The organism is Enterococcus sp. GPZ-007 (assembly GCF_059374735.1).
Map to the genome: position 1 here is coordinate 115,343 of NZ_JCAFYN010000003.1, position 57,671 is coordinate 173,013.

Annotated in this window: 59 protein-coding genes, 2 tRNA genes and 1 other annotated feature (2 of these 62 running past the window's edge); of the genes, 8 read left to right on the top strand and 53 right to left on the bottom strand. The window is 40.6% G+C overall.

Features of this window, described 5'->3' with window-relative positions:
* From AC4J95_RS03325 to AC4J95_RS03440, 24 genes are all read right to left on the bottom strand, one after another.
* Nucleotides 1–116, bottom strand: the start of a protein-coding gene (locus tag AC4J95_RS03325; protein ID WP_316404605.1) for a branched-chain amino acid ABC transporter permease. Its footprint begins 763 nt before the window's first position; only the first 116 of its 879 coding nucleotides appear in the window; its start codon is at nucleotides 114–116; the stop codon falls past the left edge of the window.
* Between the two features lie 111 nt (nucleotides 117–227).
* Entirely contained in the window at nucleotides 228–1,391 is a 1,164-nt protein-coding gene (locus AC4J95_RS03330) for an ABC transporter substrate-binding protein (protein WP_494548596.1), read from the bottom strand.
* Between the two features lie 464 nt (nucleotides 1,392–1,855).
* Nucleotides 1,856–2,146: a membrane protein insertion efficiency factor YidD gene (yidD, locus tag AC4J95_RS03335; RefSeq protein ID WP_494548639.1), complete on the bottom strand. Its 291-nt coding sequence runs from the start codon at nucleotides 2,144–2,146 to the stop codon at nucleotides 1,856–1,858.
* A 163-nt stretch (nucleotides 2,147–2,309) separates the two neighbouring features.
* Nucleotides 2,310–2,486, bottom strand: a complete 177-nt coding sequence (locus tag AC4J95_RS03340) for a DNA-directed RNA polymerase subunit beta (RefSeq protein WP_316404607.1) — start codon at nucleotides 2,484–2,486, stop codon at nucleotides 2,310–2,312.
* Between the two features lie 150 nt (nucleotides 2,487–2,636).
* Nucleotides 2,637–3,938 (bottom strand): UDP-N-acetylglucosamine 1-carboxyvinyltransferase, encoded by a 1,302-nt coding sequence (gene murA / locus AC4J95_RS03345; protein WP_316404609.1) that lies wholly within the window; start codon nucleotides 3,936–3,938, stop codon nucleotides 2,637–2,639.
* Between the two features lie 47 nt (nucleotides 3,939–3,985).
* Nucleotides 3,986–4,219, bottom strand: a complete 234-nt coding sequence (locus tag AC4J95_RS03350; protein ID WP_316404610.1) for a DUF1146 family protein — start codon at nucleotides 4,217–4,219, stop codon at nucleotides 3,986–3,988.
* 358 nt (nucleotides 4,220–4,577) lie between these two features.
* The gene (locus AC4J95_RS03355) at nucleotides 4,578–5,012 is read right to left on the bottom strand and encodes a F0F1 ATP synthase subunit epsilon (RefSeq protein ID WP_010746747.1); all 435 of its coding nucleotides are present in this window, start codon (nucleotides 5,010–5,012) and stop codon (nucleotides 4,578–4,580) included.
* A 13-nt stretch (nucleotides 5,013–5,025) separates the two neighbouring features.
* A complete protein-coding gene (gene atpD, locus AC4J95_RS03360; protein WP_316404612.1) occupies nucleotides 5,026–6,426 on the bottom strand; it encodes a F0F1 ATP synthase subunit beta in 1,401 nt (466 codons plus the stop codon).
* Nucleotides 6,427–6,448: 22 nt separating this feature from the next.
* On the bottom strand, nucleotides 6,449–7,354 hold the full coding sequence (locus AC4J95_RS03365) for a F0F1 ATP synthase subunit gamma (protein WP_494548640.1): 906 nt from the start codon (nucleotides 7,352–7,354) through the stop codon (nucleotides 6,449–6,451).
* A gap of 15 nt (nucleotides 7,355–7,369) precedes the next feature.
* Complete coding sequence (gene atpA, locus AC4J95_RS03370) at nucleotides 7,370–8,896, bottom strand: F0F1 ATP synthase subunit alpha (RefSeq protein ID WP_494548597.1); 1,527 nt, start codon at nucleotides 8,894–8,896, stop codon at nucleotides 7,370–7,372.
* A gap of 19 nt (nucleotides 8,897–8,915) precedes the next feature.
* Nucleotides 8,916–9,461 (bottom strand): ATP synthase F1 subunit delta, encoded by a 546-nt coding sequence (gene atpH / locus AC4J95_RS03375; protein WP_494548598.1) that lies wholly within the window; start codon nucleotides 9,459–9,461, stop codon nucleotides 8,916–8,918.
* Nucleotides 9,451–9,972 (bottom strand): F0F1 ATP synthase subunit B, encoded by a 522-nt coding sequence (atpF, locus tag AC4J95_RS03380; protein WP_494548599.1) that lies wholly within the window; start codon nucleotides 9,970–9,972, stop codon nucleotides 9,451–9,453. The genes atpH and atpF overlap by 11 nt, the downstream gene beginning before the upstream one ends.
* A 96-nt stretch (nucleotides 9,973–10,068) precedes the next feature.
* Nucleotides 10,069–10,281 (bottom strand): ATP synthase F0 subunit C, encoded by a 213-nt coding sequence (gene atpE / locus AC4J95_RS03385; protein ID WP_010743272.1) that lies wholly within the window; start codon nucleotides 10,279–10,281, stop codon nucleotides 10,069–10,071.
* Between the two features lie 38 nt (nucleotides 10,282–10,319).
* On the bottom strand, nucleotides 10,320–11,033 hold the full coding sequence (gene atpB, locus AC4J95_RS03390; protein ID WP_494548600.1) for a F0F1 ATP synthase subunit A: 714 nt from the start codon (nucleotides 11,031–11,033) through the stop codon (nucleotides 10,320–10,322).
* 288 nt (nucleotides 11,034–11,321) lie between these two features.
* Nucleotides 11,322–11,786 carry an SsrA-binding protein SmpB gene (gene smpB, locus AC4J95_RS03395; protein WP_494548601.1) on the bottom strand — a complete coding sequence of 155 codons (465 nt, stop codon included), beginning with the start codon at nucleotides 11,784–11,786 and terminating at the stop codon, nucleotides 11,322–11,324.
* Nucleotide 11,787: 1 nt separating this feature from the next.
* Nucleotides 11,788–14,163 (bottom strand): ribonuclease R, encoded by a 2,376-nt coding sequence (gene rnr / locus AC4J95_RS03400; RefSeq protein WP_494548602.1) that lies wholly within the window; start codon nucleotides 14,161–14,163, stop codon nucleotides 11,788–11,790.
* Nucleotides 14,144–14,908, bottom strand: coding sequence for an alpha/beta hydrolase (locus AC4J95_RS03405; protein ID WP_494548603.1), 765 nt, complete (start codon nucleotides 14,906–14,908; stop codon nucleotides 14,144–14,146). Before AC4J95_RS03405 ends, rnr begins: the two co-directional genes overlap by 20 nt.
* Nucleotides 14,909–15,044: 136 nt before the next feature.
* Complete coding sequence (secG, locus tag AC4J95_RS03410; protein ID WP_010746758.1) at nucleotides 15,045–15,281, bottom strand: preprotein translocase subunit SecG; 237 nt, start codon at nucleotides 15,279–15,281, stop codon at nucleotides 15,045–15,047.
* A gap of 81 nt (nucleotides 15,282–15,362) precedes the next feature.
* Nucleotides 15,363–15,638: a GNAT family N-acetyltransferase gene (locus AC4J95_RS03415; RefSeq protein ID WP_410470549.1), complete on the bottom strand. Its 276-nt coding sequence runs from the start codon at nucleotides 15,636–15,638 to the stop codon at nucleotides 15,363–15,365.
* Nucleotides 15,639–15,666: 28 nt separating this feature from the next.
* Nucleotides 15,667–15,933, bottom strand: a complete 267-nt coding sequence (locus tag AC4J95_RS03420) for a (4Fe-4S)-binding protein (RefSeq protein WP_316404628.1) — start codon at nucleotides 15,931–15,933, stop codon at nucleotides 15,667–15,669.
* A gap of 66 nt (nucleotides 15,934–15,999) precedes the next feature.
* Nucleotides 16,000–16,335: a hypothetical protein gene (locus tag AC4J95_RS03425; RefSeq protein WP_316404630.1), complete on the bottom strand. Its 336-nt coding sequence runs from the start codon at nucleotides 16,333–16,335 to the stop codon at nucleotides 16,000–16,002.
* Nucleotides 16,322–16,834 (bottom strand): gamma carbonic anhydrase family protein, encoded by a 513-nt coding sequence (locus tag AC4J95_RS03430; protein WP_494548604.1) that lies wholly within the window; start codon nucleotides 16,832–16,834, stop codon nucleotides 16,322–16,324. The genes AC4J95_RS03425 and AC4J95_RS03430 overlap by 14 nt, the downstream gene beginning before the upstream one ends.
* A gap of 246 nt (nucleotides 16,835–17,080) precedes the next feature.
* On the bottom strand, nucleotides 17,081–18,841 hold the full coding sequence (locus tag AC4J95_RS03435) for an ABC transporter ATP-binding protein (RefSeq protein WP_494548605.1): 1,761 nt from the start codon (nucleotides 18,839–18,841) through the stop codon (nucleotides 17,081–17,083).
* Complete coding sequence (locus tag AC4J95_RS03440) at nucleotides 18,838–20,568, bottom strand: ABC transporter ATP-binding protein (protein ID WP_494548606.1); 1,731 nt, start codon at nucleotides 20,566–20,568, stop codon at nucleotides 18,838–18,840. Before AC4J95_RS03440 ends, AC4J95_RS03435 begins: the two co-directional genes overlap by 4 nt.
* 357 nt (nucleotides 20,569–20,925) lie before the next feature.
* Here AC4J95_RS03440 and AC4J95_RS03445 point away from each other — a divergent pair, with 357 nt between their 5' ends.
* The 3 genes from AC4J95_RS03445 (at nucleotide 20,926) to AC4J95_RS03455 (ending at nucleotide 23,560) form a co-directional block, all read left to right on the top strand.
* Nucleotides 20,926–21,138 (top strand): DNA-directed RNA polymerase subunit epsilon, encoded by a 213-nt coding sequence (locus tag AC4J95_RS03445; protein WP_010746765.1) that lies wholly within the window; start codon nucleotides 20,926–20,928, stop codon nucleotides 21,136–21,138.
* Nucleotide 21,139: 1 nt separating this feature from the next.
* Nucleotides 21,140–22,816 (top strand): ribonuclease J1, encoded by a 1,677-nt coding sequence (gene rnjA, locus AC4J95_RS03450; RefSeq protein WP_494548607.1) that lies wholly within the window; start codon nucleotides 21,140–21,142, stop codon nucleotides 22,814–22,816.
* Nucleotides 22,817–23,056: 240 nt separating this feature from the next.
* A complete protein-coding gene (locus tag AC4J95_RS03455) occupies nucleotides 23,057–23,560 on the top strand; it encodes a TetR/AcrR family transcriptional regulator (protein ID WP_316404639.1) in 504 nt (167 codons plus the stop codon).
* A 77-nt stretch (nucleotides 23,561–23,637) separates the two neighbouring features.
* Here AC4J95_RS03455 and AC4J95_RS03460 read toward each other — a convergent pair whose 3' ends face one another.
* From AC4J95_RS03460 to AC4J95_RS03500, 9 genes are all read right to left on the bottom strand, one after another.
* The gene (locus AC4J95_RS03460) at nucleotides 23,638–23,838 is read right to left on the bottom strand and encodes a cold-shock protein (protein ID WP_010781607.1); all 201 of its coding nucleotides are present in this window, start codon (nucleotides 23,836–23,838) and stop codon (nucleotides 23,638–23,640) included.
* A gap of 155 nt (nucleotides 23,839–23,993) precedes the next feature.
* Entirely contained in the window at nucleotides 23,994–24,683 is a 690-nt protein-coding gene (gene radC / locus AC4J95_RS03465; protein ID WP_494548608.1) for a RadC family protein, read from the bottom strand.
* A gap of 51 nt (nucleotides 24,684–24,734) precedes the next feature.
* Nucleotides 24,735–25,394: an HAD family hydrolase gene (locus tag AC4J95_RS03470; RefSeq protein WP_494548609.1), complete on the bottom strand. Its 660-nt coding sequence runs from the start codon at nucleotides 25,392–25,394 to the stop codon at nucleotides 24,735–24,737.
* Nucleotides 25,381–26,709, bottom strand: coding sequence for a bifunctional folylpolyglutamate synthase/dihydrofolate synthase (locus AC4J95_RS03475; protein ID WP_494548610.1), 1,329 nt, complete (start codon nucleotides 26,707–26,709; stop codon nucleotides 25,381–25,383). Before AC4J95_RS03475 ends, AC4J95_RS03470 begins: the two co-directional genes overlap by 14 nt.
* Nucleotides 26,710–26,889: 180 nt before the next feature.
* On the bottom strand, nucleotides 26,890–29,529 hold the full coding sequence (locus AC4J95_RS03480) for a valine--tRNA ligase (RefSeq protein WP_494548611.1): 2,640 nt from the start codon (nucleotides 29,527–29,529) through the stop codon (nucleotides 26,890–26,892).
* Between the two features lie 244 nt (nucleotides 29,530–29,773).
* Nucleotides 29,774–29,984 (bottom strand) — a binding site (T-box leader).
* A 33-nt stretch (nucleotides 29,985–30,017) separates the two neighbouring features.
* On the bottom strand, nucleotides 30,018–30,653 hold the full coding sequence (locus AC4J95_RS03485) for a redox-sensing transcriptional repressor Rex (RefSeq protein WP_494548612.1): 636 nt from the start codon (nucleotides 30,651–30,653) through the stop codon (nucleotides 30,018–30,020).
* A 361-nt stretch (nucleotides 30,654–31,014) separates the two neighbouring features.
* Nucleotides 31,015–32,223: a tRNA uracil 4-sulfurtransferase ThiI gene (thiI, locus tag AC4J95_RS03490; RefSeq protein WP_494548613.1), complete on the bottom strand. Its 1,209-nt coding sequence runs from the start codon at nucleotides 32,221–32,223 to the stop codon at nucleotides 31,015–31,017.
* A gap of 12 nt (nucleotides 32,224–32,235) precedes the next feature.
* Nucleotides 32,236–33,378, bottom strand: coding sequence for a cysteine desulfurase family protein (locus AC4J95_RS03495; RefSeq protein WP_316404649.1), 1,143 nt, complete (start codon nucleotides 33,376–33,378; stop codon nucleotides 32,236–32,238).
* A gap of 271 nt (nucleotides 33,379–33,649) precedes the next feature.
* Entirely contained in the window at nucleotides 33,650–35,371 is a 1,722-nt protein-coding gene (locus tag AC4J95_RS03500; protein ID WP_494548614.1) for a septation ring formation regulator EzrA, read from the bottom strand.
* A gap of 316 nt (nucleotides 35,372–35,687) precedes the next feature.
* Here AC4J95_RS03500 and AC4J95_RS03505 point away from each other — a divergent pair, with 316 nt between their 5' ends.
* Nucleotides 35,688–37,040 carry an aspartate kinase gene (locus AC4J95_RS03505; RefSeq protein ID WP_316404651.1) on the top strand — a complete coding sequence of 451 codons (1,353 nt, stop codon included), beginning with the start codon at nucleotides 35,688–35,690 and terminating at the stop codon, nucleotides 37,038–37,040.
* A 26-nt stretch (nucleotides 37,041–37,066) separates the two neighbouring features.
* Here AC4J95_RS03505 and AC4J95_RS03510 read toward each other — a convergent pair whose 3' ends face one another.
* From AC4J95_RS03510 to AC4J95_RS03520, 3 genes are read right to left on the bottom strand one after another with little or no spacing between them, the layout of a single operon-like run.
* Nucleotides 37,067–37,579 carry a pyrophosphohydrolase domain-containing protein gene (locus AC4J95_RS03510; RefSeq protein ID WP_494548615.1) on the bottom strand — a complete coding sequence of 171 codons (513 nt, stop codon included), beginning with the start codon at nucleotides 37,577–37,579 and terminating at the stop codon, nucleotides 37,067–37,069.
* 14 nt (nucleotides 37,580–37,593) lie between these two features.
* Nucleotides 37,594–38,430: a Cof-type HAD-IIB family hydrolase gene (locus AC4J95_RS03515; protein ID WP_494548616.1), complete on the bottom strand. Its 837-nt coding sequence runs from the start codon at nucleotides 38,428–38,430 to the stop codon at nucleotides 37,594–37,596.
* A gap of 13 nt (nucleotides 38,431–38,443) precedes the next feature.
* Entirely contained in the window at nucleotides 38,444–39,274 is an 831-nt protein-coding gene (locus tag AC4J95_RS03520; RefSeq protein ID WP_494548617.1) for a DUF72 domain-containing protein, read from the bottom strand.
* 89 nt (nucleotides 39,275–39,363) lie between these two features.
* On the opposite strand from AC4J95_RS03520, the gene AC4J95_RS03525 reads away from it, so the two are divergent.
* Nucleotides 39,364–40,338, top strand: a complete 975-nt coding sequence (locus tag AC4J95_RS03525) for an asparaginase (protein ID WP_494548618.1) — start codon at nucleotides 39,364–39,366, stop codon at nucleotides 40,336–40,338.
* 63 nt (nucleotides 40,339–40,401) lie between these two features.
* On the opposite strand, the gene AC4J95_RS03530 is transcribed toward AC4J95_RS03525, so the two are convergent.
* The 6 genes from AC4J95_RS03530 to AC4J95_RS03555 form a co-directional block, all read right to left on the bottom strand.
* Nucleotides 40,402–41,139 carry an acyl-[acyl-carrier-protein] thioesterase gene (locus AC4J95_RS03530; protein ID WP_494548619.1) on the bottom strand — a complete coding sequence of 246 codons (738 nt, stop codon included), beginning with the start codon at nucleotides 41,137–41,139 and terminating at the stop codon, nucleotides 40,402–40,404.
* Nucleotides 41,140–41,973, bottom strand: coding sequence for a fructosamine kinase family protein (locus AC4J95_RS03535; protein WP_494548620.1), 834 nt, complete (start codon nucleotides 41,971–41,973; stop codon nucleotides 41,140–41,142).
* 12 nt (nucleotides 41,974–41,985) lie between these two features.
* Nucleotides 41,986–42,771 carry a tyrosine-protein phosphatase gene (locus AC4J95_RS03540; protein WP_494548621.1) on the bottom strand — a complete coding sequence of 262 codons (786 nt, stop codon included), beginning with the start codon at nucleotides 42,769–42,771 and terminating at the stop codon, nucleotides 41,986–41,988.
* 242 nt (nucleotides 42,772–43,013) lie between these two features.
* Complete coding sequence (locus AC4J95_RS03545) at nucleotides 43,014–44,342, bottom strand: C1 family peptidase (protein WP_494548622.1); 1,329 nt, start codon at nucleotides 44,340–44,342, stop codon at nucleotides 43,014–43,016.
* Nucleotides 44,343–44,398: 56 nt separating this feature from the next.
* Entirely contained in the window at nucleotides 44,399–45,370 is a 972-nt protein-coding gene (locus tag AC4J95_RS03550) for an acyltransferase family protein (RefSeq protein ID WP_494548623.1), read from the bottom strand.
* A gap of 483 nt (nucleotides 45,371–45,853) precedes the next feature.
* Nucleotides 45,854–45,927: transfer RNA gene (locus AC4J95_RS03555), tRNA-Asn, on the bottom strand.
* Between the two features lie 120 nt (nucleotides 45,928–46,047).
* On the opposite strand from AC4J95_RS03555, the gene AC4J95_RS03560 reads away from it, so the two are divergent.
* Both AC4J95_RS03560 and AC4J95_RS03565 read left to right on the top strand, forming a co-directional pair.
* On the top strand, nucleotides 46,048–47,199 hold the full coding sequence (locus AC4J95_RS03560; protein ID WP_494548624.1) for a serine hydrolase domain-containing protein: 1,152 nt from the start codon (nucleotides 46,048–46,050) through the stop codon (nucleotides 47,197–47,199).
* A gap of 117 nt (nucleotides 47,200–47,316) precedes the next feature.
* Nucleotides 47,317–47,389 (top strand) — tRNA-Thr (locus AC4J95_RS03565).
* Between the two features lie 2 nt (nucleotides 47,390–47,391).
* Here the strand turns inward: AC4J95_RS03565 and AC4J95_RS03570 are convergent.
* From AC4J95_RS03570 to AC4J95_RS03600, 7 genes are all read right to left on the bottom strand, one after another.
* Nucleotides 47,392–48,069, bottom strand: a complete 678-nt coding sequence (locus AC4J95_RS03570) for a phosphatase PAP2 family protein (RefSeq protein ID WP_494548625.1) — start codon at nucleotides 48,067–48,069, stop codon at nucleotides 47,392–47,394.
* Between the two features lie 106 nt (nucleotides 48,070–48,175).
* The gene (locus tag AC4J95_RS03575) at nucleotides 48,176–48,769 is read right to left on the bottom strand and encodes a helix-turn-helix domain-containing protein (RefSeq protein WP_494548626.1); all 594 of its coding nucleotides are present in this window, start codon (nucleotides 48,767–48,769) and stop codon (nucleotides 48,176–48,178) included.
* A gap of 125 nt (nucleotides 48,770–48,894) precedes the next feature.
* Nucleotides 48,895–49,299: a PTS sugar transporter subunit IIA gene (locus AC4J95_RS03580; RefSeq protein WP_316404669.1), complete on the bottom strand. Its 405-nt coding sequence runs from the start codon at nucleotides 49,297–49,299 to the stop codon at nucleotides 48,895–48,897.
* 46 nt (nucleotides 49,300–49,345) lie between these two features.
* Nucleotides 49,346–50,155 (bottom strand): PTS system mannose/fructose/sorbose family transporter subunit IID, encoded by an 810-nt coding sequence (locus tag AC4J95_RS03585; protein ID WP_316404671.1) that lies wholly within the window; start codon nucleotides 50,153–50,155, stop codon nucleotides 49,346–49,348.
* Complete coding sequence (locus AC4J95_RS03590; RefSeq protein WP_216410372.1) at nucleotides 50,142–51,038, bottom strand: PTS mannose/fructose/sorbose/N-acetylgalactosamine transporter subunit IIC; 897 nt, start codon at nucleotides 51,036–51,038, stop codon at nucleotides 50,142–50,144. The genes AC4J95_RS03585 and AC4J95_RS03590 overlap by 14 nt, the downstream gene beginning before the upstream one ends.
* Before the next feature lie 12 nt (nucleotides 51,039–51,050).
* Complete coding sequence (locus AC4J95_RS03595; RefSeq protein ID WP_316404674.1) at nucleotides 51,051–51,530, bottom strand: PTS sugar transporter subunit IIB; 480 nt, start codon at nucleotides 51,528–51,530, stop codon at nucleotides 51,051–51,053.
* A 2-nt stretch (nucleotides 51,531–51,532) separates the two neighbouring features.
* Entirely contained in the window at nucleotides 51,533–53,311 is a 1,779-nt protein-coding gene (locus AC4J95_RS03600; protein ID WP_494548627.1) for a glycoside hydrolase family 35 protein, read from the bottom strand.
* A 297-nt stretch (nucleotides 53,312–53,608) separates the two neighbouring features.
* Between AC4J95_RS03600 and AC4J95_RS03605 the strand changes: the two genes are divergently transcribed.
* Entirely contained in the window at nucleotides 53,609–54,319 is a 711-nt protein-coding gene (locus AC4J95_RS03605) for a GntR family transcriptional regulator (protein WP_494548628.1), read from the top strand.
* A 13-nt stretch (nucleotides 54,320–54,332) separates the two neighbouring features.
* On the opposite strand, the gene lacC is transcribed toward AC4J95_RS03605, so the two are convergent.
* The 4 genes in view from lacC to AC4J95_RS03625 are tightly spaced (at most 21 nt apart) and all read right to left on the bottom strand, a layout consistent with a single transcriptional unit that may run on beyond the window.
* Complete coding sequence (lacC, locus tag AC4J95_RS03610) at nucleotides 54,333–55,274, bottom strand: tagatose-6-phosphate kinase (protein WP_494548629.1); 942 nt, start codon at nucleotides 55,272–55,274, stop codon at nucleotides 54,333–54,335.
* An 11-nt stretch (nucleotides 55,275–55,285) separates the two neighbouring features.
* Nucleotides 55,286–56,293: a tagatose-bisphosphate aldolase gene (lacD, locus tag AC4J95_RS03615; protein ID WP_494548630.1), complete on the bottom strand. Its 1,008-nt coding sequence runs from the start codon at nucleotides 56,291–56,293 to the stop codon at nucleotides 55,286–55,288.
* Between the two features lie 21 nt (nucleotides 56,294–56,314).
* Entirely contained in the window at nucleotides 56,315–57,487 is a 1,173-nt protein-coding gene (locus tag AC4J95_RS03620; RefSeq protein ID WP_494548631.1) for an SIS domain-containing protein, read from the bottom strand.
* Between the two features lie 13 nt (nucleotides 57,488–57,500).
* Nucleotides 57,501–57,671: the final stretch of a GntR family transcriptional regulator gene (locus tag AC4J95_RS03625; RefSeq protein WP_316404683.1), read on the bottom strand. 561 nt of this gene lie beyond the right edge of the window; only the last 171 of its 732 coding nucleotides appear in the window; its start codon lies beyond the right edge, outside the window; it ends in the stop codon at nucleotides 57,501–57,503.

Here is a 57,671-nt window from a genome sequence, read left to right on the forward strand (position 1 = left end):
TGGGCAAAGTTAATCAATTTTATTATTCCATAAACCATAGTGTAGCCCAGCGCCATCAGCGCATAAACACTACCTAGGAAAAGCCCATTGACGATTTGCTGTATAAATACTTCCATCTTTATCACATCACTTTTCAAATAAATAGATTGGTCTAGATGACCTTGATTCTTAAAAAGGAGTGTACCAAATACCATTGGCACACCCCCTTGCCTGCTTTACCCGAGTAATTATTGATTAACGGTTTCAGCAGAAGATTCTTTTCCATCTGTTAGACCAAGTACAACTAGAGGTTTCACAGGATTATGCTCTTTATCCATTGAGATCTTACCAGTAACGCCTTCGAAGTCTTTCAAGCTTGCTAATCCTTTTTTGATTGCTTCAGGTGTTGCTTCGCCTTCTTCTTCGATCGCTTGTTTGATCATATAAACAGAGTCATATGCTAATGCGTTGAATGAAGATGGTTGTTTGTTGTATTTCTTCTCAAATGATTCTACAAATGGTTCAACCTTATCTGTTGCTGGAGCTTTTGTTGAGAAGTGACCAGTGTAGTAAACATTTTTGACATTGCTAGCACCGGCAGTTTCAACAAGTTTTTCATCCCCGAAGCCGTCGGCACCAATAATTGGCTGCTCAATACCCATTTCACGTGCTTGCTTAATGATCAAGCCAGCTTCTGTATAATAACCAGGAACATAAATTACGTTGAAGTCTTTATCTTTGATCTTCGTTAACATTGCTTGGAAGTCTTTATCACCAGCTGTGAAGTTCTCTTCTGCCACAATCTCACCTTTATAGGTATCTTTGAAGGCTTTCTTCAATCCGATTGCATAGTCGCTTGAGTTATCCCCTAAGATTACTGCTTTGTCCGCTTTTAAGTTGTCCTCAGCATATTTTGCCAAAATAACCCCTTGCGAACTATCTTGGAAACAAGAACGGAAAATGTATTCTTGTACTTTCCCTTTTTGAACAGTGATAGCATCGTCTGTCCCAGAAGGAGTGATTGCAGGAACCTTCGCCTTTGTCAAATTCGGTAATATTGCTTTCGTCGCTCCAGATGTTGCCGGTCCAATAATTGCAACTACTTCATCTTTCGTTGTTAAGTTCGCTGCAACCGAAGCTGCTTCATTATTGTCAGACTTATTGTCTTTCGAAACGTATTCGATCTTTTTGCCATCGATCCCGCCGTCTTTGTTGATTTCTTCAACAGCTAATTTGACACCTTCATTTTCTGCCTCACCATAAGCCGCTACAGCTCCTGATAATTCAAAGTTTCCGCCGATTTTGATTGTATCGGCATCTCCTCCGCCACCACCATCGCTGGCTTTAGGCGACCCACATGCGCCTAATAGGAACAACCCTGCTGCTAATACAGCTACTGTTCTTTTCTTCATCCTGTTACCCCCTAATAAAATAATGATAATTTGTTAAGATAATAAAGAATATATAGGAAAAAACTCTCACTGTCAATTAAATTTTCTGAATATTTTAATAATTCGGCAATACTCAAACAATTTATAGCGCTTACAGTACTGGAAAAGCCTTATCAAATAACGAAAAAGAAATCTCATTAACCAGTAAATAGTCAATAAGATTTCTTAAAAATAACTATATTCATTTATCTATGCGCACTCTCAGCGATCAAATCCGTCAATGAATCAAAGTGAAAATATTCTAAATTTCCCTACTGTAGGCTTTCACTTAAGCCTATAAGAAGGAAAAAGCAGATGATTTTTTCCACACCTATACAATAACTTCACAAACGTATTTCAGCTTTTTGAGCTCCGTTTAACAGGAACGCCTACGAAGCTCATCAACCAAAATTTTTCTTTCAATTAAATAGTTTGAAATTTTGTCCTTATCTCCCTAATGATTCTTCGCTCATTTTTTGATAATCTGGTTCTTCATGATCTACACGATTTTTCCGCAATGAAAATTTTACTGGCACATAATCAAAGCCCGGCTTTGCAAACGGATGACAACGTAAAATTCGGGAAATGCCCATAAGAAACCCTTTGAAAGCTCCATGAACTTGGACTGCCTTAATCATATAATTCGAGCATGTCGGGTAGTAACGACAGGATGGCTGCGTCAACGGCGAGATAAAACGTTGATACCCATGCACCAGACTAATAAGACCTTTACTGATAATACTCATTCACTCACCTCAAGATATCAACAATTGATTAAAACCCTTTTCCTCATCCTATTCTACTGATCGCGCAAAATAAAGCAAGAATTTGAAAAAGGGACCGCACCAAAAAATTGATGCAGCCCCTTATGAATAATCGCAATCAGATTTTGTCCAATGACTAATGAACAAACTCTAAAATATGACGCCAAACACCTGGCAATAGTACTTTAAATGGATTTCCGCCGCCCATTGCGCCGTAACCAATCATACTGCCGACTATGAATAATATGACACCAGCAAGTAAAATCGCTACGATGCGTATCAAACTACGTAAAATATGTTCACCTGAACTCATAAATCCACTCCTATTCCCACACAGAGGTATTTGTCTTTATCTTACTAAAAACAAAATGACCATCATATTGTCCATAACTCTGGTGTTCTTCTTAATTAACTGTAGTCCTCTACACTCAGACGTAATAACAGTTAAAAGAAGAACAAAATCTTATGCTAAAACAGTTGTTTTGTCAGCTGTTTTTTTGCTTTCATTGTCTACACGTTCCACGTCTGCGCCTAAGCGTTGTAACTTCGTATGGAATTGATAGTAGCCGCGATCTAAGTATTTCAAATTGCGTACACGTGTAATGCCATTTGCTCGCAAGCCTGCTAAAACCAAAGCTGCTGCAGCACGTAGGTCAGTGGCATATACTTCTGCTCCTTGAAGCTCTGAAGCACCTTTGATCAATGCAACATTGTTGTCAATTTTGACTTGTGCATTCATTCTGCGCATTTCTTCTAAATGCTGGAAACGATTTTCAAAAACAGTTTCTGTCGTAGTGCTGACACCATCGGCAACTAATTGGATAGCTGTCATTTGTGCTTGCATATCTGTTGGGAAACCTGGATGAGGCATCGTTTTGATATCAGTCGCTTTTAATGTTTTAGGACCAATGACACGTAACCCATCATTTTCTTCTGTGATCTTAACGCCCATTTCAATCAATTTGGAGATCAAAGGACGGTTGTGTTCTGGGATCGCACCGTCGATCAAGACGTTTCCTTCTGTCATCGCAGCAGCAACCATAAATGTTCCAGCTTCGATACGGTCCTGAACGATTGGATGAGAAACAGCATGAAGGTGATCAACACCTTCAATACGCATGGTTTCAGTCCCCGCACCATGGATGCTGGCACCCATTTTATTCAAGAAATTCGCTAAATCAACGATTTCAGGTTCGCGAGCAACGTTTTCAATCACAGTGGTGCCTTTAGCCTTCACAGCAGCCATCATGATGTTTTGTGTTGCGCCGACACTTGGGAAATCTAGATAGATTGTATCCCCAACTAATTCATCAGCAATGGCTTCGATATAGCCATTTTTTTGGATAATCTTCGCGCCTAGAGCTTGGAATCCTTTTAAATGCAGATCGATTGGGCGTTTGCCGATCGCACAACCACCTGGCATTGCTACTTTTGCATGACCGTTACGAGCCAATAAAGGACCCATTACTACGATTGAAGCACGCATCTTACTAACGTATTCATATGGAGCTTCCACGTTCAATTGACGTGTCGCATCCACTGTAATTTCTTTCGTTTCTTCATTAAATTCAACATCTGTATTCAAATACCGAATCACTTGATTCATGGTAAAGACATCAGATAAAATCGGAACATTGCTTAAAGTAGATGTTCCTTCCTCAGCCAATAATGTCGCAGCTAAAATTGGCAGCACAGCATTTTTTGCGCCTTCGATATGTACTGTTCCTTTTAATTGTTTGCCACCACGAACGATGATCTCTTCCATTGTATTCCCTCCAAAAAATGCTAGTCGCTTTTCCGCGTATATGTACCTTAACTAAATGTCAAAAAGATATTTTTACACAAAAGAATGATTTCTAAGAAGAATGTACTGCAAGTAAAACCTAGGGCGATCGCTAACATGAGGATCGCAAGTCGAACCTGAGTTTCTTTGAATGCTTTAAAAAGATTCTCTATCCGCAATGACCGTAGAGCCCAAAAGGCTAAATAGATAAAGGAAAAATGCGAGACGATTCTCACGATTGCATCAATTCCATAAACTTGCATAATTCGTTTCCTTTCAAAAAAATCAACAGTTGGATTATATCATAGAATCAGATAAAGAAGAATACTTTGATCGCCCAAAGGACTATACAGAAACTTTTAAAAAACTTAATATTTATTTTCTGTTTCCTACTGTTCAAAAGTAATCTTTTTTATACACAAAAAGACCTTTAAAAATTTCCACCCTGCTCTTTTGGTCAAAATATCAAAAAAACAGTGGCTATTTTTGGTATTTGAAATTCTTGAAAAACGACCGTTTTCAAGTGATTTCTTTATTCTAACCGAGGATAAAAAAATTGAACAATTCCGCAAAAAAAGAGCTGCGTCAGCCACAAACCGACACAGCTCTTTAATAAATTTTTTAACGGTGTTTGGAAACTTTGATCCGATTCATCGCGCGGTGCAAGGCAACCTCGGCACGGCTCAATTGATCCGTATCTTGTTTTTCGCGTGCTTCTTGAATGCGCGCTTCCGCCCGTTGTTTTGCTCTTTCGGCACGAGAAACATCAATATCGCGTTCACGTTCGGCCGTATCAGCGATGATCGTCAATACGTTGTCCCGAACTTCCATGATTCCACCGTTGACTGCGATCCAGTCCACGTGTGTATCAGAATCCGTTCGACGAACACGAACTTCATCGATCGCAAGAGGCGCAATGATCGGGGCATGGTTCGGTAAAATACCGATTTCACCAGCGACCGTTTTAGCAACGACGATGGTTGCATTATGATCATAGACGTTGCCATCTGGAGTAACAACGTTCACTTGTAGAACTTTGTTTTTTTCTTGTTCCATCGGGCACCTCTTTCTAGTAGCCTAAAGTTTTCGCTTTTTCGATGACGTCTTCGATTGTACCGACACTACGGAAGGCATCTTCAGGAAGATCGTCGTATTTTCCTTCAAGAATCTCTTTGAAGCCCTCAACGGTTTTTTCAACTGGTACATATGAACCAGGCTGACCAGTAAATTGTTCAGCAACGTTGAAGTTTTGTGATAAGAAGAATTGGATACGACGAGCACGAGATACGATCACTTTTTCTTGGTCAGACAATTCGTCCATCCCTAAGATCGCGATGATATCTTGTAATTCACGGTAACGTTGTAAGACACGTTGAACTTCAGTGGCTACACGATAATGTTCCTCACCAACAATTTCAGGCGCCAAAGCACTTGAAGATGAAGCCAATGGGTCAACGGCTGGGTAAATCCCTTGTTCTGTTAATTTACGTTCCAAGTTGGTCGTTGCGTCCAAATGGGCGAAGGCTGTTGCTGGCGCAGGGTCAGAATAGTCATCGGCTGGTACGTAAATGGCTTGAATAGATGTAATCGAGCCTTTTTTCGTTGAAGTGATTCGTTCTTGTAATTGTCCCATTTCAGTTGCCAAGGTTGGTTGATACCCAACGGCAGATGGCATACGACCTAGCAAGGCAGAAACTTCTGAACCAGCTTGCGTGAAACGGAAGATGTTGTCGATAAACAACAGCACGTCTTGTCCTTCTTCATCACGGAAGTATTCAGCCAATGTCAAACCAGTCAAGGCAACACGCATCCGCGCACCTGGCGGCTCATTCATTTGTCCAAATACCATGGCTGTTTTCTCGATAACGCCAGAGTCTTTCATTTCATAATAAAGGTCGTTCCCTTCACGAGTACGTTCCCCAACACCGGTAAATACAGAAATCCCACCGTGTTCTTGGGCAATATTATGAATCAATTCTTGGATCAAGACGGTCTTACCAACACCGGCACCACCGAAAAGTCCGACTTTCCCACCTTTTAAATAAGGTGCTAATAAGTCGATAACTTTGATCCCTGTTTCTAAAATTTCATTACTTGTGCTAAGTTCTTCAAAGGTCGGAGCCTTTTTATGAATGCCGCTGCGCTCTGCATCTTCTGGAAAAGGTGCTTCTTTATCGATCGTTTCACCTAATACGTTGAACACACGACCTAAAGTATCTTTCCCTACAGGAACAGAAATAGATTTGCCGGTATCGACAACTTCCATCCCACGTTGCAGACCATCAGTAGCTTCCATGGCGATCGTGCGGATAACACCATCACCAAGTTCTAAAGCGACTTCAAGAACAACTTTTGTTTTATCTTTTTTATAAACAATCAACGCATTGTTGATGTCTGGTAAGGATTGATCTAAAGAAAATTCCACGTCGACAACGGGACCAATAACTTGAACAATCTTGCCTGAACTCATGTTTTTTCCTCCAATCTCGAAATTATTCTAATGCGGAAGCCCCGCCGACAATTTCAGTAATCTCTTGGGTGATCGCCGCTTGACGGGCCCGGTTGTATGAAATAGTTAGATCATCAATGATCGCACCAGCATTATCTGTCGCTGTCTTCATTGCTGTCATCCCAGCTGCGTGCTCTGCTGTTTTAGCATCGACAATCGCGCCATAGATCAAGCTTTCAGCATATTGCGGAAGTAATTGATCGAGGATCGCTTCTTTTGAAGGTTCAAACAAATATTCTTCACGATATTCTTGTGCTTCACTTGGATCCAAGTCAGAGATCGGCAGCATTTTTTCTACCCGAAACTGACTAGATAATGAGTTCACGTGATGGTTATAACATACGTATAGTTCATCGAAAACTTGATTTTCATACATACTGGTCGTCATCGAAACGATTTTTCGCACTTCATCAAAGCTTGGCTGATCAGACAAATTGCGTAACTCATAAGCCAATTTAACGCCGCGAGCTTTGAAAAAGTCTGCTCCGGCTCCACCAATGGCTAACAAAACATATTCATCAGCAGAATCATGATCATCTTCAAGCATCGCCATGGTTTGTTTTAAGATCGAGCTGTTGTAGCCTCCAACCAAGCCGCCATCAGAAGTAATCACGATATAACCAGTTTTTTTGACTGGACGATTCAGCAACATGCTGTGATAGTTGATACCGCCTAACTCACGACCAGAATTCGCCAACTCTGTCAATTCGCTCGCTGTCAAGTGCGTTAATACTTCGCGTACTTTCGAAGCGTAGAGCTGGAATTTTGCAGAGTAAGCTTCTGATTTCGTTAATTTAGATGCTGAAACCATTTGCATAGCGTTGGTGATTTGACTTGTCTTTTTCGTCGATGCAATCCGTGTTTTAATTTCATTTAAGGATGCCATGATCTTTTTTCACCTCGATTATGCTTTTTCTTGGTTCGCTGCAGAAGCGTCAAAAATGTCTTTGAATTCTTGGATCGCTCCATCTAATTTATCTGTATCTGGTAGTTCTTTCGTGTCGCGAATCGTTGCAAAAATATCTGAATGATTTGTTTCCAGATATTCGAACAATTGCGATTCAAAATCCAAAATACTGTTAACAGGAATACTATCAAGTACCCCATGAGTCAAGGCATAAAGAATCACAACTTGTTTTTCGACAGGAAGCGGTGCATGTAATTTTTGCTTCAGCACTTCAACTGTTCGACGTCCACGATTCAATTTAGCTTGTGTTGCAGCATCCAAATCTGAACCGAATTGGGTGAAGGCTTCTAACTCACGATAGCTTGCAAGGTCTAAACGCAAAGTTCCGGCAACCTTTTTCATTGCTTTAATTTGTGCAGATCCACCAACCCGGGATACGGATAAACCAGCATCAACGGCTGGACGAATACCAGCATAGAACAAATCATTCTCTAAGAAAATTTGTCCATCAGTGATTGAGATTACGTTGGTTGGAATATATGCTGAGATATCTCCAGCTTGTGTTTCAACAAATGGCAAGGCCGTCAATGACCCGCCGCCTAGTTCATCTGAAAGTTTTGCCGCACGTTCTAATAGACGTGAATGCAAATAAAAGACATCCCCTGGGTACGCTTCACGACCTGGCGGACGACGTAATAGTAATGACAGTTCACGATAAGCAACAGCTTGTTTTGACAAGTCATCAAAGACGACCAAAACGTGTTTGCCGTTATACATGAATTCTTCACCCATTGCTGTTCCAGCATAAGGTGCGATAAATAATAGCGGTGCAGGTTGTGAAGCACCGGCTGTTACGACGATGGTGTAATCCATTGCGCCGAATTTACGAAGAGTTTCAACTTGCGAACGGACAGTTGACTCTTTTTGTCCAATAGCGACATAGATACAGATCATATCTTGACCTTTTTGGTTGATGATCGTATCAATCGCGATTGATGTTTTACCTGTTTTACGGTCACCAATGATCAATTCACGTTGACCACGTCCGATTGGTACTAAAGCATCGATGGCCTTTAAACCTGTTTGCATTGGTTCTGATACTGATTTACGCTGCATAACGCCGGGAGCCATTGCTTCGACTGGACGTGTGTTTGTTGTTTCAATTGGACCCATTCCATCAATTGGTTGACCAAGTGGGTTCACAACACGTCCGATCATGTTTTCGCCAACAGGCACTTCCATGATCTTACCGGTACGTTTTACTTTGTCTCCTTCACGAATGGACTCAAATTCACCTAGAACGATGATACCGACATCATTGCTTTCTAAGTTTTGTGCCATTCCGTAAGAGCCGTTAGAGAACTCCAATAATTCCCCACTCATTGCATTTTCTAAACCGTGGGCACGGGCGATCCCATCCCCAACGTAAGTGACTGTTCCGATTTCCTCAACAGACAGCTTATTATCATAATTCTGAATCTGTTCTTTGATTAAAGCACTGATTTCTTCTGCTTTGATGGCCATTCATTTCACCTCTTCTTCTCTACTTTTTACTAAGTGCTGCTCGTAGACCATTTAATTGGCTGGCGAGGCTGCCGTCGATCACTTGATGATCGGCTTCAACAATGACACCGCCGAGAATTGATTCATCAACTATCGGGGTTAACGTGGCCTTCTGGTAGCCAAAAACATCAGCGACTTTTGCTTCAAGCTCTTGTTTCTTTTCTTTAGAGAGCGGTACAGCCGTAGTGACTGTTCCATGTGCGATTTTATTTCGTGCATCGTAACGACATTCAAATTCATCGATCATAAAGGGCAGATCGTCGCTGCGATTGTATTCAAAAACTACTAATAGAAAATTTTTGACCATGCCGTCAAAGCCGCCGGTAAAAGCATCCATGATAGCTTTCTTTTCTGCACCTTCTAAGCGAACATCGGTCAAAATATTTCCAAGATCAGGAATTTCTTTACAGATTTCCCGAACAGTCAACAGCTCTTGATAAACAGCATCGGCAGCTTCGTTTTCGATCGCCAGTTCAAACAAAGCTTTGCCATAGCGTTTACCGACTGTGTATTTATCAAGCTTCATGTTTCGTGTTTCCCAACTTATCCATGTAGTTATCGATCAAATCTTGATGAGCATCCTGCGAAAGCTCTTTACTCAAGATTTTCTCTGCGATTTGCAGGGATAGTGCCGCTACATCATCTTTAACAGAAGTCAACGCGTTTTCACGTTCATCTTTGATCTCCGCTTGCGCGCGATCTTTCAGACGAGTGACTTCTTCTTTGGTATCCTTGATGATGTTTTGACGGCTCAACTCGCCGCTTTCTTTCGCATTTTTGATGATTTCTGCCGCATCACTACGAGAACTTGCTAACTGAGCTTCACGTTCTTTTTCCAGCTCAGCTGCTTTAGTCCGAGATTGTTCGGCAGAATCTAGATCATTGGCGATCTTGTCTTCACGTTTTTTCAGGATGTCTTGAACGGCACCCCACGCGAATTTCTTTAATAACGCCATTAGAATCACGAATGATAACGTAACGACGACTAAATTACCGAGCGTTGTATTGACAGCCTCAGCAACAACTAGATTCAGCATACTCGGTCTTCCTTTCTGTTCTTTCTCATTACAGAACCCTTTATACAGCTCTGTCGTTCATCTCTTGGACGAAATTCAACGAAAAAGCGTTAATTTTTATTGGAAAACCATCAACATACCTAGTACAACACCTAGAATTGGCACAGCTTCGATCAAACCAACACCGATAAACATTGTTGAACGAATTTGACCTGACATTTCTGGTTGACGTGCCATAGATTCAATTGCTTTTGAGATTACTTGTCCGTTACCATAACCAGCCCCGATTGCGGCTCCCATGATTGCGATTCCTGCACCGATAAAGTTCATAATAAATTTCCTCCTAAAAGTATGTTAAATTTTTTAAATTATTCTACCTCGATTTTATGACTGATATAAACCATAGATAGAGTAGTGAAAACAAATGCTTGGATACTACCGATAAATAGTGAGAATGCAATCCAAATCATCTCAAGCGGAATAGCGAATGGTAAGGTCCACCAGCCTGCGCTTGTGACCATGCTTGCGATCAGTGAAAGCAATACTTCACCAGCAAAAACGTTCCCGTAAAGACGTAAGCCTAACGTGATAACGTTCGTAAATTCTTCCATCAATTTAATCGGAAACAATCCGGTTGGTGTGAAGAAAGAATTTTTTACGTACCCGCCAAAACCGAGTTTTTCAGTTCCTAAATAATTGGCTAGGACCAATACGAGTAATGCCAATCCCATTGTTACAAAGGGGTTAGCTGTCGGACTTTTCCAATAAGTCACTTCATCACCTGTAACGATCTTCGTGACCAGTCCGATTTGGTTTGCTACAAAAATAAATAAGAACAACGTAAATGAGAACAAACTAAAATTTCTGACTTCTTTACGAGGCATGTTGTCACCAACGATGTTCGTAGTAAAATCAATGACCCACTCAATTGCGTTTTGCTTTCCTTTGGGTTTCAATGATAGGTTGCGTGTAAACGCAAAAACAAGGAAGAAGACAATCACACATGTCAAAATAATCATTGTCGTTACCGTACCATCGAACCATACGGGACCTATATGGAAAACCCAAGATTTTTCATCCAATTCAGTTCACCTCTCTTCCCAGCGACTCGCGTCAGTTCGTGCCTGCTTAGCGCTGCTCCTCAAAATACTATCGTATGTTACCACCAGAGAAAGAAAATTTCAAAGAATTTTCCTAAAAATTTTCGAATAAGTCAGAGATATTTTCTATAACGTTATTTTATCCCTGCTTATTCCCCTCTGGCAGTTGGTTTAGCCCGCAAAAAGGCTAGTATAGATTGTAACTAATCGTATCAAAATCCATTGTGAAGTAAAGAAATTCTCACTAAATATGCGAAAAAGAATATTTTACTATCTAGAATAGTTTTTTAACGTTCGGCTGATTTGTCGATCCACATCTTTGCGCTTCAAAGTTTCTCGTTTGTCGTATTGGTGTTTCCCTTTAGCGACACCGATCAAAACCTTTGCATAGCCATCTTTCAAATAGACTTTTAGCGGAACCAATGTTATCCCGGTATTTTTTACCTCATTAGCCAATCGTGTAATTTGTTTTTTATGCATCAATAGTTTTCGTGTACGTACAGGATCGTGATTGAAAATATTGCCCTGCTCATATGGGCTGATATGGACATTGTATAAAAAAGCCTCGCCGTTTCTAATCCGCGCAAAGCCATCCTTCAAGTTGATCCGGCTATTGCGGATCGACTTGATCTCCGTTCCCTGCAAAACGATACCCGCTTCGATCGTATCGATGATCGTGTAATCATGCCGGGCCTTTTTATTTTGTGCCACTAATTTGCCTTCAGCTTTTGTCATATTATCCCTTCTTTCTGCCTGGTTTCTTCTTTTTAGCTACTGCTTTATAAAAAGGCTTCTTACCTTTTTTCTTTTTCTTCTCTTTGCCAGATTTCGGACGATCAGAATTTTTACCGTAGTTCTTTTCAGAATTTTTGTTATTCTTGCGTCCGCCAGTTGGTTTGCGTCTTTGATTGCGACGATTACCTCCTGGCACTTCCAATGCAGGTATCTCTTCTGCTTCCAGCAGTTCAAAGTCAATTTCTCGTGTTTCAGGATCAGATTTTGTCACTTTTACTCGAACCTTTTGACCAATCTTGAAGGTTTGACGTGTGCGCTCACCTACTAATGCTAACTGATTTTCAATGAAGTGGAAATAGTCTTGCTTTAATTCGTTTAAGTGAATCATGCCTTCGACTGTATTCGGCAACTCAATAAAAATTCCGAACTTCGTTACAGAACTGATAATGCCATCAAATTCTTCCCCGACTTTGTCCGCCATGTACTCCGCTTTCTTCATACTGTCGACTTCACGTTCAGCTTCCACTGCACGTCGTTCCATCTTAGAGCTGTGATCAGCGATCTCAGGCAAACTTTCCGCCCATTTTTCTTTCGTTGCATCGCTTTGATCCTGACTATAGGTCCGAATCAAGCGATGGACGATCAAATCGGGATAGCGACGAATTGGTGATGTGAAGTGTGTGTAATATTCCGCGGCTAATCCATAATGTCCATAGTTGTCTTCAGAGTAACGAGCCTGCTGCATACTCCGAAGCAACATCGTGTTGATTACTGCTGCCTCAGGTTTATCCTCCACATCGTGAATCACCTGTTGTAAGTCCTTCGGTGTGATGGTATTCTTGGTCCCTTTGACTAAAATGCCCAATGCTGCTGCAAAATCAAAAAAGCGCTGCATTTTTTCTTCCTTAGGTTGTTCATGGATCCGGTAGATAAATGGTAATTTTAATCGATTGAAATGTTCAGCCACTGTTTCATTCGCTGCTAACATGAATGATTCAATTAACCGTTCACCAACGCCGCGTTCCCGAAGTTCAATATCCATCGGATGGCCTTCCGGATCAACGATAATTTTGGCTTCACGATCTTCAAAATTGATCGCTCCGCGGCGATTACGACGTGTCTCAAGAATTTGATGTAATTCTTTCATTAAGTGGAACATTGGGACTAAATCATGATAACGTTCGATTGTTTCTGCTTTTCCCTCTTCCAAAATTTCATTCACTGCGCTGTAAGTCATCCGTTCTCTTGTCTGGATAACACTTTGAAAAATTTCATGATGCAAAATCGTTCCGCTTAGATCGATCTCCATTTCACAGCTCATTGTCAAGCGCGGCACTTGTGGATTCAAGGAACAAATTCCGTTTGATAATCGTTGCGGAATCATTGGAATCACCCGATCTGTTAAATAAACACTTGTCCCGCGCTCGAACGCTTCTTTATTTAATACACTCTCTTCCGTGACATAATAAGAAACATCCGCAATATGCACGCCTAAGAAATAATTGCCATTATCCAGCTTGCGAACCGTTACTGCGTCATCTAAATCTTTGGCATCAGCACCATCGATGGTAACAATCTGTTGGTCACGTAAATCACGTCGACCAACCAAATCGGATTCCGCGATTTTGTCAGGCACTTGTTCAGAAGCTGCCTGAACCTCATCTGGAAATTGAGTGGGGATGCCTTGAGCAATCACAATCGATAAAATATCCATCCCGGGATCGTTTTTATGTCCCACTACTTTAGTTACCATACCTTCCAAACTCGTAGCGTAGCCCTTTTCCGGATAATGTGTGATCTCTACGATGACAATGCTGCCATCAACAGGTTGAATTCCTTCTGCTGCAATAAAGATTTTAAATTGCGCGCTCTTCTTATCTTTCGGTGTCACATAGCCGAATAAATCGGATTCCGCAATCTCATCAACATCAAAGGCGGTGAATTCACCGACGATTTGTTGGATCTTTCGTTCCTTGATAGAAACGACTCGACCTTCCGCCCCACGATCAGAAAAAAGATCTGCTGTCTTTTGAATATCGATCATGACGATGTCACCGTCCATCGCGAAGTTTGTCGCTTCTTTTGGAATAAAGATATCCGGTTCTTCTGGGTCAATCGTTACAAAACCAAATCCCCGTTCATTACGGCGAAAGATTCCTTCGATTTCGATTGGTTGGAATGGCAATTTGATTTTGCCTTTTTTGTTAAACTCCACTGATTTTTCTCGTTCCATCTGAGCCACGGTTTGGACCAAAAGTTTAAAATCATCACTCTTACGCATATCTAAAACTTCTGCCAACTCTTCCATTGAAAGGCTTTTTTTGTTGGCTGCTTTCAATCCAGCCAGTATTTCTGCTTTAATTGTTTTTCTCTCCATTATTTTCTCTCCAGCCAAGACCGACTAAAAAATCTGCCACGTCTTGTTCTAATTGTCTTCGTTCCGGTCCCACTGTGATTACGTGTCCACTTTTTGGGTACCAGTTCAAGGTAAAGGATGTCTGCTGCAAATGGGCTGCCGTTTGGAAGACACCCTCTGCTTCGATCATTTCATCTTGTCCCGCCTGTGCCATGAAAAAGGGGCAATCGATTTTATCCAAATCGTTATAAGCGATCTGAGCATGCTTTTCTATCGTTGCCAGTTGTTTTTCTACCAAAGGGCGATAACTTTCGATTTTTTCTTCCGTTGCCTCCATGCCGTTCCGTTCCAAAACTTGTTTAGCATATAATAGGAAGTTTTTCGTCACATTGGTTTTTACTGGTGCGATCGGTGAACAGAAAAAGCCACCACCAATAAAACTCTCTGGCATCGCACTTAACAGGCGTGTCGCAAAGGTACCTCCCATCGATAGACCTAAAACAGCAATATCCTGATAGCCCTTATCCTGTAAAAACGCTACGGCCTGCTGACTATCCAGCCACCATTGTTCAGAGGATTCTTCTAAGATGTCCAGTGGTTCCGCTGTCCCATGACCGGTAAAAAGAGGCGCGTAAATCGTATAATCAAGTTTTTCTAAAGAGCGTGCCAACATCCGTACATCATTTGGGCTTCCAGAATAAGCATGCAGTAATAAAACCGCTCGTCTCCCATGAGGTAAAAACAGCGATTCAGGCATTTGGACCATGATCTTTCACTCCTAAACATTTTCTTTCATTTTCCTTCTAATATTAACAAAATCGTCCTATCTACTCTATCTTCAAGTGTACTTGATTTAGTGTAAATACAAAATAAAAAAGACCTCTCAAGTGAGAGGCCGGTTTTTATTTGCTTGATAAAAACATTAATACGAAGAGCAAAATCATCCAAATCGCACCTAAAACGGCGGTTGATCGTTGCATCACAGCTTCAAAGCCGCGTGCTTTTTGCTTTCCGAACAATTGATCTGCGCCGCCAGTGAAAGCACTTGCAGCACTATTTTGTTTGCTAGGTTGCATCATGATCGTAATGACGATGATCACCGATAAAACTAAGATAACGCCCAAAATAAAATTATACAAAAGCTGACCCTCCTTATTTCCAAACTACCTCATTTTTTACTTTAGCACAATTGAAGTCGTTTGACTAGGGAAGTTCCAAACTTATTTTCTTAAAACATCTGCATATTCTGATTTTTCCTCAAACTCTTTTTTAGCGAATGGGCAAAGCGGAATAATCTTTTTCCCTTCATTACGAGCTTTTTCTACACCAGCAGCGACCAATTTTTCTGCTAAGCCTTGACCGCGATAAGTTGGATCAACAAAGGTGTGGTCAATAATCATGATTTCTGGACCCGCATTCGACCAAGTCATTTCTCCAGCCTCTTCATTTGCATCATTTAATAAGACAAAACGTTCTTTTTCTTCTTTGATTTCCATTATGATTCTCCTGTTCGTTAAAATTTATTTACTTTTTGATGATATATTTCAAGGCGCCGCTTGGGCATGTATCCACGACATAGCTGGCATTTTCAACGCTGCCATTATCAGGGATGATCCACGGTCTGCGACCCACCTCAAAAATTTCTGGATTTCCTCTTACACAATTTCCAATGTGTGCGCAAATATCTTTGTTGTAATAAATATCAACGCCCTCACCATGATATTTGCGATAACCTTGGGCCACTAATTCTTCTTCGTTAACCGGCTCTTGATCAAATTTACTTCCGTCCATTTTCTATCACTTCCTTTAAGTAAGATTATAATGGGAATCAAGAAAAAATTACACTAAAGCGTCTTATCAGGTTAATAATCCCATTAGCGTTTGCATGGCTTGATGAGCATCCGCTTGGTCTGGAAAGGCTAAGATAAAGCATCGCCCACCTACTGTTTCTATCACTAATTCAAATACTCCGGCTTGTTGGCGGATCGAAAATGGTTTTAGGCTGTCCGCCGTGTAATACACATTTCTCGGTGCTTTGGTTAATTCATCTTCCTCCAGCACATGTAAGCCACGATTAGAAAAAATCAAAAAATGTTCTCCCTGGTCTTCGTATATTGCCAATTGATTTAAGCCATCCTCTGGAAATAGCGCTCTTAATTGAGCCTGCAGCAATAAAAAACTAGTCTCCTTCATGTGCCGCTCCCTTTGCTTGAATACGAGGAATCTCATTTTTTAGATAGGCTTGTCCTAGCTCATAATAATGCTGGGCATTCCCTCGATTTTTTTCGATTTCTTCTGGTGTCAATGGACGAATCACACGAGCTGGGGAACCAAAAGCTAACGAATTGGCGGGAATGATTGTCCCCTCTGTCACCAGCGAACCAGCACCGATCAAGCTATTTTCTCCGATTTCCGCATGATTCAAAATAGTTGTTCCCATCCCGATCAATGCACCTGAATGGATGGTGCAGCCGTGGATGATGCAAGCATGACCAATCGTCACATAATCTTCAATCACAGTTGGAGCGTCGTGATCCACGTGGACGATCGTACCATCCTGAACATTCGTCATTTTCCCAATCGAGATCGTATTGCTATCTCCCCTTAAAACACTTTGAAACCAAATCGTTGAGCCTTCGCCCAATGCGACATCGCCATAGATGTCCGCGCTATCTGCAATAAAATTTGTCATCTTCTATACCTCACTAAAATCTGCTATTTTGACAGTATCTCATTTTAACCTCTCACCTATGAGTATAGCATTTATCAAGTGTCTCTTCCTTATTAGCTTATTCCGATTGAATAAAATCATTTTTCATATACTTACAATTTTGCGAGGCAGTGTTTTTTGTACCTTAATGATCGGTTTTCTTGCATAATACAAACCAAAAAAGTGATACTCAAAAAGGCAGCACTAGCTAGTGCCGCCTTAAATCCTTTATTCCGCTTCTTCCATAAATTGACTATTATATAGCTGTTCGTAGAATCCGCCTTGTGCTAATAATTCATTGTGAGTTCCATGTTCGATGATTTGCCCGTTTTTCATCACTAAGATATGATCAGCGTCACGAATCGTAGATAAACGGTGGGCAATCACGAAACTGGTGCGTCCTTCCATGACACGATCCATCGCTTTTTGAATCAGACCTTCTAGCCGTGTATCTACCGAACTAGTGGCTTCATCTAAAATCAAGATCTTAGGATCGGATATAATTGCCCGGGCAATCGTCAGCAACTGCTTCTGACCAAGAGAAACATTATCGCCTTCAGAATTGATCTCCATCTCGTAACCGCCCGGCATTGTCCGAATAAAGTGGTCGACATTCGCAGTCTTAGCGGCATCAACAACTTCATAATCGGTCGCATCTAAACGTCCAAAACGGATATTATCGCCAATCGTCCCTTCATATAGCCACGCATCCTGTAAAACCATACCAAACAAGGAACGAACATCTGAACGATTCATTTCTTGGGTATTTACTCCATCGATCAAAATTCTTCCACTATTAATATCATAAAAGCGCATCAATAAATTGATCAAGGTTGTTTTACCAGCACCAGTCGGACCAACGATCGCCACGGTTTCCCCAGCCTTGACTTCAAAGCTTAAATCCTCGATCAATGGTTTCTTAGGATCATAACTGAATTGTACATGATCAAAAACCACATTTCCCTGTACTGGTTCTGGTAATGGCAGATCCTTTTCATTTAATACTTCTTCAGGTTCATCCAAGATTTCAAACACCCGTTTTGCAGATGCTGAAGCACTTTGGATCATTGAAGACAACTGAGTGATTTCTCCCATTGGTTGACTAACTTGCCAAATATATTGAATGAAGGCCTGCAGTTGACCAACTAAAATCACACCATGGATCACGTTCCAGCTGCCTAAGATTGCCATCGCAATGTATGTTGCGTAAGCAGTTAACTGAACCAACGGCTGCATCAAGCTTGAAACAAACGCTGCCCGAAAGCCAAATCGACGCAATTCGTGATTAACCGCGCTAAAGCCGGCTAATGTTTCTTTTTCTCGTCCGTACAGCTTCAGAACACTGAAGCCCGTCATATTTTCTTGTACATACCCGTTCAATTCTCCCAGTGAGTTCTGCATTCCCTGGAAATCCTTTTGCGAAACTTGGACGATTTTTCGCGTGATGATGATTGATAACGGAATCATGATCATTGATATCAAAGCCATCATTGGATTAATATAGAACATCATCGCGACTGCTAATAAAATCCCTAAAACAGCATTGATTGATTTGATGATCGCCTGCTGCATCGCATTGCTGACAGCATCCACATCATTGGTCACACGAGACAAAATATTTCCCTGTTGATTGCGGTCAAAATATGATACCGGCAAACGATTAATTTTGGCTTCGATATCTTCCCGCAAATCTCGCATCGCTGATTGTACAACGTTAGCCATCAACCACCCTGTTCCGAGCTGAGTGCCGCAATAAGCAATGCCGACAATCACGATCACAATCAACAACTTGAAAACATAGTCGAAATTGATCGCTTCACCTTGTGCGATATTTTTGCTGACTTCCGTAGTCGGCAGCCCGGTTAGATAAGGCATCCATGTTCCTAAGACTAAGGTTGTCACTGCGAGTATCAGCACAATAATAAAAGACTTTTTGTATGGATTGATATAATGCATTAAACGTTTTAAAGAAGAAATGCTTTTTCTCATGCCAATTCCTCCTTCGATAATTGCGAAGCAGCAATATCATAATAAATCGGACATTTTTCCAACAGCTCGTGGTGCGTTCCGATACCCACGACGTCTCCTTCATTTAAAACAACGATTTTATCCGCGTGCATAATCGTACCTACTCGTTGAGCGACAATCAGCACGGCAGATTCAGTTGTTTCTTTCTTCAAACGAGCTCGCAGCTTCGCATCTGTTTGATAGTCCAAGGCAGAAAAGCTGTCATCAAAAATATAAATCTCTGGACGACGAATTACCGCCCGAGCAATCGCCAATCGCTGCTTCTGTCCACCAGAGAAGTTACTCCCACCCTCTGCTAATTCTTCCTGATAACCATTCGGTTTTTGCGAGATAAATTCTGCAGCTTGTGCAATTTCGGCTGCTTGTTCCATCTCGGCCTGTGTGGCATCCTTTTTCCCATAGCGCAAATTTTCCTCGATTGTACCTGTAAAAAGTTGAGCCTTTTGCGGAATATATCCGATTTTTTCTCGCAGATCCTTTAAGCGATAGTCTCGCACATCAAGTCCGTCAACCAAAACCTGTCCTTCTGTCACATCGTAAAAGCGAGGAATCAATTGGATCAACGTTGATTTTCCCGAACCCGTACTCCCGATAAATGCCACCGTTTCACCAGGCTTTGCTGTAAAGCTGACATTGCGAATTACTGGGCTTTCTGAATGACCGGGATAAGCAAAGGTCACATTCCGAAATTCCAATGAACTTTTTTCCGTTGGTACTGCTTTTTTTTCAGGATTATCCTTGATTAATGGATCCATATCAAATACCTCTTGAATCCGTTCTGCTGAAACATTTGCCCGCGGGTACATCATAAAGACTGTCGCAAACAACATGAAAGAAAACAGTGCATGGAAGATATACTCGATGAAGGCGATCAATGTTCCTACTTCCAGCGATCCCTGATCAATCTGAATAGTCCCGTTCCAAATGATTAGGACCATGACAATATTAAATAGAAAGAAAAAGCCCGGCTGTGCAACGGCCATCAAATGAAACAGACTTTTCGAACTATTCGTATAGGCGTCGTTCACTACACGAAATCGCAGCTCTTCAAACTTCTCGTTGACAAAGGCACGGATCACACGCAAGCCTGAAAGATTTTCTCGTAAGATCCCATTGATATCATCCAAATTGTTTTGCTGTTTGGTAGATAGCGGTTCTGAATATTTTGCGATCAAGATAACCGCTAATAATAATATCGGCAATGCTAACAAAACATACATTCCTAAACCCGGGCTAGTTCGTATAATCAGATATAAACTCATCCCAAACATCATTGGGGTCATAAAGCCTGTAGTCAAGATATTTTGCATAAACAGCATGATCTGATAGGCATCATTTGTTGCTCTGGTAATCAGTGATGGGACACCGATCTGTTCATACTCCGAATGAGAAAAGGTTTGAACCTTTTCAAAAAGATCATCGCGAATCGCCGCGACCATTCGAGAGGTAATTTGAGAACTGAAGTAACGCAATGAAATACTCATAATGATCCCAACCACAGTGATCGCAATCATCACGATCCCCATCTTCTGTACATAAGTGAAATCGTTATTTCCAATCCCCTTGTCAATCATCATCGCCAAAATCGTAGGCAGCCCCAACTCAATCAAGATAAATCCAAAAACACTGATGAAATCAAACAATAATAGCTTTTTGTAACGCAATGTATACCGCAACATCAACTTCATTTTCTCGCCTCTCTCTATACCGTAATGACTCCAATATAGCATAAATTATTTACTTCTGCCTGCTTCCTAATTTGTTTTTTTATTTTTGTTTTTTAGACTTTCAGAAATTTTCTAAGGAATCCTCATTTCACTTCCTAGTTTCTATACTTCTTATTTATTCTGTGATAAACTACAGGTAATTGTTGTAAGAACAACCCAAAGAACGGTGAAATTGTTTTTTCAAGCAAGAAGCAAAGACGAGGCTTCTTCTCAACGCTTTCGCACAGGCTAAGATGTTGAGTATAAAAAATAGGCGGCAGCAGCCCCTCATTTTGTCGTGGAAAAAATTGCTATAAAGCAAATAAAGGAGATAGATTCATGATTTACAAAGTTTATTATCAAGAAACCAAAGAACGGAACCCAAAACGTGAGCAAACACAATCATTGTATGTGGAAGCAGAGAATGAAGAAATGGTTCACAACCTATTACGCGAGAACACCCCATATAACGTGGAATACATCCAACTTTTAGAAGGCAATCATTTAGAATATGAAAAAGAAAATGCCGACTTCAAGTTAATGGAGTTCTAGTATGAAACTTTCGCTAAAAAACAATGAAACTGGTGTCTTTGCCATTGGTGGATTGGGCGAAATCGGAAAAAATATGTATGGGGTTCAATTCCAAGATGAGATCATCATCATTGATGCCGGAATAAAATTTCCGGAAGACGATCTTTTAGGTATTGATTATGTCATTCCCGATTTTAGTTATGTTGTCCAAAATATCAACAAAGTCAAAGCATTAGTCATCACACACGGACACGAAGATCATATCGGTGGTGTCCCTTATTTACTGAAACAAGCCAATATCCCAATTTATGCAGGAGCTTTAGCATTAGCCCTGATCAAAAACAAATTAGATGAGCACGGTTTATTGCGTGATGCAGAGCTGCACGAGATCGATGAAGACTCGGTCATTCGTTTCCGTAAAACATCCGTTAGCTTTTTCCGCACCACTCACAGTATTCCCGATCCATTAGGTGTTGTCGTTAAAACTCCTTCTGGCAACATCGTGGAAACTGGCGACTTCAAATTCGACTTTACTCCTGTTGGTCAGCCAGCGAACTTGCACCGGATGGCTAAACTTGGCGAAGAAGGCGTGTTGTGTTTACTTTCTGATAGTACCAACGCGGAAGTGCCGACATTCACTAAATCTGAGCAAACGATTGGCCAATCGATCTTGCGGATTGTTGAAAAAGTTGAAGGACGGATCATTTTCGCAACCTTCGCATCCAACATTTCTCGTTTGCAGCAAGCTGCTTCAGCCGCTGTTGCCACTGGACGGAAAATCGCAGTATTTGGACGTAGCATGGAGAATGCGATCGTCAACGGTCAAAAATTAGGCTACATCACCGTTCCAGATGGAACATTCGTAGATGCTCATGAAATCAACAATTTGCCTGCAAACGAATTGATGATTTTATGTACCGGATCACAGGGCGAACCAATGGCCGCTCTTTCTCGGATCGCGAATGGTACCCACCGTCAGATTCAAATTCAGCCAGATGATACCGTGATCTTCTCAAGTTCACCGATCCCTGGAAATACAACCAGTGTTAATCATCTGATCAACTTGCTTTCTGAAGCTGGCGCTGAAGTGATCCATGGAAAAGTCAATAACATCCACACTTCTGGACACGGAAGTCAACAGGAACAAAAGTTAATGCTGCGTTTGATGAAACCGAAATACTTTGTTCCGATCCATGGGGAGTTCCGTATGTTGAAGATCCATACAGGTTTGGCACAAGATACCGGTGTTCCTGAAGAAAATTGCTTCATTATGGAAAATGGCGACATGCTTGCTTTAACCGCTGATAGCGCGCGCCGTGCTGGTCATTTTAATGCCAGCGACGTCTATGTCGACGGTAGCGGTATCGGTGATATCGGAAATGTTGTTTTACGTGATCGCCGAATTCTTTCCGAAGAAGGATTGGTTCTTTCCGTAGCGACTGTCGATATCGAGAAGAAAGAAATCCTAGCTGGTCCAGACATTTTATCTCGCGGATTTGTCTATATGCGTGAATCTGGTGAAATGATCAATGAAGGCCAACGGATTTTATTCCATGCATTGCGAGAAGCCTTGAATGAAGCAGGCTGTACGGAAGCAAAACTAAAAAATGCAATGGTCGCCGCACTGCAGCCATTCCTTTTTGATCAAACTGAACGTCATCCAATGATCTTACCAATGATCATGACACCTGATAATTAAGCAAAACATCTATCTGATTCCTCAGATAGATGTTTTTTTGGATAAAATCCCTATTATTTTTGATTTATGTAAATAACTAGCGATTTTTTTGCAAAAAAAAATATTATTTTTCTGAAATTCTCAAAAAATCGATTGACAATTAATCCGTTTATTTGCACAATGAAGGTTAGTTAGAAATAAATAATAACTAACTTTAGTTATTTTATGATTTATTTAATCTAGAATAAAGGAAGATAAATTATGGTAAGAACACAACGCGTTCAACGAAGCCACATCATCGACGGCGCTTATCAGCTGATTATTAATGAAGGCTTCAAAAAATTTCATGCCCGTAATATCGCACAACACATCGCTTGCTCGACTCAACCGATCTATCGTGAATTTACCAATCTGGCTGAACTGAAGTCCGTTTTGACCAATCGGATCTTAGTAAAATACACTGATTTTTTAGAGGATCAGGAACCGAAAACGCTGCAAGCACTGTCAACGGCGATCACAAATTACGCGATGGATTATCCAGATGAGTTTCATCGCTTTTTCCTTCAGGATTCTGACACGATCCAATTAGTCAAGCAAGTAACGAGAGAAAGCTTTGCCGCGATTCAATCTGAAAAAAACAAAGGGCTCCTTTTTGATTTCTTTTGGCAATACTGCATCGGAAAAGCGGCTCTGGCTATTAATAATGCCAATCATACCGACAATTTGGAAGAAGATCGCTTTTTCCAATTATCAATGACGGACTGATCATCTGCGGAAAAAAACTGCTACACTTTGATTCCACTAAAAAAGCCTTAGAGAAAATTCTCTAAGGCTTTGTCATATTATTGCTTATTCACGTTAGCTGCTTGAGGTCCGCGATCGCTTTCTTCAACATCGAAAGTTACTGCTTGTCCTTCTTCTAATGTTTTGAAGCCGTCGCCTTGGATAGCTGAGAAGTGTACGAATACATCGCTGCCATCTTCACGAGTGATGAAGCCAAAACCTTTTTCTGCGTTAAACCATTTTACTGTTCCGTTTTCCATGAATAAAATCCTCCTCGTGCCTAAGCACTTATTAAGTATGTGTAACATTGCCAGCTTACGAAAAGGAAAACATATGTATACCAACTCGCAACTCAAACAAAATTACAATAATAGTTTACCACTGTAGTTATTCTATGCGCAAGGGTTTTCAATTGCTACTTTAAGTACTTTTCTTCACGTAAACTGAAATATTTGGTTTCTCCGACGATAATATGGTCTAATAACTCAATTCCCATCATCGCTCCGCACTCCCGAACACGCTCAGTAAAATCTAAATCATTTTGCGAAGGCGTCGGATTTCCCGAAGGATGGTTATGCCCTAGAACCACTCGTGCTGCACTGATCCGCACCGCTTCCCGAAATATTTCACGTGGATGTGCGATCGATTGGTTCAATGATCCGATAAAGATTGTTTTTTGCAAAATGATCTCATTTTTAGTATTCAAGAAGAAGGCTACTAAATGCTCCTGTTGATAATCCTTCAATTCTGTGATCAGAAGCTGTCCCAATGAAAGACTCGATTGGATTTTCCCCATCTTTGGCTGCAAAGCTCGATTGATCCGATACCCGAATTCCATCATCGCCTTTAATTCAATCGCCCTAGTCTCACCGATTCCTTTAAATTGCTGAAGCTCCTGCAATGTCGCGTGTTTTAAATCATACAATGCCGGGTATTCCCGTAAGATGCTGCCGGCCAGCTCCATGACATTTTGCTGTCGTGTTCCACTTCGCAAAATAATTGCCAATAATTCTTGATCTGATAAATGCTTTTCGCCTTCTCTTAGTAAGCGTTCCCGTGGCCATGAGCTTTCAGGCAGCTCCTGTAATAACAAACTTTTCTCCATAAAAAAACTCCTTTGCTGCTTTTATCTAAAGTACGCAAAGGAGTTGCTTTTTTATGCTTCTAAATAGTTGATCACTTCATGCAGAGAGGTGAAAACGGCTTCTGTCTTTTCCTTCAAATCTGCTGTCGGCGGTACAATATCTGGTACCATTACTACTGGAACACCTGCCCCTTCAGCGGCTAGAATCCCATTTTTTGAATCCTCTAACACTAAACCATCCGCAGGATTAATTCCTAAACGATCCGCTGCAATCACAAAGATCTCTGGATCTGGTTTCGCAAATTTTACATCTTCAGCTGAAATAATATCAGAGAATTTGTCACGAATCCCCGCATGCTCTAATAAAATCTCAATCATAGGACGTACATTGCTGGAGGCTAATACCCGCGGAATATTATTATCCTCTAGATACGCTAACAGCTCATGAACTCCCGGTTTCAAGTCGACTTCGCCGGTTTTGAAACGGTCGTGAGCCATGCCCCAGCTCTCGTCGATAAATTTTTGAACCGTCTCTTCACCATGATCCGCAAAGATCTTATGCAGATCTGCCCAGACCTCTTCATCTGAGATACCAATGTATTTCGCATAAATCTCTTTAGTGAAAGGCAGATTGTATTTCTCCGCTACCACTAAATTCGCTTCACAATAAATTGATTCCGTGTCAAACAACAAGCCATCCATATCAAAAATGATTCCCTTAACTTTTTTCATCCGTACCTCCTAAGGTTAATAATAATTGACGTACTTCAGAGACGAAGTACAGTGATCCCGTAATTAATAGTAAATCATCAGCGCCCATATCCTCCAACAACTCTCCTAAACCAAATTGCCATAGAGAGACAACCTCAAAGCGACTGTCTAAATGATCAAAGCGACTTAGATTCAGCGCCTTCGGATATTCAAAGGTTGTTAAGTAAATGTGCGCGTTGGGAATTTCTGATAGCATCGCTAACATCTGATCGACATCCTTCGTTTCCAACGCGGAAAAAAGAATCTTTATATTATAGTCGCGGAATTCACGTTTCATATTTTCTACTAAGCGTTTGATGGCGTGCCCGTTATGCGCTCCATCCATCACGATCAATGGTTCTTCGCTAATTTTTTCCATCCGAGCGGGCCATTGCGCTTTCGCTAATCCCTTCTGAATGGTTTTTTCTTCAAAAGGCAAGCCCTTTTGCTCACAGTATAGATGATATAATTCAATCGCAACTCCGGCATTTTCTACCTGATGACGGCCTAATAGCGGAACCTTCAATGAAGAGAGCTTCCCTGCTGAATCCGTAAAGCTGAACAATTCACCCCAATTTGCATCAGGGCGCAAATAATCTACTTGATACTCTTCGCCATAACGGTAGATTTTAGCTGTTTCAGCAGCCGCTTTCTCAACGATCTCGATTAGTGGTCCCTTGGTAATTTTTCCTGTAACTACAGGAGTATTTTGTTTTATAATTCCGGCCTTTTGCTGTGCAATTTCATTTAAGGTATCGCCTAAAACATCCATATGATCGTAGCCAATTGTTGTGATCGCAGTCAAGATTGGTTCGACCACATTGGTTGAATCCAGCAAGCCACCTAAACCAACTTCAACGATCGCAACGTCGACCTGCTCTGTTGCAAAATAATCCAGCATGATCGCCGTCAGAATCTCAAATTCTGTGATGCCGCTGATTTCTGGGTCTTGGTCAAGTTCATCAACGATCGGCTGATATTTTTCTACGTAATGAATCAGTTGACTGTCTGGGATCGGCTTTCCATCAATCGCGATTCGCTCGTTGAACTCTTCAACGTAAGGAGATGTAAAACTGCCAACAGTAACACCCGCTTCGATTAAGATACTGCGTAAATAGGCAACCGTCGACCCTTTCCCATTTGTTCCGGCAATATGGATTACTGGAACTTTTTTTTCAGGATTCTGTACTTTATTCAATAAAGCTTGGATACGATCTAAACCTGGGCGTGACCCAAATTTTTTCCGACTATGGATCCAAGCGACTGCTTCTTTTATCGTCAACATTATTCGCCTCATTTATCTCATTTTTTGCATGCCTCTAGTATAGCAAAATTTCTCAAAGAAAGATTGTGCAGCAGAGACTAAATCTTTTAAAAAACGAAAAACTCTTAACTATTACTACTCTCATTTTTCAGATTCGTCAAAAAAATGGACGCGACCATGGTAAAGTCACATCCATTATTTCGTTTGAATATTTTAAGAGATTGTCCGCAAGCTTTCGATCCGTTCTTGGACTGCCGCTTGTTTTTCTAAATAATCTTTTTCTTTCGCCCGTTCTTCAGCTACTACGTTCTCAGGTGCATTTGCTACGAAGCGTTCATTTGCTAATTTTCCTTGAACGCGTTTCACTTCGCCGTTCCATTTTGCTAATTCTTTTTCAAGACGTTTGATCTCTTCTTCAATGTTGATCAAGCCAGCTAATGGCAGATAGATCTCTGCACCAGTCAATACAGCAGACATCGCCAAATCAGGTGCTGTAATGTCGCTTGCAATCACCAATTCTTCTGGATTACAGAAGCGTTCGATGTAGCTGGTGTTTTCGATTAAGAATTCATCGACTTTTGCATCATTCGTTTTAATCAATAAAGTGATCGGTTTTGAAAGCGGCGTATTTACTTCAGCCCGAATATTCCGAACCGAACGAATCAGCTCTTTCAAAACTTCCATTCCTTTTGCAGCTGTTTCATCATTGTTTTCTGGATGAACCACTGGATAATCTGCAACAACTAATGATTCGCCAGTATGAGGAATCTTCGCCCAAATTTCTTCTGTCACAAATGGCATGATCGGATGTAATAGGCGCAAGGTTTGGTCCAATACATAAACTAAGATACTCTTTGTCGTTTGTTGAGCCGCTTCGTCTTCCCCATAAAGAATTTCTTTACTCATTTCAATGTACCAGTCACAGAAGTCGTCCCACATGAAGTTGTACAATTGACGCCCAGCTTCACCAAACTCGAATTGATCAAATAGGTTCGTCACTTTTTCAATGGTTTCATTTAAGCGAGTCAAGATCCAACGATCTGCCACTGTTTTCTCACCAGAGAAGTCAATATCCTCAGCTGTAAAGCCTTCAACATTCATGATTACGAAACGAGAGGCATTCCAAATTTTATTGATAAAGTTCCAAGCAGCGTCCATTTTTTCATAACTGAAACGCACGTCTTGACCAGGTGCAGAACCGGTTGATAAGAACCAGCGTAATGCGTCGGCGCCGTATTTTTCAATGACATCCATAGGATCAATCCCGTTGCCTAATGATTTACTCATCTTGCGACCTTGCTCGTCACGAATCAAACCGTGAATCAAAACATTTTTAAATGGACGTTCATCTGTAAATTCCAAGCTTTGGAAGATCATCCGGCTAACCCAGAAGAAGATAATATCGTAACCAGTAACTAACGTGCTGGTTGGGAAATAGCGTTTGTAGTCTTCGCTGTCTTCATCCGGCCAGCCCATTGTAGAAAATGGCCACAACGCCGAACTGAACCATGTATCCAATACATCTGGATCTTGTTCCCAATTTTCGCTATCCGCAGGAGCTTCCATGCCGACATACATTTCGCCGGTTTCTTTATGATACCAAGCTGGTATACGATGGCCCCACCATAATTGACGAGAGATTACCCAATCGTGAACATTTTCCATCCAGGTCATAAATGTGTTGTTGAAACGTGGCGGGAAGAATTCTACCGCATTATCCGTATCTTGATTTTTTACTGCTTGATCAGCTAATGGCCCCATCTTAACAAACCATTGAGTCGATAAACGCGGTTCTACAACAACGCCAGTACGTTCTGAATGCCCAACGCTGTGAACCATTTTTTCAACTTTGATCAGACGACCGATTTCTTTCAAATCGGCAACGATCGCTTTACGCGCTTCAAAACGATCCATTCCTGCATATTTGCCGGCTAGTTCATTCATACTTCCATCTGCGTTCATTACATTGACCCGCGGTAAGTTATGACGATTACCAACCTCAAAGTCATTCGGGTCATGGGCCGGCGTAATTTTTACCGCACCTGTTCCAAATTCACGTTCTACATAACTATCCGCAATAATCGGAATCTCTTTTTCAACTAATGGTAAAATCACTGTTTTACCGACTAAATCTTGATAACGCTCATCATCAGGATGTACAGCAATTGCAGTATCCCCTAGCATGGTTTCTGGACGAGTTGTCGCAATTTCCAACACGCCGCTGCCGTCAGTTAACGGGTAAGAAACATGATAAAAGGCACCCTCTAAATCTTTATGGATCACTTCAATATCAGATAGGGCCGTTTTTGCTTGCGGATCCCAGTTAATAATGTATTCCCCACGATAGATTAAGTCTTTTTCGTACAATGATACAAAAACCTTACGTACCGCATCTGACAACCCATCATCTAGCGTGAAGCGTTCACGACTATAATCAAGAGATAAGCCTAGCTTCGCCCATTGCTCACGAATATGTCCAGCGTATTCTTCTTTCCATTCCCAAACTTGATCGACAAATTTTTCACGACCAAGATCATAACGGGAAATACCTTGTTCTCTTAATTTTTCTTCAACTTTTGCTTGTGTTGCGATACCCGCGTGGTCCATCCCAGGTAGCCATAAAGTGTCAAAGCCCTGCATCCGTTTTTGACGGATGATCATATCTTGTAACGTTGTATCCCATGCATGGCCTAAGTGTAGTTTTCCAGTTACGTTTGGTGGCGGAATAACAATCGAATAAGGTTTAGCTTGTTTATCCTCTGATGGTTTGAATAAATCTTGATCTAGCCATTTTTGGTAACGTCCCGCTTCAACTTCTTGCGGATTGAACTTTGTTGGTAAATTTTCAGTCATATTGGTTCCTCCTAAAATTAATGAATTAAACTTCGATACAAATTTTCTTTAGATGAAACAAATCGGGGCAAATTCCTGCACAAAAGACTATTTTTCGAAAATTTCGAGAAATAACCTTGATTGTCATCGCATACGATCAGGCTAAATTGGCTGTACACTAATTTGTAAAAAACTATTATTAAGTTTCAAGCATGACAAACTGCAAAAAGCCTGACTCGCAAAAAAGCCCTAAAACACAACTGTGTTCTAGGACGTAAAATACGCGGTACCACCTAAATTGCAGAAATAATCTGCCGCTCAAACATGTATAACGGTCATGCGCCGTGCGCTCCTACTTACTTCAGATCGCAGAACTCCCAAGCTACCTTCCATGAGTCATAGTGAAAATGTTTCAGCCGTGCATCTTCTCTCTAAGACTTTATTGCTCATGTACTCCTCTTGATCATCGTCTGACTCATTCTACAATGAAGTCGGAAACTTGTAAAGTCCTACTGTCCATCAAAATAAATCAATGTCTGCAATTCTGAGGTCAGATCAATATAATGAACATGGACATTTTCTGGTACTTTCAGCGGGTCTGGAGCAAAATTCAAAATAGCTGTAATGCCGTTAGCCACCACTTGATCAATCGCCTCTTGAGCATTTTGACTCGGGACAGTTGAAATCGCAACCGTGATATTTTCTTTGGCTAACACATCATTTATTTCATCAATCGAATAGATATGATAGCCGCAAAGTTCTTTGCCGACCTTTTCGGGATCATTATCAAAAGCACAAACAATATTCAAATTTTCATTGCGGCGAAAGTTGTTGTTCAAAAGTGCTTGCCCTAAATTACCGCAACCAATTAAAGCGATCCTTTTTTCTTCCTTTGTTTCCAGCATATCACTAAAAACCTTGATCAAGTCACTAACGTCATAGCCATAGCCGCTACGTCCCAGTTCGCCAAAATGAGAGAAATCGCGGCGAATCGTTGCAGATCCAACTTGTGTCATTTTGCTCAATTCAGAAGACTTAATACGGGTAACCCCATTTTTTTCTAATCCTTTCAAACAACGCAAATACAAAGATAATCTTTTAGTTGTTGCTTTCGATAACTGTGGCTTTTGAATGATCCGTTCCATGATCGTACTCCTTGTTCGTTTTAATGTAATAATTTTTTTCAAAAATTAGGTTGATTCTCACGCCATATATCATTCCTCTAACCTGCTAAAGTAGGAAGGGGAACTGGCATCCTTGTTCGTTTTAATGTAATAATTTTTTCAAAAATTAGATTGATTCTCGCGCCGTATACCATTCCTCTAACCTGCTAAAGCAGGAAGGGGAACTGGCATCCTTGTTCGTTTTAATGTATAGATATCTATTAAAAGAAAAATCCCCGACCCTTTGTTAAATACTTCACATAAACAATTCTAACATGTAAAAAAAGCAATAACAATCTTTTGTAAAAAAAGAGCAAGAAAGTGTCCTTTCTCGCTCAAATTTCTATAAAAAGTCTGCAAATTCTGTATTCTTTTCTGCCTTAGCAGGAGTGATTTCTTCAATCTTCAATCCAGCTAAGCAACGAGCCATCAATCCTTCAATGTCGAAGCGCTCTTCTAGTTCCAAAACTTTTTCTAGTTTTGGCCGCGTCTTCGGTTGAGGTGGCGCAAAAATTGTACAGCAATCTTCAAAAGGTTGAATTGCTAACTCAAAGGTATCGATTTTTTCGGCCAATTCGATAATTTCGGTTTTATCCATCGTTACAACTGGACGAATGATCGGCGTTGTTGTCACCTCATTGATAGCTACCATACTATGTAAGGTTTGTGATGCTACTTGTCCAAGTGACTCTCCATTGATGATCACTAACCCATGGCGCATTTCACGAATCACATCTGTCAAACGCAGCATCATCCGACGTGTCAATGTCATCCAATAGCCTTGCGGACTTTGGGCTTTGATTTCCTCTTGAATCTCTGTGAAAGGTACTTCGATAAATTGAATGCCACCCACATAGGGTGTCAATTTTTCTGTTAGGTCTTTCGCTTTTTGTAACGCTTGTTCACTAGTATAAGGAGGGCTCGCAAAGTGAACCGCTTCGATCTCCACGCCCCGCTTCATTGCTAAATAACCAGCAACTGGGGAATCGATCCCACCAGACAGCATCAGCATCCCTCGACCGCTGGTACCAACAGGCAGTCCGCCAGCACCTTTGATTGTTTCATAAGAAAGATAAGCACTATCACGGCGAATTTCGATGCGCAGATTGATATCTGGGCGTTTCATTTGTGCTTGGATTTCTGGACAAACATCCATTACTGCATCGCCTAAAAATTGTTGAATCCCATGACTGTCTAACTCAAAGTTATGGTCACTGCGTTTTGCCGTGATTTTAAACGTTTCTTTTCCTGTATAAATTTCTTTCATGATTTGCTGCGTCATTTGTTTTAAAGCGTCCAAATTTTTCTCAACTTGAATACTAGGTGAGAAAGTCTGAATACCAAAAACTTTTTCTAGTTTCGGTAATACTAAGCGGCTATCTTCGCCATTTAGTAAAATATGCATCCGGTCACGATCGGCTTGAATCTTTAGATTAGGAAACTCCGCCAATGCCCCACGTACATTTTGTGCCAAACGCATGATAAAGCTACGACGATTTTTGCCTTTCGTTGATAGTTCACCGTAACGCACCATAATTTCTGTATATTGCACGATCATTCTCCTTTAGTTAATTTTCGAAAATCTTTCGTAAAGATGATTGAATACCACCATAAATTGCTCTGCCTCTGCCATCGTATTCGCTTCATCTAAGCTGACACGCACAGCTGTTGTCGCGATTTCATGAGGTACATTCATCGAGTGCAGCGTTGAACTGTCCACTTTTTTTCGACTAGAACAAGCACTCGTAGTTGAGACGAAAATCTGTTTTTCCTCTAAAGCGTGAACTAATACTTCTCCCCGTATTCCTTTGATCCCAAAAGTTAAAATATGAGGGGCAAAGTTTTCGTCACCAGAGAAGATTGTTACTTTATCATAGGTCGCTAAAGCTTCCTTTAAATATTGGCGAATGACTGCCGTATGGTTTGGGCGTTCGGCTTTTTTCTCGATGTGCAGCCGCAACGCCCGACTCATAGCAACGATCGCTGGAAGATTTTCGGTTGTTGCCCGTTGTCCGTTTTCCTGTCCGCCGCCAGTTAATAGTGGTGCCAACTTTTTGCCAGCTTTCCAATAGATAAAGCCGACGCCGCGCGGCCCATGGAACTTATGAGCGGAAAACGTCGCAAAATCGACTCGAGGCGTTAACCATTTTGCTTGTTCCACTTTTCCAATCGCCTGTACAGCATCTACGTGAAAGTGAATGGTTGGATAGTTTTCCAAAACTTCACCGATAGCTTCGATCGGTTGGATTGCTCCCATCTCATTATTGACTCCCATAACAGAAACCAAGATCGTTTCAGGACGAATCAACTCGGCCAATTTATCGACTTGGACAAAGCCGTTACTGTCGACGGGCGCAACGCTAACTTCAAAACCAAGTTCTTTCAACTGGGCTGCCGTGCGACTGACTGCTGGATGTTCTACACTAGAAATGATGATATGGTTTCCATACTCCCGCTTTGCAATGGCTGTACCTTTTATCACCCAGTTATCGCCTTCTGTACCACCGCTGGTAAAAAAGATTTCATCGGCTTGCACATCCAATAATTCTGCAATTTGCTTCCGCGCCTGCTGTAACAAGCGGTTTGCTTGTGTTCCTAAGTCATGCAAGCTTGAGGGATTACCCATGATGCGTTGACTGGTTTTTACATATGTATCAAGTGCTGATGGATAAATTGCCGTCGTCGCACTGTTATCAAAATAAATCATTCTCTGACCTTCCTTCAAAAATTCTTTCCTATTATAGCGAGAATGCTATTACACTTCAAGTAATCCTTACAAATAAGAAGAGTTTCATAAACTATCACTAATAATAACTAGCTACTTTCTATGAACTCATTTAGGAGAATGGCTCTTCGTAGTGTATATCATTTCGCCATTAGCTTGTTTCCAATATCTCAAAAAAATAGAGTGCGCTCACACTCACATAAACTACAATTACAGCAACTAGCAAAAGAAAAAGCCGAGCATATCGCTCGACTTATACTAAATCTCGGTTATTAAAATAGAAATCTTCGATTCGTTTGAACGCCCCTGGCTCAACTCGCTCTAAAGCCGTACCGATTTCATCCAATGCATCTTGGTAACGATATTCTTTATTGAACAATTCTAAACTGTTTTCGATCGCAGTCTTAATCTCAGGATGGGTATGACGATAACGATTCGCATATTGCATCATTTGTTCTGTTAATGCTGCCGCATCGACTAAATCATAAGTCTTTTGATCCAACATCTCCATGTCTTCATCACAAAGGCTGACTAATTTATTGATATCCTGCATGTTGATACGGATCTTATTCAATGATTTGCTTAACTCTTCCACACGATCCGTTGCCACAAAGAAGAACTCTAAGTAATCACCTGGCAAACCAGGTAAACGTTGCTGCTCTACATAGCGTTTCAAGTTACGTAAACGGAATTCATATTTCTCGATTTTTTCAGAGGCTTCTTTTTCACCTTTGCGTAAATCATGCAAGTCATTATCGATCTCTACTTGTTTTGTTTCAATATCGTCTAATACTTTAAATGCGTCTTTGTAAAAGACTTGAACTTCCGAAAAAGCGAGTTCGTGTTTGTCGATCTGTGGTTCCATGTTGCGGTTGCGACGTTCTAACTCTTCGATCTCCGTTTGGAACCCGCGAGCACGACCTAATTCATTGTTGTTTAGTGCGTAGCTTTGAGAAGTGTGATCCAGTTCAACCATCAATTGATGGTTGTTGTGAGAAGCATGGGTGATATATTCTCCAATCGTCTTGCGATTCGTCAAAACATATTTTTTCGCTTCAAACTCTTTTTCTAATACTGCATACAAATCATCAATCAACTCAGCCGTTTCTTTGTTGGCAGTTTCAACTGTTCCAAGCTCGATTTTCTCTAGATCCTCTAGGGAACGCTCAACATGTTTTTTAACTTTATCTAAGCGTTCTTCAAAATCATCTTCTGGTAAAACAAAATTGTCTACCATCATTTTCTTGTAAGTCTTCTCTAATTCTTCGATTTGGCTTGGGAAGGTTTTTTCTAAATCTTCATAAATCTCAGGAACTTTTTGCATTGTTTCTTGCACTTCGTAAGTATGCTTTTCTGCATCATCTAATACTTCACGTGCTTCGATTGGATCACCTGAAGTATTCAAGGTTACAAATTGAGTAAATTCGATTTCGACATTTTTAACTTGTTTTTGAATCTCTGGCAAAGCAGGTCCAAAGCTGTCTTTCTTTTCCTTAAGATCCTTTTTCAATTCCTCAAAAACATCTAAGGCCTGTTGGACGGCTAATGAGTTGCGTTCTTCTGTCTCACGTAATTCCTTCAATCCGACACGAATACCTTCAACTTCTTCTTCCATCTCACTCATCGTGCGCTCAGCACTTTCGATCGCTGATTTGCCTTTCATAAAACGGAAGGTTTCATTTTGACTCTCAACTTCAAAAATTTGGCTTTCCAATTCAGCGAAAGATTTCGTCGAGACATCTGTCCATTTTTGGTTCCATTCACGGAAAGTATTCTGACTTTGGCCGACAAGGTGCATTTTTTTCACTTCATCGACTTCTTCCACGACAGGAAGATCGAATAACGCTTCTTTCCTTTTATCAAGTTCTTTTAAGCGTTCTTGATTTTTTTTCTTCATCAGATAACCAATCAAGTATAAAACGGCAGCCAAAATGACTAAGCCGATAACGATCCCTATGATTACATTACTTCCCATGTATGATTTTCCTTTCAACTATCAAGATTCAGTTTATTTAATGGTTCACTATTATCTGTTTTTTGGCGAAAACATCTAACGTAGATTATAACACAAAAGACTTTCCTCTTCACTAGCTAGTTTCCAAATCGCTACGAAATGTTTACCGCACAGTCACTCCTCATACTAGCATTTTTTAGAGACCGCTTCAATTACTATAAATTTAAGAAAATTGTAATTTTATTAAATTTTCTATTCGGGAATGCGCCGAATCCCCTTGAAATTGCACGACTTTTCAGATAATATTAAAGCCACATTAAAATAAGAGGTGATTAAAGTGAAAGTGATCAAATTTGGCGGAAGCTCGGTAGCTTCGGCTGAACAACTAAAAAAAGTCTTATCGATCGTTACTGACGACCCTGATCGTCGTTTCGTGGTGGTTTCTGCTCCAGGAAAGCGAACCAATAAAGACAAAAAAGTCACCGACTTATTGATTCAATTTTATAATGCTGTTGTCTACAAACATGAAACTGACGAATTGATCCGTGAAATCGTGGCTCGTTATACTGAGATTGCGGCAGAGTTTCAGGTCGATGACAATATTGAAAAAAACTTTAGTGCTGAATTACGGCAGCTTCAAGAAAATTATGATGAAGCGGATCCATATGCCTTAGACAGCTTTTTAGCAAGCGGAGAAAACTTGAACGCGCAATTAGTTGCTGCATGTTTCTGCAAGAGCGGGACAAACGCCCGCTACATCAATCCAAAAGAGCTCGGCATCACTGTTTCTAATGAACCACAAAACGCCCGGATCTTAGAGGAATCCTATGAGAAGATCTATAAATGGCGCGATTCTGATGAAATATTAATTATCCCTGGGTTCTTCGGCTATACAACTGATGGACATCTTTGTACCTTTTCTCGAGGTGGCTCAGACATTACCGGTTCAATCGTAGCAGCTGGGCTACAGGTCGATATGTACGAAAACTTTACGGATGTGGACGGTATTTTCGCAGCCAGTCCTAAATATATTCACGATCCTGAACTGATCGAATACGCGACCTATCGTGAGATTCGTGAATTGACTTATGCCGGTTTTACTGTCTTTCATGATGAAGCGCTGATGCCAGCCTTCAAGGCGCAGATACCAGTAATCATTAAAAATACGAATAATCCGGACTGCCAAGGGACATTGATCAAAAAATCATTTGATAATGAAAACCGTAATGAAGTCGTAGGCGTTGCCAGCGACGGCGGCTTCTGTGGAATAACTGTTGGCAAATACCTGTTGAACCGAGAAGTTGGGATCGTTCGGCGGATTCTGCAAATACTGGAGGATTTAAATATATGTTTTGAACATATGCCGTCAGGAATCGATGATATCTCAATTATTTTACGTGAACGTCAATTGACTCGGGATATCGAGGCAGAATTAATGAAACAAATCGAAGAAAAGATCAAGCCTGACCAATTGTCAATCGAGCATGGTCTTTCAGTGGTCGCACTCGTAGGTGAGGGAATGCGTGAAAGACCTGGCACTACTTCTGACAGTACCGCAGCCCTAGCCCGCAAAAATGTCAACCTGCGAATGATCTCTCAAGGAGCAGATGAACGTAGTATCATCTTCGCAATCCGCAGCGAACAAGAACGTTTGGCTGTACGATCACTGTATTACACCTTTTTCGATTAAAACATTGTATTAAAAAGGAAAAGCCGTTACTCTGCGGCTTTTCCTTTTTGTTTATCTATTTCGTCTTTGATTAAAGGCTCGGGAGCATACTTGTCTTGCCAGTCTTCCGGCTTCATCACCTTATTTGTTACAGGATGGTACCGGGGCTTGCCATCTGGAAACAGCTTACCCATATTTGCGCGATGAACAATCTCAAAAATCGGTTGAGGGTCAACACCGATCAGCGCAAATGATCCATAAGTAAAATAGAGCAAATCCGTCAATGCATCGACTTCTGTAATCAGCGGATCAGCTATTTCTTCACCTTTTGCTAAAACTTTTTTCTTCGCCTGATCCACGCTTTCGTGGAGTTTTTCCACTAAATCATTAAACTCCGCTTCATCACCTTCAGCTACTCCATATAAGAATTCCACAATTTCTTCAGCTTTAAAACCCGCTCGAAAACTTCCGCGTTCCTTGGAAAATGCTGTTGGCTGCTCTGGTGGGTTCGGTGAAAACGTCTCATGAAATTCGCGTGCCATTTGGTAAGGTTCATTCATTGTCATTCCCTCCATTAAATAATCTCAAAATGCTTTAATGCTTGGTAAATGCCGTCTTTTTCATTCGTTGCGGTCACATAATCAGCCTGTGCTTTGACCTCAGGCAACCCATTCCCCATTGCCACTCCGATCCCGACTTTCTGAATCATCTCAATGTCATTGTAATGATCCCCAAAGGCTATTACCTCTTCTGGAGCGATTCCGGCAGCTTTAGTAAATTCCAGAATTCCGTGATACTTCGAGCCGTTCTTAGGAACAATATCAACGGAATACGGGTTGGAACGCTGGAAGGAACAGTCCGGCAATAATTCCTGTAAGCGTTGGGCTTCGTTTTCCGCACTAAAAAGAACACATTGATAGATAGGTTCCTGTAAAATCGATAGCTTTTTATATCGTCCTTTTTGTCGATTTGGACTAAAAGACTGCAATAATCTTCGTGTCGGTCTAACAGGAAACCACTTAGGCATCCAGCCAGCTATTTTTTTCAGCAAAGAATTTTGCGACCATTTCATCAAATGGCTGCCATCAACTCGTTGCCGTCCGCCAAAAATAATCTGGCGATGCTCATCATCCGCAAAATTAACGATTCGCTGCAATGTCTCAGCTGAAAAAGGACGCAGATAAATATCCTTTTCCTTTGTGTACACCATCTGCCCATTGTACATAACAAAGACATCCAGAGGTACTTGTTCGATTCGTTCTTCAATTTTCACCGGACCTCGCCCTGTTGCAACACCGCAAAAAATCCCCTGCTTTTGGGCTAAACGAATCGCTTCACGTGTACTATCTAATATTTTTGAATCACCTGTAATCAAGGTTCCATCAATATCAAAAAAAATGGCTTTTATCATGTGTCTCCCTCATTTAAAATAGATCCATTTGACTTGGATTTAATCCTTCATAGTCTAACGCTAAAATATTTTTCAACTGCATCGCGTTATCCGCGGCATCCCCACCGGAATTATTGTTAAAAATGACACCGACCTCCGAAGTTTCTTTTGCAACTCGCTGGATTTTTTCACCTAATATCTTCAACTCAGCTTCATTGTAACGATACAGTGTTCGTTTCTTACGCCAGTCGCCTGTTCGGTCATTCCAATAAGCCTGATTCCTTCCATGAAAACGAAAAAGGCTGAAATTCTTATTCGTCACTGTGGTATCTAATGGCACTGTATCTGGCAATTGTGGTTCATCTACCATTACTAAACTGAAATTCAAAGATTTCATTAGTTGCTTAGTTTTTTTGACAAATTCTTTAGCATACCAGCTATAATCTCGCAACTCGATCGCCAGCGGCAAATCATCAAACAATTCCCGCAGTGTTTCTAAATAAGCAACGTTTTCTTTCGTACACTTAAATTGTGCCGGAAATTGCGCTAAAAAGCAAAATAACTTTTTACTTTCAATCATCGGTTGCATAGTTTCCAAAAAATGCTTCTGCATCTCCGCTATTGAGGAATAGCTATCCTGCCATTTGGCTTGACCTGTGAATCCACCGTATAGCTTCACCACAAAACGAAAATCCTCTGGAACTTGTGACAGCCAGTTTTCAACAGAACTTTTCCTAGTAATACCGTAATAGTTCGTATCTAATTCTACCAGCGGTAAATAACCAGCATACTCATATAGAGAAGAGATCTTTTTACCAGTCAAACTGCTGTGTTCATTAAAAGAAGTTAATCCAATTCGAATCATAGTATCCTAGCCTCCTCCTGCTTCATAGTATACAATAAGCATAGCAAAAAATTAGCGATAATGCGCTAATAACGAATGGAGTAATGAAGATGAAACGGATTCTGATTTTACATACAGGCGGAACGATCTCAATGAGTCAAGATGCCGACGGTGCGGTGCGACCGGATGAAAAAAATCCATTACTAGCGGCCGGACAAGAATTACGTTTGCCCGCTGATATTGAATTAATCGTGGAAGATTTTTCAAACCTGCCCTCTCCTCACATTACTGTTGAAACAATGTTCCAGCTAAAGGAGCGGATCAAAGCAGCAAAACAAGAAGGCTTGGACAGTGTCGTCATCACTCATGGAACCGATACTTTAGAGGAAACAGCATATTTTCTAGAAATTACGATTGGCGATTTAATGCCGATTATTTTGACGGGAGCAATGCGTTCCATCAATGAACTAGGCAGTGACGGCCTCTACAACTTTGAATGTGCCATCCGAGTAGCCGCATCTGAAAATGCTGTTGGCAAAGGTGTACTCGTCGTTATGAACGATGAAGTCCACAGTGCTCGTTATGTGACCAAAACACACACAACCAATGTGGCAACCTTTAGAACGCCCACATTAGGACCAATCGGTTTAGTAACCAAATCAAAGATTCTTTTCAAACAAGAGCTGCCTAAAACAACTCGTTATGATATCGACAGCTTCGATGCCATGATCCCAATCGTTAAGGTATTTGCTGGTATGCAGGGAGATTTTTTTGAAATACTTGATCAAGGTATCACTGTCGATGGTCTAGTAGTCGAAGCCTTGGGAGCCGGAAATATGCCTCCGCAAACGTTGCCGCCAGTTTATTATTTATTGGAAAAGGGGCTGCCCATCGTATTGGTTTCCCGTTGTTTCAACGGGATCGCTGAACCAGTGTACGATTATCACGGCGGCGGAGTCGAATTGGCCCAACATGGTGTAATCTTTTGTAATGGGATCAATAGTCAAAAAGCGCGCTTAAAATTGTTGATTGCATTGAACGCTCAGCTTTCAAAAGAAGAATTGAAACAATTTATGGAAGAATAAAACTCTGTGTACAGGAGTTGAATTCAAGCAAAAAAAAAGAAGTTGGATCGAAAAAATCTCGATTCAACTTCTTTTTTGCCATAAAATATTGGCTTCGCACGCAAGCTGATCCCCAAGACGGATCTCGTGTCGGCTCTTGACTTCGTCGTCCTCGACAACTTCATAGAAGCTCTCGATATCATTGCCATATAATACCTCTTTATCAAACTTCACATTCACATAAGTAGGTTCATGCCGTGTCATAAACTCATACCCAAGCACATCAATCAGCCAGTTGAAATACATCGCGTTGTTGACGTGATGATTACTGTCGAGATCGTAATAGCGTACGTGATACAATTGATGCTGTTCCCCTTCGACTTTTTCAATTTTCGGCCAGCGGCGAATTTTTTTGACCTGCGGTGATTCATAAGGTGCCATCAGTTCCGCATCAACACTGCTCATTTTCCGATTTTCAATGTCCATTAAAACAAAGGACATATCGATCTTCAATAATTCAGACTCGTTGGAATCGTAGACCCAAAAGCTGCGGTAACAGAAATAACGATTGAATTCTGTTGGTTCAGTCACGATCGTAATCTTTTCGCCAACCTGTGGTAATCGATTGATCGTTACTTCCGTTTGTGTAATCACCCAAGTAATTCCTAAACTATTAATATATTCATTTCCTCGTTCCAACTCATCACTTTGATCCGATGAGGCTTTAATAGCAACACTCAACAACGCAGGAAATGTCATATTTTGATTGATATCGCACTCGTAATATGCGACCTCATGATGCAAGGTGTATCTTTTTCCCAATTACTTTCCTCCTAAAGCTAAGACACGATCTACCGCATCTCCATAGCTCTCACCGAACATATTCAGGTGAACTAGTAGATAATAGAGTTGATAGATCGTTAGTCGATCTTGCCAACCTGTTCGCATCGGTGATATTTCTTGATAGCTGTCGATAAACTCCTGACGAAAACCGCCAAAAAGCTGCGACATAGCAAGATCCATTTCTCGATGTCCATAAGAGACTGCTGGATCGATAAACACAGGTTGCCCATGTGTATCAAAAAAAGTATTCCCACTCCAAAAATCACCGTGTAACAAGGTTGGTTCAAATGACATTGTACCCCATTTTTTATAAACCCACTCTTTAAATAACAGATAATTTTTTTCTCGACGTGTGGTCCAATGATTTCGACCGTTCGCGATTTTAATCTGAACCTCTAAACGATTGGTAAAATAAAAATTCCACCAATCATTCGAACGCTTATTGATCTGAGGAAGCAGACCCATGAAATTGTTTCTCTTATAACCAAATTGATTTGCTTTGATCTGATGAAGCTTACTCAGTTCGTGTGCCAAATCTTTTTGATCTCCCTCTCCAGGCTCGATCCATTCCAGCAGCAGAAATGCCTCGTCCTCAAAGCTCCCATGTTGATAAACTTTGGGTACTCGCACCGTCGCACTTAATTCTGCCAAACCATCAACCTCTGCTTGAAAAAAATCTGCGGACATCTGGGGATGATATTTCAAGAAGTAATCCTGTTTTCCATCTGTCACCCGATACGCCTGGTTAACATCTCCGCCGCCGATCGGTACTGCCTTCGATTGTAACTGTAAATGCTTTAGCAATCCATCCATCTCGTCAGCTCCTTACAACAAATATATTTTTTTCAGATCTTCAATTTCTTGTTTGGTCACGCCGATTCCTTCATGAATAAAGTTCATCATCGTGCCGTAATGTTCCTTGATTAGCTTGAAGCTGGTTTGTAAATAAGCTTTTTTAGCTGACATCATGTCTTCGATTCCAGTCAAGGATTCTGCTGGAACACCGGCATTTACAGCTTTTTGATACATTTCCTCGACAGCCTTCTTTAAATAACGATTTGTCGCCAAATAGTCTTTCGTGATCGTTGTTTGATTCACATCTAAGCTGCTTAATAAAAGCATCGCTCCAAAACCTGTCCGATCTTTCCCAGCTGTACAATGGAAGAGTAAACTTTCCTTCTCGCCTGAATTATCAAGCACCAAATCAAAAAATTTACGGTATTGTCCGCGCACATGATCGTCAATCACAAAGTGTTTATAGACCTCGACCATTTGCTTGTATGCATCTTCCCCGTTCTGCATCCGGCGCATCATCTTTTTAGGTGAAGCTGAAGCAGTTTTTGTTTCCTCGACTGGAAAAATTGGCAAGAAAATATTTTCTGCTTCTGGAATTTCTTGATCCGGTTGAGAATCTCGTTCCTCGATTGAACGAAAATCAACGACCTTTTTGATTCCATATTCGCTTAAATATTTTTTATCTTGCGTATCGATATGATTGATTCCTGCCGAACGAATCAATTTACGATGAGCGATCTTCCGGCCATCCTTCGTTTTGTAACCACCCAATTCCCGCATATTTTCTGCATGCCGAACAGCTAAATGTTTAGACATCCAACCAACCTCCTTTTTCATTTTTTGAGTACCCAAGCTCGAATAGTGATTTTCTTAATCAACGAATTATAAAAAAGTTTAAACTGACATCCTTTTTGCTAAAAGTATAGCACAACCAAAAAGAAAACGCTTTTGTTACTCAAAACAAACCATTGAAGGAAAGGTTTTTGTCTTCCTCAACTTACTAAGCAAAATAAAAAGAAATCTGAGAGAAGAACACTCTCTCAGATTTTCTGTCAGTATTATGCTAATGCCCCCATAGGGTCCCACGGAGCTAAAACAGTTGGTTCTGCTTCAAAAGCGGCTAATTGTTCTTCTGATAAAAATTCTTTACGAACGACGATTTGATAAGTATACTCGTCCATCCATTCATCACTCATAACAAAGAAGCCTTTCTCGCCAACCTTTTCGCCCCAGCTGTTTTCGACTTTCCATTTTTTCGCTTGACCATCAATCAGATCAACACCAGTCAAAACCATCGCGTGGGTCATCAAACTTTCTCCATAGTCTAACCGTTCCGCCTTAGTCATCGTCAAATCAACATCAAACAGATCTTCCACATCATACGCATCTAAAGCCATGATCCCACTATCTCGAGTCGAGGATTGACCAACATCGCAGCCGAACCAGACGGATTCACCTTGTTCCAGCTGCTTTACAGCTAATTCTTTGAATTCATCCATTTCAAGATTCAAATATTTAACTTGTTTACCACCGACGACATTGCCTAACATGTCGACCGTATAAGACTTCATGAAGGGCTTGTCTTCAGTTGGCGCATTTATGATACTAACATATTCATCTAAGTCAACACCGACGTATTTTTCATAAAAGCTTTGTGGTGTTAAGTTTCGATCCAAATGATAATTCTTTTCTTCATCGCGATATTCGAAATCAAATTCAGTTGGAGGTGTTCCCAATGAGATTGCTAAAAGATTGTAAACCTCTTGTAGCATAGCTTCGCGATTTGCTTGAATTTCTTCTTCGGTCGCTTCTTCCGCCACCATCTGGCGCAATAAGACAGCGTGTTTCCGTAATAGTTTATTTAAGTAATTGTTTAAATCACGTGAATTTGAACTATTGCTGCTTTCTGGCATTACACTTTTAGGAACGACACCATATTTTTGAAAAAGTGAAACAATCATATCCCATTGGCCGCCATCTTGTTGTGGTACTTGCAGTAAAAAGGCCACTTCGCGACTTGTCGTTGGCTGCTCTGCCGTATTTAAAATATTTTCATAGAAGTAATTTGCCTTTTCGTATTTATCCCAAAAGAACGTATAGTTTTGAGAAAGTTCAAAGTCCTTCAATTGGAATGATGTCAACATTTTATGACGGAAGGTGTTAAGTGCTGCAAACATCCAGCAACGCCCCGATTGTTTTTGATTCGCTACTTTCCCTGTTGCAAGATCGATAGAAAAAACTGGCGTATTTTCAACATGTGTCTGCACATTCTCTGCAGAGGCCCGAATACCGTTTTTCACTACGCCTCGTTGCAGTGCGACTTGTTTAGAATTTTTTTCAAAAGCTTCGTGAAAAGCTTGAGTTCGTTCATTAGTAATTTTTGACATAAATTTAGCCTCCTTGCCCTTCATTTTACGCTTAATAGGGCAAAGAGACAATTAGTTTACAAACTCAGCTGTAAAACTTGTTTCCCTTTTTTTATCCACTGTCCGACACGTTTGCTTGATAATAGTACAGTCAGCAGCATACTGCCAATAAATAATAAAAGGACTTCTAACGAACTGATTTCAAAATCTAGATCTAAGGCTCGAAGTCCCTTCACTAGAAAACCGTGAAGTAGATAAACGGTCAACGTATTCTTCCCCCAACTAGAGAAAAAGTGACGTTCTTTTGGAACCAATAGTAAGAACGCAACGATCCCAATCAGACCTGCTGCCATAAAGATCAAACGCTGTGGCCCTCCAAGCAACGGATGATTCAAGTAATCTTCGTAGGGCTTGGAGCCAAATACCCAATACTTGTTAATGAAATCATTTCCTTGGATAAATAAGAACAGTCCGCCAAATAGGAACAACGCGACCCATTTTTTAGGATAACTTTTTAACTTTTCAATCCAGCTTTTCGGAACTGCATATCCTACCATAAAGTATGGGAAAAACGTTAGCGTCCGTTGGATCGCCAAGTAGCGATCAAAGACCGGAAAATAACCGACTAACAATGCCACGATCACACTGCCGATCAGGACCTTTTTTACAGAATACTTATTGATCAAGTGTAATAGGACATTCCAACAGAACAGACTTAATAAGAACCATAGCGACCATTGCGGAATTCCTAGATCGAAACTAAAAGAATCCTGCAGACCAATCAGCGTGTAATAGCCGGAATAAAGTAGTTGGAAAAATATGTACGGAAGCAGCAGCTTTTTTACCAGGCTCATGATAGGTTTTGGTCCACTTTTGGCAAAATAGCCCGAGATCAAGATAAATGCCGGCATATGAAAAGTAAATATGAAGTAATACAAATCGTTATATAAGGGATGATCATTCGCAAAGGGCTGCAGAAAATGACCAAACACAACTAGTATCATCAAGAAAAGTTTTGCGTTGTCAAAATAGGCATCGCGTTTTCCCATCGTTCTCCTCCTCGTAATAAAGAATGAATTTCCATAGAAAAATTCATTGATTCGAATGCCGTATATCATTCAACTAATGCGTTTCCCTGCTATTTTACGAGCTAACTCGTAAATAAGTACGAATTTTTAATTCGTAAGATTCTCGTACGCTTACTATTCTTCTAAATACGCTAGTCTTCTCTAAAATTATGTAGATAAATTCTTAAAAGAATTTATCTGGACTTTCGAAGACATATCATTCTACTAACCTGCTAAAGCAGGAAGTAGAACTGACAAAGCGTAAAGAAGAACTGGCACAGTTGAACGAGCATCCTCACTAGTCAGTATAACGAGGATTTTTGAAGGGTTCAAAGGGATTGAACTAGTTTTAAAAAAAGGTCACGCTTTCCTCAATATTTACCTCATAATTAAGCTTTTTATTCATAAAAAATTCACTTTTTAGGTGTAAAAAAATAGAGACGATCGATTGATCGTCTCTGAGAACTCCGGCAGTAGGACTCGAACCTACGACATCATGATTAACAGTCATGCGCTACTACCAACTGAGCTATGCCGGAAGAATACTTTACTATAATATCAATTTTTATTTCATGATGCAATCCTAATTTTGCATATTTATGAGCATTTTTTTGAGCTTTAAAAGTGAAAGTACTTTAGTACAAGCTAGGAGAATCTTTATGCCAAGACGCCATCGGAAAAGAAGAAAAAAAATCAAACTAAAATTCACTATATCACTCCTGCTGATACTTATCCTAATACTAAGCGGAGTCTACGTTGATTACGTCCGAAAAGAACATCTTGCGTCTGAAAAGGCAGCGCAAACAGAAAACTTGGCGCAAAAAACAATTGTAAATTCTCAGCCTACTGAACCAAAAAATAGTTTATCAGCCAGCATTGAACAAGCTTTAGTCGAAAAAAATTTCAGCGGAACAGCTCTGGTTTTTAAAAACGGCCAAATCATTTTAAATAAGGCATATGGCTGGAAGGATCAGGCAAAAAGAATTCATAATACGATCAATACTCAATACTGTATCGGCTCAGTCCAAAAAGGTCAAACGGCTTATTTGATTATGCAGGCTGTCAAAGCTGGCAAACTAGCCTTAGACGAAAAACTCAGCTCCTTTTTCCCACAGATTCCTAACAGTAACAATATTTCTATTAAAGACATGCTGAATATGAGCTCTGGCCTACGTGTCAACGAAAAAAAAGTGGCTGCTTTAAATACGACCAACACAAAAGAGATTCTGTCTGAGACGATTCGCCAAACAATCGTGGTACCAAACGCTGGTTATTCTTATCAACCAGTTAATTATGTTTTACTGGCAGGAATTTTAGAAAAAGTATATCAAAATGACTATAACTTACTCTTTGAAAAACTGCTAAAAAAACCAATGAAGTTAAATGAGACCAGTTTTTATTCAGAAACTAATAAAGAGCAAGCCCTCTCCTACTCACAGAGTGCTAATGGACCGATCTACGCACCAACAACCGTATCTTCTTATGCCGATGAGTTTGGGACAGGAAATGTTTTTATGTCAGCTGAAGATTTATATCACTATTTTCAGAATCTCTTTAATAATCAATTTTTGACTGATCAAGAGCGAACGGAATTGTGGCATACTTATCCGGGTGAAAAATACGCTAGCGGAATTTATAACATGTCACTTAGCTACCATGCACGAGGTGTTAAAGCACGCTTTGAAACAGTTGCTGATTTTTCTAAAGATGGTCAAAGCGGGATTATCTTGCTATCAAACGTATGGAATCAAGCAAAAGGATACAATGATCTTGCTTCCAATTTATACAACAAAGTCGTCGCTGGTTCATAAGCAACGACTCTGTTATAAATAAAGCTTTCAGACGATTGAATACCTGATTTTTTTCTGCCAAAGCAGTTGACAAATAGTCCTTACTTCGCTATTCTATATCTTGTGTTAAATAACTATGCCGCCTTAGCTCAGCTGGTAGAGCGTTTCCATGGTAAGGAAGAGGTCGTCGGTTCAAGCCCGACAGGTGGCTTCCTAGGAACGTTGAGAAATCAACGTTCTTTTTTTGCGTTTAATAAGATTTTTTCTAGCTACCAAATAGAAGCTGACAAGTGACAGCCCCAATAGAATACCACCAAAAACATCGGTTACCCAATGTGCCCCAGACAAAATTCTTCCTATAATAATTGCAAACATCCCTATCAGGCTGGCATAGGCGATTATTTGTTTGAATCTCCCCTCATCCTTTTTCAGAACATAAAATGCTGACAGTAAAACCGTAATCGCAAGAAAGGTATGGCTGGATGGATAAGAGGCCTCTAATTGCCCCTCCACTAAAATTGGCCGATAGTTAATGACGACTTTTTCAAAAAGAATATAAAACACAGCAACCCCAGCATAAAGGAAACCTAAATCGAGAATTTCTCGATCAATCAGCGAAAGTTTCTTTCGCACACACAGCTGTAAAAAACCGCGTAAAGCAAAATATCCCATCATCAGTAATGGAAAAACCCCCAATACTTCTGTCATTTGATACCAAAATGAACTAACACCGATTTTTTTTAACAGATATTGATTCATTGTCGCGAATCCTATCTCCGAATTTCGTGGCCCAACTTTCTGTACATCGATCAGGGTCAAACAAATCGTGTATAAAATAAACAGTAAAAATAATCCTATCGGTGTTTTTAATTGTCTCGTCTTCTCTTTCATAATCCTCTCTCCTAACTCATCTATTTGGAATCTATCCAAACTCAAAGTATCAGAGACCCTTACAGACAAAAAGAAGCGCATCGTCACAGAGAGGTGACGATGCGTGTCAATGGCTATTTAATAGGAATACACCCTTGATTGCCAAGATCATTAATAGATAAGCAGCCGGATAAGGATGCCTTGTCATAATAAAAAGAAGGATGCCGAATAAGGTTGAAACTAGTGAAATTATTACTATGATTCGTTGTTCTCTTCTAAAGATAATCAATTCATATATCCCATACAATATGCTTAAAATAACGAATAGAAAAATAATATTTCTTAGAATCATCGTTTCAGGAGAGAGTTGCCACATGTTAACAAATGCAATTCGTTCTCCTTGTGCTTTCCCAAAAATAGGTAAAAAAAGCAATAAACCCACCATACAATCTAAAATTCCCAATAGCAGCTGTTGAAGTTTTTTTCGCTGCTGCGCTTTATCTTTCTCTGCAATGGTGATTAATTCGCTATTTGAAAGCAGCTCATCAATCGAAATCTCAAAAACCTGAGAGATTGCTTTCAACGATTCAATACTAGGAAATCCTCGTCCTGACTCCCATTTCGAGATTGCGGTTCTTGAGATGAATAGTTTTCCAGCTAATTCTTCTTGAGTCCATTTTTTATTTTGGCGTAATTGCTTCAATTTCTCGTTAAAATCCACATTGATTCTCCTAAATAAACGAAATTTATATAAATCATACCATAATAGAAAGAAACTTTTGCAGACAGAAAAAGCCAGAGAATAATTTCCCTGGCTTACTCGTTTAACGATAGTTTCGTTCGAATTTATTCATCCTCGTCATCGTCGTCGTTGCTGATTCGCTCATTCACATGACAAATATTGCTTGTGGCAGCTTCGACTAATGCAAGCTCTGAACCGATCAATTCGCTATTGATGAAATCAATCACCATCGGCATATTCATTCCTGCGTATAAATCAATTGCCTGACCTTCTAGGATCATACGAGACACTACATTACATGGAGTGCCGCCCATCAGATCTGCAAGTACAATATAATCATCCAGCTCAGCGATAACTGCTTCAAATTTTACTCGAAAATCCTCCGCTGATTCTGAAGGAAGCAAACTGACTGTATGAATACTTTCCTGCGGCCCCATGATCATTTCGGTGCTCTTTTTTAATTCCTCACAGAAGAGTCCATGACTCACTAAAACTAATTGTTTACTCATTGATTCGCTCCTCATTCATTCGAATATCTATATTTTACCCTGCATTCTATTTAGAAATCACACCTAAAGCTGACAGTGCAACACAGACTACTAATACAATAAAGATCGCTTTAGTAGAAGTCATGTTCTTTTTACCAAGCATCCAATAAATTGCAGCTACAATACCCGCTGGCAACAAACGCGGTAAAATCATATCAAGGTTGTTTTGCATATTCAGCGTCACATCACCAATACTTGGTGCCCAAGATAATTTCACATTGATCATAGTAGCAACCAATGCTCCCACCATGAAGACCCCTAACAGGGTTGCAGCATCAGTCAAGGCAGTTAAACGATGTTGCATCGTGGTAACTAGAGAGATCCCTTCACGATAAGCAAACTCCAACTGTTTCCAACGGAAGATCATCACCGCGATTTGTGCGATGATCCAAATGAAAATCCCGGTTGGGTTCCCATTGATTGCCATATTGGCTGCTAAGGCTCCAAAAATCGTCGGAATTAGTGCTGCAAAGATCGAATCACCAATCGCCGCAAAAGGTCCCATCAACCCCGCTTTTAGACCAGAGACAGTATCTTTACCACCAATACCTTCCTTTTCCTCGATCGCCAAATCAATCCCGGTGACGATTGTATTGAAGAAGTTCGAGGTGTTAAAGAACTGTGTATGGGTTTTCATCACTTCTTTTAGTTCAGGAGTATCGTCACCATATATCTTGCGTAATTGTGGCAAGATTGTATAAAGGTAGCCAGATCCTTGCATCCGTTCATAGTTCCAGCCTAATTGGAAAGTGAACAAGCTTCTGCGATTGATCTGCTTAAAGTCTTCCTTCGTTAACTTATAATTAGATTTCGTCATCTTCAATCTCTCCTTCATCTGAATCATTCGAAGCAACATCTTTAGGGGCTGGAGAATTTGGTATCATCTGCCCATTTTTGTAGCTAATTGCTGCTAAAGCAAAGCCAACTAATGCGATTGCTAGCATTGGAAGTGAATTGAAGATTCCTTCAAAGTTCTTCACAACTCCCGCAACACCCGTTCCTAAAACTTGCATATTAGTAAAGACTGTTCCCAGTAACGCAGTCAACGTGAAGCCAAGAATCAAGTAAGGAAAGTGTTTTTTCACAGGCAAGTAGCGTAATAGAATGGCAAACCCAACTGCTGGTAAAACTGCTCCGGCTACAGATAATCCATCACCTAACCACTTCAAATCACCATTCAATACAGCAACAACTTTTTCTACCAAGCCGCCGCCAAATGCTAGCGCTAGAAAAACGGGAATCATACGAGAAAATGACCAAGGAATGGCACCCATTAAGAAGTTTCGTTCGATCCCTTTATAATTCATGTCTTCGACTAATTTATCAATTCGATGCGCAAAATACGTATTGGCAAAACGAGCCAAAATATCTAATTGGATCATCAAGCTGGCAACTGGAACTGCAATTGCCGCGATTGCTTGCTCTGGATTCATTCCTAAAGCCACAGAAAAAGCTGTTGCTAAGATTGTTCCTGAGTTGGCATCAATTTTTGACGCCCCACCAAAAGTACCAACACCAAGTACGGTCAATTGCATGCTACCACCAATAATAAGTCCGGCTTTTAAATCCCCCATCACTAGACCGGCAAACAATCCGGCAAACACTGGTGCACTAAGTGATGAATAAATTTGTAACTCATCTAAAATTTGATACCCTGCATATAATGTTAATAATAAGATCTGCCACCATAAGATATCCATTTATTTATCCTCCTATTTCGCTAATAAACTCATAAAGTCTTCTGCTTTATCACTTGGAACCATTTGTGCGATCAAACGTACTCCTTTGGCGTTTAATTGATTAAATACTTCCACGTCTTGATCAACGACATTAATTGATTTGGTTATTGAACGTGTCTCATCTGTTTGCGACATATTTCCAACATTGATTTCTTCAATTGGCACACCTAATTCAACTAGTTTCAATAGACGGTCAGGTTTGCGGGCAATGATTAGTAAACGTTGCGAATCATACTTGCCAGCTAAAATATTGTTTGCAGCTTTTTCTATTGGCAAAACACTCAGTTTCACTCCAGCAGGTGTCGCTAGTTTCAGTCCACTTTTTTCAATGTCGTTTTGTGCGACATCATCGTCAACCACCATAATGCGTGAAATGTTCAATTTCGTTGTCCATAAATTTGCTACCTGTCCGTGAATCAAACGTCCATCAATTCTTACTCCGATAATGCTCATGTTTATCCCTCTTCCATTTCTTTATATAGTGGTTCTTTTATTAAACTTATCTCAGGTTGATACGTGCCTTCGGTCTCAAAGATAACGATTTCATTTGAGCCCTCTTGTAATAATCCTTTTGGAATATACAGTGAAAGCGTCGGGCCTACTTCCCAGAAACGCCCGATATTTGTTTGGTTAATGAAGACGACTCCTTTACCAAATTTTGCCAAATCAATGAAAGTATCCTCAATTTCATCCAATATGAATTCATAGCGATAAAAACTTGGCTGATTTGGTTGCCATTCTTTTGAATAATCTACCTTTTCATAGGAGTCCAGCGGTAAATTGTATTGTTCCCAATTGGTAATAAAATGCAGGTCTGCCATCACTCCAGTGCGGATACCTTTTTTCTGCGTATCAGCGAACAATTTGTGTCCGTAATTGACTCTACCCATGTTTTCAATCAAAATATCGATTTGATTGTTCGTCTGTTTCAGCGGAACTCTGATGTCTTCTCCGATTTCCGTCTGGTATTGTGTCGCTTTCAGCTCTCCATTTAAAAAGAACTGGCTGCGGTCACGACCGTCAATTATTCTGAATCGTTCTTCGTCTGCGTCCTTTTCAATCATTGTGCGATAAAGCAAATAACCAGTATTTTGTCCTAATTCCTCCATCGTCTGAGGATACTGCGACTGAATCGGTTTACTGATAGTATCTAACGTTGCGAAAAGACTTACTTTGTCGGTTAAGGGAATGCTTTTCTTTTCGATCGTTTGCTTAATCAGTGGCTCCATTTGCTGAAGCTCAGGAAAGGTTTCGTGAACCATCTTTTGTAACGCATAATACTTCTCAGTTGGATTCCCTTGTTCGTCTAATGGCGCGCCATAATCATAAGAGGTGATCTGCGGCAGATCGATCACTCCGCGAGCAGAACAGCCATTCATAAAACCAAAATTCGTTCCCCCGTGAAACATGTATAAGTTGATACTGCCCTGAATTAAGACTTCTCTGACTGCCTCCGCTAGTTCTTGCGCATCACGCTTAATGATTGGTTCCTTCCAGCGGTTGAACCAGCCATCCCAAAATTCCATACACATCAACGGCCATTTCTTGTCGTACTCAGCGAAGTAACTTTGCATGGATGCAAAATTTTCCTTTGCTTTAGAACCAAAATTTCCAGTGACTAAAATATCTTCTTCGATCATGCTGCCAGCTCTCAGTGTTGCGCGCCAAGGACCATCTGAAGTAAAGAATGGCGCCGTGATTCCTCTCTCAATCATCAAGTCACGGACTGAACGTAGATAATCTTTCTCTTCTTCGTAAGACCCATATTCATTTTCAATTTGGATCATCAGGATATTTCCGCCATTGGAAAGCTGGTGAGGTACGATTTTTTTCATCAATACATCGTAATACTCAGCGACATGTTTCAAATAAGCGGTTTCATTCGTTCTGATACGAATTTGTTCATTTAATAGCCACGCTGGAAAACCACCAAACTCCCACTCTGCACAAATATAAGGAGACGGTCGAACGATTGCATATAACTCTAAATCTTGCGCAATTGATAAAAATCGTTCCAAATCTAAAATGCCATCAAACTGAAATTTATTCTTTTTGGGCTCGTGTAAGTTCCACGGGACATACGTCTCAACGGTATTAAATCCTAAAGCCTTCAGATTATAAAGTGAATGATACCAATCTGAAGGATCCACACGGAAATAATGAATCGCTCCGGATAATATCTTAAATGGTTCCCCATTCAGAAGAAAATCTTCTTTAATTTCAAAAGTATTCAAGTGGTCACCCCTAATTCGTGTTTAGATGAGCTAATTTTTCCTCCAGAAAAATTAGTCCTACGCTCATGCCGTACTTTGTTCTTAAACTTCTGCAACTCTCAGCTGCCAACTAGCCCCCTTATAAAAGAAAACAAACTCATTTGAAAGCGTTTTTAATATATTAATATATTAAATTATTTTAAATAGAAAGTCAAACGCTTACCAAACCTTCTTAATGTGTTAAAATCAAGCCATAAAGGGAAATCGAAAAATTTCTAATGAAAATTTTATTCCCTATTCATTTTTCGGAGGAATACTATGGCAATCCCAAAATACCAAATTATAAAAGACGAGTTGAAGCAGCAGATCATTTCCGGTAAATTCGAAAATGGTGACAAGTTTTATACGGAAGCTGAGTTAGCAGAAATGTTTAAAGTCAGCTCCATCACTGTCATTCGAGCATTAAATGATTTAGTCAAGGACGGTTTCATTGTTCGCCATCAGGGGCGCGGTTCTTTTGTTTCAAGGGCCCGGAAAGGAAAAGTAGTGGAGTTTTCCGATATTGAACTATTTCCTATCAATGATGATCATGTACAAGTATTATCAATCACCCGTGGCAATGACTCAGAATTTTTAGGTAAATTAGAGTTACCTAATAATGCTTATTATTATTGCATTGAACGATTACGTACAACTGAGGATATTCCTTACATTTATCAGCGAACCTATCTGCCTGAACAGTACGTAAACTCGAATTATTCCGAACTAAGCTATTACAATTCGATCTACCAACGCTTCAAACTGGATTACAATATCCATATGAATGAAGAGGATTTTACTGAAACAAATGAAATCAAGTATCCAACTCCTGCTCTTGAAGCTGAAAAGCTGCAGATTTCTACTAATGAACCGTCAGTTTTACAAATTCGGGTGACTAAACGCAAGGACACTCAGCAAGTGTTGGAATACGTCGAATCTTACAAAAAATGGGATTTCTATAAAATCGAACTTGTGTCTAAAAATCCTTGACCTTTAGATCGAGCTATTGCTCGATCTTTTTTACTTCAATATTCTCAAAATGCTGCTGAACATTGATCGGATCAACATGACCGGTTTTCTTTTCTTGAGCATTAGCCATTCCAGCGGCCATACAAATTTTCAATAGTTCCTTAGTGTTCATCCTCTGAGATAACCCATAAGCAAAGCCGGCTATTGTCGAATCACCGGAGCCAACAGGATTCACGACTTGGATCGATGGAATCGTTACTCGGTAAAAGGCATCCTGATGTTTTGCGATTGCTCCCGCTTTGCCTAGTGAAACAACGATCCATTCGATTCCTTCAAACAACGGCTGTGCCAATGCTGCCTGAATTTCTTCAAGCTTTTCTAGAGAAAATTTTTGCCCCAGTAAGCCCTCCAGCTCTTCCAGATTTGGTTTGATCAAATACGGTTTTTGCTCGCCTTTTAGAATTTGTCTTAAACTTTCCCCAGACGTGTCCGCCAGAACCTTGACCTCTTCCTCTGCGGCTGCCTGGACTAATTTTTGATAAAAGTTCTGCGGGAATCCTTTAGCTAAACTGCCCGAAATAGTCACGATAGTTGCTTTTTGTAGCAATTCTTTGAATTTCTCAAAAAATGCGGTTTGTTCTTCAGTTGTTACCGTTGGTCCCGCTTCCAAAATCTCTGTTTGGTTACCTTCGTGCAGAATAGCGATCGAGTCACGGCTTTCTTCTTTGATCGGTGTAAAGTCCTGCTTGATTCCTACTTTTTTTAACTCTTCTGCGATAAACGCTCCGTGAAAGCCGCCAAGGACACCCGTAGCTAAGACATCGCCACCTAAATCATGAATCACTCGGGTGACATTTAATCCTTTGCCGCCAGCGGTTTTACTTACCTGATTCGTTCGATTAACGGTGTCAATCTTCAACGTTTCCAGAGGATAGGAAATGTCGATTGAGGGATTCATCGTTACAGTTACTATCACGATTATGCCCCCTATTTCATTGCTGCTTCTTCGGCAACTTGGACCTTGTCATGCCAAGAACTTGCTGTTTGTGCCAAAACCTTGTTCAAGCTTTCGATATTTTCACGACCCGTGCTTTGCAGCCATTCACGTGCAGCTGCTTCTCCTGCTTCAATGAAAGGTTTTACGCCATTTTTCCAGGTTGCACGTCCACACAGGACACCATTAAAGGTTGAGCCTGCCTCTTTAGCGAAGACTAAGGTTTGTTGGAATAACTCCGTTGAAACGCCTGCACTCAAGAAAATGAATGGCAATTCTGTCGCTTGGCTTTGTTCCAAGAAATAATTCGCCGCTTCATCTTTGGTATAAGCGATTTCGCCAGAACCGAATCCTTCAACATAGTTCATATTGACCGGCACTTCGACTTTTAGAACATCAACTTTGTATTGCGGCTTCGAAAATTCTTTCATCATATCGTTCACTTTATGCGGTTTCACTTTCGCGTATTCAATAGAACCAGCATCCGCGTTTTGCGCATCATAAGAAACCAATTCTAAATAGAACGGTAGATCTTCTTCAGCACATTCGCTGCCTAAGCGTTCAATGAAAACATGCTTTTGATGATTGATTATTGGGTCTTCATCCACATCATAATAAAGTAAGAACTTAATGGCATCGGCGCCTTGTTCTTTCAACCGTAAAACAGACCAATCTGCTAGTAAATCAGGCAAACGTCCTGGAGTTGTCGCATCATATCCTGTCTTTTCATAAGCCAAAAGCAAGCCGGCTTCTTCATCACGTGCTTTTGCAGCTGGCAATCCGTACTCTGGATCCAATAGGATTGATGATGCATAAGGTGTTAATTCACTAGAAACCAGCTCCTTAAACCCTTCAATGTGTTCATCTGTCGGTTCCACATCTAGCGCCTTAATCATTTTCTTTAGTGCGCCTCGTTGGTCGATTGCTAAAGCACTGATAATTCCGTCTTTCGTAGATAAGCGATCCATCGCCGCTTTTTTACCTGTTGTTAATGTAAGCATGGTTCTTCCTCCCAGTGATCGTTACTTATATTCGTGAATCGTTACGCCTTTAACGACACGATTGACTGTGCCTGTTGGTGATGGTGTATCTGGTGTATTGCCCACTTTGATTGAAGTCAATAATGCGACTGTTTGAGCAACCATGATATAAGCCAACGCTAGATAACCATCCGGCAGCAATTGCGCTTCTGTGGCAAACTCGAATTTATCGCCAGAGAAATTCCGATCACCTGGTTGCGTAATCGCAAATACGCCGGCAGCGATCTCATCACCATGAACTTCTTCCAAGATGTCCAAGTCATAGTCACGTGTATAAGAATCATTGTTAATGAAACCAAACATGATTGTCTTTTCATTGATAAATGATTTTGGTCCATGACGGAAGCCCATCGACGAATCGAAGACGGTGGCGACTTTTCCAGCGGTCAATTCCAAGATTTTTAATTGTGCTTCGCGAGTTAATCCAGCTAGACTGCCAGAGCCTACATAGACAATTCGATCAAAATCCAGATCAACGATTTTTTGAATTTCCGCTTCACGAGCCAAGACTTCTTTACCTAATATGCTTAAACTCTCGATATATTTTGCTTTATCTTCTACTGCTGTTTGGTCAAAGGTTAATAATGCACCTAATGTCATGCAAGAGAAGCTGCCAGTCATCGCAAAGCCATCATCATTTGAACGAGCTGGCATCAAGAATGTAAAGCTGTTTGTTTTTTGCTTACTAATCTGAGCCAGTTTCCCATCTTCGGCACAGGTAATCGATAGATGATGGATCGTATCAACGACTTGATTCGCGATTTCAACAGCAGCCAAGCTTTCGGGACTGTTTCCGCTTCTCGCAAAAGAAACAAGCAAGGTCGGTTCCTCTTTGATTAGGTATTCTAGCGGTTCAGCTACAATATCGGTTGTCCCGATACTTTCAAAGCTGAATTCTTGGAGATTTCCCTGTTTACGAAGATAAGGAACCACTGTATCGCCAACATACTGCGAAGTTCCAGCACCAGTGAAGATCACCCGTGTCCGCTGACCTTGAGCTTGATTTTTAACTTCTGCTAGAAAACTTTCTAATTCCGTTTGTACTGTTTGATAAAGCTCAATTGTTTCCTCCCAAAGCTCTGGCTGTTGGCGGATCTCACGAGTCGTGATCTCTGCACCCATTTCTTCCAAATTTTCTTTTTCTACTGTAAACATTTCTCTATCTCTCCTAACTATTTCGAATATGCCGAATCTGATAATGAAATTGATCTGCGCGTGCCACACTCAAAGTAAATTCAATAATTTCATTTTTCATGTTATAGGTTTGACGAACCAAGTGAAGAACAGGTGCTCCTTCTGGGATCATCAACTGCTTCGCGTCATCCTTTGAGGCAATGCT

Bases quoted from the DNA above. Each gene is read 5' to 3' on its own strand.
- AC4J95_RS03520 (WP_494548617.1), bottom strand. From the start codon at position 39,274: ATGATTCGAATTGGATTAACTTCTTTTAATGAACACAGCAGTTTGACT.
- AC4J95_RS03500 (WP_494548614.1), bottom strand. From the start codon at position 35,371: ATGGGAAGTAATGTAATCATAGGGATCGTTATCGGCTTAGTCATTTTG.
- AC4J95_RS03445 (WP_010746765.1), top strand. From the start codon at position 20,926: ATGATTTACAAAGTTTATTATCAAGAAACCAAAGAACGGAACCCAAAA.
- AC4J95_RS03430 (WP_494548604.1), bottom strand. From the start codon at position 16,834: ATGACAAATTTTATTGCAGATAGCGCGGACATCTATGGCGATGTCGCA.
- AC4J95_RS03540 (WP_494548621.1), bottom strand. From the start codon at position 42,771: ATGTCTAAACATTTAGCTGTTCGGCATGCAGAAAATATGCGGGAATTG.
- AC4J95_RS03515 (WP_494548616.1), bottom strand. From the start codon at position 38,430: ATGATAAAAGCCATTTTTTTTGATATTGATGGAACCTTGATTACAGGT.
- atpF (WP_494548599.1), bottom strand. From the start codon at position 9,972: ATGCTGAATCTAGTTGTTGCTGAGGCTGTCAATACAACGCTCGGTAAT.
- AC4J95_RS03455 (WP_316404639.1), top strand. From the start codon at position 23,057: ATGGTAAGAACACAACGCGTTCAACGAAGCCACATCATCGACGGCGCT.
- AC4J95_RS03420 (WP_316404628.1), bottom strand. From the start codon at position 15,933: ATGGACGGAAGTAAATTTGATCAAGAGCCGGTTAACGAAGAAGAATTA.
- AC4J95_RS03435 (WP_494548605.1), bottom strand. From the start codon at position 18,841: ATGAGAAAAAGCATTTCTTCTTTAAAACGTTTAATGCATTATATCAAT.
- AC4J95_RS03425 (WP_316404630.1), bottom strand. From the start codon at position 16,335: ATGAAGGAGACTAGTTTTTTATTGCTGCAGGCTCAATTAAGAGCGCTA.
- AC4J95_RS03475 (WP_494548610.1), bottom strand. From the start codon at position 26,709: ATGAGGCGAATAATGTTGACGATAAAAGAAGCAGTCGCTTGGATCCAT.
- AC4J95_RS03535 (WP_494548620.1), bottom strand. From the start codon at position 41,973: ATGGATGGATTGCTAAAGCATTTACAGTTACAATCGAAGGCAGTACCG.
- AC4J95_RS03460 (WP_010781607.1), bottom strand. From the start codon at position 23,838: ATGGAAAACGGAACAGTAAAATGGTTTAACGCAGAAAAAGGTTTTGGC.
- atpA (WP_494548597.1), bottom strand. From the start codon at position 8,896: ATGGCCATCAAAGCAGAAGAAATCAGTGCTTTAATCAAAGAACAGATT.
- AC4J95_RS03550 (WP_494548623.1), bottom strand. From the start codon at position 45,370: ATGGGAAAACGCGATGCCTATTTTGACAACGCAAAACTTTTCTTGATG.
- AC4J95_RS03330 (WP_494548596.1), bottom strand. From the start codon at position 1,391: ATGAAGAAAAGAACAGTAGCTGTATTAGCAGCAGGGTTGTTCCTATTA.
- AC4J95_RS03590 (WP_216410372.1), bottom strand. From the start codon at position 51,038: ATGGATATCTTATGGTGGCAGATCTTATTATTAACATTATATGCAGGG.
- AC4J95_RS03340 (WP_316404607.1), bottom strand. From the start codon at position 2,486: ATGAGTTCAGGTGAACATATTTTACGTAGTTTGATACGCATCGTAGCG.
- AC4J95_RS03585 (WP_316404671.1), bottom strand. From the start codon at position 50,155: ATGACGAAATCTAATTATAAGTTAACGAAGGAAGACTTTAAGCAGATC.
- AC4J95_RS03415 (WP_410470549.1), bottom strand. From the start codon at position 15,638: ATGGAAATCAAAGAAGAAAAAGAACGTTTTGTCTTATTAAATGATGCA.
- AC4J95_RS03545 (WP_494548622.1), bottom strand. From the start codon at position 44,342: ATGTCAAAAATTACTAATGAACGAACTCAAGCTTTTCACGAAGCTTTT.
- AC4J95_RS03595 (WP_316404674.1), bottom strand. From the start codon at position 51,530: ATGAGCATTATCGGAGTAAGAATTGATGGACGTTTGATTCACGGACAG.
- AC4J95_RS03470 (WP_494548609.1), bottom strand. From the start codon at position 25,394: ATGAAAAAAGTTAAGGGAATCATTTTTGATATGGATGGCTTGTTGTTT.
- AC4J95_RS03620 (WP_494548631.1), bottom strand. From the start codon at position 57,487: ATGTTTACAGTAGAAAAAGAAAATTTGGAAGAAATGGGTGCAGAGATC.
- atpH (WP_494548598.1), bottom strand. From the start codon at position 9,461: ATGAAGCTTGATAAATACACAGTCGGTAAACGCTATGGCAAAGCTTTG.
- AC4J95_RS03605 (WP_494548628.1), top strand. From the start codon at position 53,609: ATGGCAATCCCAAAATACCAAATTATAAAAGACGAGTTGAAGCAGCAG.
- AC4J95_RS03350 (WP_316404610.1), bottom strand. From the start codon at position 4,219: ATGCAAGTTTATGGAATTGATGCAATCGTGAGAATCGTCTCGCATTTT.
- AC4J95_RS03560 (WP_494548624.1), top strand. From the start codon at position 46,048: ATGCCAAGACGCCATCGGAAAAGAAGAAAAAAAATCAAACTAAAATTC.
- AC4J95_RS03495 (WP_316404649.1), bottom strand. From the start codon at position 33,378: ATGATTTATTTTGATAACAGTGCGACGACGGCAATTTATCCATCAGCA.
- atpD (WP_316404612.1), bottom strand. From the start codon at position 6,426: ATGAGTTCAGGCAAGATTGTTCAAGTTATTGGTCCCGTTGTCGACGTG.
- AC4J95_RS03580 (WP_316404669.1), bottom strand. From the start codon at position 49,299: ATGAGTAAACAATTAGTTTTAGTGAGTCATGGACTCTTCTGTGAGGAA.
- murA (WP_316404609.1), bottom strand. From the start codon at position 3,938: ATGGAAGAGATCATCGTTCGTGGTGGCAAACAATTAAAAGGAACAGTA.
- AC4J95_RS03355 (WP_010746747.1), bottom strand. From the start codon at position 5,012: ATGGAACAAGAAAAAAACAAAGTTCTACAAGTGAACGTTGTTACTCCA.
- AC4J95_RS03570 (WP_494548625.1), bottom strand. From the start codon at position 48,069: ATGAAAGAGAAGACGAGACAATTAAAAACACCGATAGGATTATTTTTA.
- lacD (WP_494548630.1), bottom strand. From the start codon at position 56,293: ATGCTTACATTAACAACAGGTAAAAAAGCGGCGATGGATCGCTTATCT.
- atpE (WP_010743272.1), bottom strand. From the start codon at position 10,281: ATGAACTTTATCGGTGCAGGAATCGCAATCATGGGAGCCGCAATCGGG.
- AC4J95_RS03525 (WP_494548618.1), top strand. From the start codon at position 39,364: ATGAAACGGATTCTGATTTTACATACAGGCGGAACGATCTCAATGAGT.
- AC4J95_RS03485 (WP_494548612.1), bottom strand. From the start codon at position 30,653: ATGGAACGGATCATTCAAAAGCCACAGTTATCGAAAGCAACAACTAAA.
- rnr (WP_494548602.1), bottom strand. From the start codon at position 14,163: ATGGAGAGAAAAACAATTAAAGCAGAAATACTGGCTGGATTGAAAGCA.
- radC (WP_494548608.1), bottom strand. From the start codon at position 24,683: ATGGAGAAAAGTTTGTTATTACAGGAGCTGCCTGAAAGCTCATGGCCA.
- rnjA (WP_494548607.1), top strand. From the start codon at position 21,140: ATGAAACTTTCGCTAAAAAACAATGAAACTGGTGTCTTTGCCATTGGT.
- AC4J95_RS03405 (WP_494548603.1), bottom strand. From the start codon at position 14,908: ATGGTCCAAATGCCTGAATCGCTGTTTTTACCTCATGGGAGACGAGCG.
- AC4J95_RS03480 (WP_494548611.1), bottom strand. From the start codon at position 29,529: ATGACTGAAAATTTACCAACAAAGTTCAATCCGCAAGAAGTTGAAGCG.
- AC4J95_RS03510 (WP_494548615.1), bottom strand. From the start codon at position 37,579: ATGAATGAACCTTACCAAATGGCACGCGAATTTCATGAGACGTTTTCA.
- AC4J95_RS03440 (WP_494548606.1), bottom strand. From the start codon at position 20,568: ATGAAGTTGATGTTGCGGTATACATTGCGTTACAAAAAGCTATTATTG.
- smpB (WP_494548601.1), bottom strand. From the start codon at position 11,786: ATGACAAAAGCTGAAGGCAAATTAGTGGCACAAAATAAAAAGGCCCGG.